Here is a 54,818-nt window from a genome sequence, read left to right as displayed (position 1 = left end):
GAGACCTCCGCTACCGGATAGCCACGCTCGGTGATCTGACGCACCGCGTCGCGCTTGAACTCTTCCGTGAAATTGCCTTTGCCCATGTAGGCCTCCTGCCTCAGATTTAGGGGAGAAGGCGTCTACAAATCTAGGGGCTATTCACCTCGGCCCGAAACACGCTGGCAAATCCAAGGCCCGATGTTACCAGCATCGGGCCTTACCAATTCCGAGCCACTGGCCCCTCATCTGGTCTCGGTGTGGTGTTATGAGGGTGACGCGGGAAAGGACCGTACCGTAATCGGCTAGCTGCAAAAGATTGCGCGTCGTTCACGATGGCGACGAAAAATAACCATCGTCTGAATTCGAGGCCATGCCTCATCGGAATGAAGATTGTATGCGCCGGAACTCCTCAAGGCTCGCGAAAGCAAGCAAAGACTATGAGCCGGGGGCAATCTTCGCTGAATGTGCGAGACGCGGTGAATGCCAAGGCCGTCCTCCCCGCAAGGGTGTAGAGTTACCGAGAGTTTTGGCGCTCGGCGCACACAGAATGCGATCTAGGTGCTATGGGTTGGCGGGTGTCTCACCGAAGCCAGCGTGTTAAATGCCCGGCCTTCTGAGGGTGAGACTACCATTAGGGGATCGCATACATGACATGGCCGTCACCTCTTCCTTTGCTTATCGATAGCGCAAGGGTACATGGCGGCTTTCCATTTGGAGAGGCAGGCGATTAAACGCCCACCTCGATTTCGTGTCGGGCAGCTTGAGCCAAGAAAGATGAGCGCGTTAATCCGCGATCCTTTGCTACGGCGTCAATGGCTTTGAGGACGCCGCGTTCAAAAGTGACGTTCACGCGCACCACGGCGCTGTCGTCCTCAATGAACGGAACGGAAACCAGATAGGCCCCGGCGTTGAGTTCGGCCCGCACGTCATCGCGAGAAACGATATCGGCGTGACTGGACGGATCGGGCAGGGCTTCGTCTTCTGCAAAAAGCTGAAGGGCTTCAATCGCGTTCTTGACGATATCGTCAGCATCATCGGAAGCCGAAAAGACGCCCGGTATATCAGGAAACTGAATACCGTAAGCGCTGTCTGCATCCTTATGCACTAATGCGAAATAGTGTTTCATCCTGTGTTCCTTTGTGTGGGGCAGAGGGTGAGCCTCAGACGGTCGAGATTGCTTTGCGGATTGGCAGGCTGGTTATTCCCAGCCCGCCTGTTTCGCTATCGCCTTTGCCGTTCCTTGTGGAAGGTCTTTCTTAGGGTGGGGAACTATCACGGTTCGATCCCCTTTTCTGAACTTGTGGTGAGAACCTTTCACCGAGATTAGTTCGAACCCTTCGCTTTCAAGGCGTTTCACAATCTTTTTGCTGTCTCGTAGCATCGGCCCTCCGTGTTGTTTCGATGTGTATATAAATACACAAACAGCCAAATGTAGTCAAGTGAAATGTGTAAGATAATACACACAAAATGGGAGCGGGGAATTCTGACCTAGACCACCGGGCGCTAGGGCCAAGGCTTCATTCGCGGCTTAGAACCATCGCTCCCGCTCCGGGGTGGCTCCCCGCATAATAGGCGATAAGTGAAGCAAGCCCGGTAATGATCCAGCACAGAATGAGGATTGCGGCATGACTGTTTTGAAGGTGGTCGGTTTCGATACTCGGGAGTACCGGAAGCAGGAAGTCGTTGAGATGGCGCGGGAGCTTCTTGCCGCTGCCGAGGCAGGCGAGATAGTTGACCTGGCTTATGCTTCTTGCAAGGCGGACGGAACATTTGAGAGTGGATACACGCCGACCGACAACGCGCCATTGCGTCTCGGCGCAGTGTCCCGGCTCCAGTACCGTCTCAACACGACGATGAGCGAGATTGACGAATGAGCAAGATGCAAATTTGCGCGTTGATCCTGCTGGTTGGGCTGTCCGCTTGTGCGTCTCGTTATCAGAGCCATTGCGGTTTCGTGGACTATCTCAGCGATAGCCGGTGCAAGTAATGTTCAGATGCATTCTGCGTTTCCTCGGGTGGGTTAATCGAAAGCCGGGGCAGATTTGGCCATTCCCCTTTGCTGGATTTGAACCACTGAAAAAGGACAAACCAATTCTCATTGATCGTGAGGGCGTGGCTTATCTCCCGTCGCGTCGTGTGGTTCTCAAGGCCAGAAAGAGTTGAACATGAACAGCGTTCGCAATGTGCGTAGACACGAAACCGAGCAGGGCGTCTATCTAATCCGCGATGTTCAAGACGAGGCTGGCCGCTTCGCCGGTTGCGAATATGCAGTGAAGTCTGATGACGGCACTGTATGGAAGCCATGCGCTGAAGGAGTCCTTTTCGCGGATATCGAGCCATACGAGGCGCGAGCATGACAGAGGAAGCACCAAAGCCCGGTAGGCCTTCAGACTATACGCAGGAGATAGCGGACCTGATTTGTGAGCGCATTGCAGACGGTGAAAGCCTTCGGACCATTTGCGACGATCAGGGAATGCCTTCTCGCACGACCGTTTTCAAATGGTTGTCCCGGTTCAATGAATTTGCTGACCAGTACGCACGCGCACGCGAGGCTCAGGCAGACACGCTTTTTGATGAAATCCTGTCGATTGCCGACGATGGCCGCAATGACTGGATGGAAAAGACGAACAAGGACGGCGAAGTCATCGGCGAGGTCTTCAACAAGGAGGCCGTTCAACGCTCATCTTTGCGTGTCGAGGCGCGCAAATGGATGGCTGGCAAGCTCCGCCCGAAAAAGTACAGCGAAAAGCTTGACCTGAATGTTTCTGGCTCTCTCCAGACCACGCCAGAGGAACAGTTGAATGCTCGAATTGCTGAATTACTCGGAAAAGCAGGAGTTGCAATCGCTGCTGGCGGAACTGGAGCGCCGGAAGAGGACAAATAAGCTCAAGAGCTACGCGCCATATGCGAAACAGAAAGAGTTTCACGCAGCGGGCGCAACGAAATCTGAGCGCCTGTTCATGGCAGGCAACCAGCTCGGAAAGACGATAGCAGGCGGCGCGGAATGGGCCATTCATTTGACCGGTCGTTATCCTGACTGGTGGGAAGGCGCAACTTTCGACAAGGCCCCGGTGCTGTGGGCTGGTTCTGTTACCGGTGAAAGCACTCGGGACAATCCGCAACGCATTCTGGTAGGCCCGCCAGCGATTGAGGAGCAATGGGGAACGGGGTTTATCCCGGCTGACTGTATCGTGTCACGCACAAGAGCGATGGGCGTTCCCAATCTGCTCGATAGCATTGTGGTGCGATGGGGCGGTGGTGGTGACGTACAGGCAGATGAAGCGCTTTTGTCGTTCAAGGCTTACGAAAAGGGCCGTGAGAAGTGGCAGGGGCCGACTGTTGACGGCGTATGGTTCGATGAAGAGCCACCGGAAGACATTTACAGCGAGGGCCTGACCCGAACGAACAACGGCCAGCGCGGACAGTTCGCACAGACCACATTCACGCCGTTGCTTGGGATGTCCACGGTTGTTTCGAGGTTTGTCATGCCAGCAGCCGACGACATGGCTACCGAGTCCCGCAAGGTCATTTCGATGACGATTGACGACGCGGAGCACTACTCGCCAGAGGAGCGCGCAAAGATCATTGCGAGCTATCCGGCGCACGAAAGAGAAGCGAGAGCGAAAGGCATTCCGACACTCGGAAGTGGTCTTATCTTCCCTGTTCTGGAAGAGGATATCACGGTTGAGCCGTTCGAAATCCCGGCTCATTGGCCGCAAATCGGTGGAATGGATTTTGGTTGGGATCACCCGACTGCTGCCGTAAGCCTCGCGTGGGATCGTGACGCGGACGTGGTGTATGTCACGAAGGATTATCGGCAGAGCCAGGCAACACCGGTAATTCATGCAGCAGCCTTGAAGCCTTGGGGTGACTGGTTGCCGTGGGCGTGGCCGCACGATGGCAACAATGATGTGGCGGCAGGCAAGAACCTTGCAACGCAGTATCGGGAACAAAGCCTCAATCTCTTGCCGGAAAGGGCAACGTTTGAGGATGGATCGAACAGCGTTGAAGCTGGCTTGATGGATATGCTGAGCCGGATGCAGACCGGTCGCTGGAAGGTGTTTCGGACATGTCCGCACTGGCATGAGGAGCGCCGTCTGTATCACCGGAAGAACGGACAGGTAGTGAAAGAGCGGGACGATACGATTTCCGCCTCTCGCTACGCATTGATGATGCTGCGATTTGCGACGGTTTACACACCGGCAACCAGCTGGAAATTCACGCCTCGTAAGGTGGTTTGATCTATGCCAAAAATGACGAATGAAGAACTTGCCGGTATCGTCGGCGGGTTGCTGGATGACTGCGACAATTATTATGACGGTCATATCAAGCCCGACTTGCAGCGAGCGCAGGAATACTATGATGGCGATATGAAGGATACGCCTTCTGATGAAGGGCGTTCCAAGGCCATTTCGAAAGACGTTCGTGCAACCATCAAAAAGATGCTGCCGTCTGTCTATCGTGTGTTCTTCAGTTCGGACAAGACAGTAGAATATGCCCCTGTTGCCTCAGGTGATGAGGAAGGCGCGGAACAGGCGACCGACTATGTGAACTATATCGTTCTCCCTGAAAGCGGCGGTCAGCAAGCAATCTATGACGCCATGCATGATGCACTTCTGAAGCGAAACGGAGTGCTGAAATGGTTTGTAGAAAAACAGCGCGAAACGCAAACCACGACGCATGAGGGGCTGGACGAAGAAGCAGCGTACATTCTCGTTGCTGACGACAGCCTCGAAATTGTCGGCGCGGATCAGTCTCCAGACGGGTATTACACGCTTCAGGTAAAGCGGAAGATTGAGAACAAGCGGGTGGTTCTGGAATGCGTGCCGCGCAGTGAGTTTCGCATTCATCCCGACGCCAAGTGCATTGATGACAGTCCTATCGTGGCTCATGTCACAACAAAGCGCCGTGGGGAACTGATTGAGGCAGGCTACAGCAAGACAGTCATTGAAGCGCTTTCCGCCGCTGATGGGGCTGATCTGCTCGATCTGGAAGAGGATAGCGAGAACAAGCGGGTTGTCGGCACGACTTCGCAAGGTCATCACCCGTCGATTGATGAAATCGAAGTGGTCGAAAGTTTTGTGCGCGTCGATTATGACGGTGATGGCATAGCGGAACTGCGTCGGGTCATTATGGCCGGTGGTCGTGGCGAAGAACACATAATCGAAAATGAGCCATGGGATGACATGGTGCCGTTTGGTGATCTGGTTGCGGAGCGAGAGCCGCATCAGTGGGAAGGCCGGTCGATCCCAGATGACATTGAGGAAGTTCAGCGGATCAAAACGGTGCTGCTTCGCAATACGCTGGACAACATTTACTGGCAGAACAACCTCCAGCCGATTGTTCAGAATGACAGTGTTGAAAACCCGGAAAGCGTGACCAACCCACGTTTTGGTGAGCCGATCCGGGTCAAAAGTGGCAAGAGCGTTGCGGACGCAGTAGGCTACAGCACAGTTCCATTTGTGGCGGCTCAGTCTTTCCAGATGCTGGGGTACATGGATGAGGTTGTAACCGACCGAACCGGCATTTCTGACGCGGCGAGTGGCCTTGCTCCTGATGCGTTGCAGAACACCACGGCCAAGGCCTCCGCAATGATTGAACAGTCAGGCATAGCCCAGACTGAAATGGTGGTGAACAACTTCGCCAAAGGCCTACAGCGGGTATTCAAGGGAGTGTTGCGCCTGATTGTCCAGCATCAGGACAAGCCGCGCACAGTGCGCCTTCGCGATGAATGGGTGACATTCGATCCCAGATATTGGGATGCGAGCATGGACGCATCCGTAAACACTGGTCTGGGTGCTGGCACGCGGGAACGGGACATGATGGCCCTTCAGATGGTTATGGGACTTCAAGAGAAGCTGCTCGCCAGTTTCGGAGCGGTCGATAATCCGTTTGTTAAGCCGATGAACCTCTGGAATGCTGTTTCTCGCATGGTTGAAGCGGCTGGTTTGAAGACAGTCAGCCTGTATTTCAACAAACCAAGCGAAGACGAAATCGCAAAACTTGAGGAAGCGGCCCGCAATCGTCCCGATCCGGAAGCAGTCAAGCACAAGAACGCTATCGAGCTCGAAGAAGCCCGGGCGAAAACTGCCGTTACTCGCGAGCAGGCACGTGTTGAGGCAAACCGCCAGATAAAGCAGGCGGAAATGATGCGAACGTCAGAGGACAATGCGCAAAAGCGGGCGGCAGACGCACAGCGCGACGAGCGGCGGGCATATCTGGAGCAGCAGAAACTTGACGGGATGCTTGCAATCGAGCGTGAAAAGATCGCCTCGCAGGAGCGTGTTGCCATGTACCGCGCTGATCTCGAAATCAAGAAATCACAAGCCTCGGCCTTCGCCTTGGCACTTGGTCAGGGGAGGGCGATCTGATGAGCACCGATAGTAACGATGCAGGCTTTCTCATTGAACACCCGCTGATTGTCCGGCTGTTCGATGAACTGGAGCGGGACGCAACCAACAACGCGGTTTATGCCGCTCACAACGATCACGAAGCACGACAGGCATTTTGTGCCGAAGTGCGTGCAATCAGAGCTTTGCGCACGAAGCTAAAGGCCTTGGCCAATCAAGGCACAGCTAAACCGGTGCGCAGAGGTGCAGTGGCATAAGCCGCGCACTCACCCGACAAAGGAAATACCAAAATGGACGGCGAAAACACCAACCTGCCAGCTGGCGGGAGTGATAACGCACAACCCTCTGACGCTCTCGACACGGCGCTTGAAGCCATGTTTGACGATGAAGGAGAGGCCGACGCGCCCAACTCCGGCAAATCAGGCAAGGAACCTGCCACCGACGACGACGAGACGGGTGACGCCTTGGAAAACGGCGAAGAGACCGGGAATGAAGACGATGGAGAACACGACGAGGACGGTGACGGAGACGAACCCGATCCAGACGCGGAAACCATGGTCACGCTTGCCGATGGTACTGAAATTTCCCTCAAGGAATTGAAGGGCGGATATCTTCGGCAGGGCGACTATCAAAAGAAGACGCAGGAACTTGCAAATCAGCGGAAGGAAGCTGAAACAAAGCTTCACAATCTGGTTGAACAGGAAACGGCGTTTTCCCGTCAGCATCAGCAATTGCAGACCACGCTCGACGGACTGGTTGACTATCTGGCAAGTCGATTGCCGGAAGAACCGTCAGCCACGCTGGCAATGACCAACCCAGCCGAATACACACGCCAGAAGGCCATGTATGAAAGCGCGGTTGGAGAGTTGCAGACCATCCTTTCGGCTCGGAAACAGGCCGAAGTGCAAGGGGATCACTTCACCTATCAGCAGCATCAGAAGCGGCTTGCAGCCGAAAATGAAGCTCTGGAGGCGGCATTCCCTCACATCAAGAACGCTGAAAAGCGAGAAGCCTTCAACAAGGATGTTGCGGAAACCGCTGCGCAGCTCGGCTTTACAACCGAAGAACTGAACACGGTTGTGGATCATCGCATGTTGAAGCTCGCCTATTACGCAAGGATCGGTCTCAAGGCGATTGAACAGCAGAAGGCAGGCAAGAAGAAGCTGGAAAGCGCTCCGGCACTGAAGCCAGGAAAGAACCGTCCTTCTCTGAACCCGTCCAGCAAGGCGCTGCAAAGTTTCAAACAATCTCGCTCCGTCGATAGCGCCAAGAAAGCGCTCGATGCATTCGACTGGAGCTAGAGCCGTTTTCCACAGGAGACAAAACAATGGCTCAAGCAGCAGGCACTACCGATACCTATGATATCAAGGGCAAGGCAGAAGACTTCCGCGACGTGATCTATACCGTCGCCAAGGAAGAATGCCCTTTCCAGAAGCTCATCGGCACGACCTATGACGTTTCGGCAACGAAACATCAGTGGCAGACCGATACGCTTCGTGCTCCGGCTTCGAATGCCAAGCCTGAAGGCAACGAAGCGACCTTCCAGCCAGTCGAGCCGACCAAGGAAGTGGGCAACTACTGCCAGATTTCGGATGAAACGTTCATGATTTCCGATACCGCTGAAGCGGTGAAGAAGTATGGGCGTAAGTCTGAAATCAAGCGACAGACCGTCAAGAAGGCCAAGGAACTTGCCCGAGACATGGAATTTGCCATGGTCGGAACCAAGCAGGCTTCCTCGGCTGGCAGCAACGCAAATCCGGTTCGTCAGTCGGGTTCTCTCTGGACTTGGCTTTCCACGAATACGGATCGCGGCGCAACCGGCGCGGACGGCGGTTATGACGAAGCTACCGGCCTGACTGTCGCTCCGACTGACGGCACGCTTCGCGCCTTCGCTGAGGATCAGGTGAAGAACGTTCAGCAGTCTGCATTCGACAACGGCGCAAAGCCGACCGTCATCATGATGCATTCTTCGCTGAAAAAGACCTTCTCCAAGTTCACCGGTATTGCTGCCATCCGTGCTGACGCACCGGCAAAGCGTACGGGCGATGCGCAGGCCGTCATCGTTGGCGCAGCTGACGTGTATCAGGGTGATTTCGGATATCTCTCCGCAATCGCCAATCCTTGGCAGAGCCCGCGTGACGTGGCGCTTCTCGATCCCGAAATGTGGGAAGTGGGCTTCCTTCGCGGCATCAACCAGAAGCCTCTCGCAAAGACCGGTGACAATGAAAAGCGTCTGGTCAACTGCGAATGGACGCTGGTCGCCAAGAACGAAGCATCCAGCGGCGCTATTGCGGACGTTGAAGCGGCCTAATCGGGCCTCTGAATGAAGAACTTGAACGGGGGCTTAGGCCTCCGTTTTTCGTTTCAACAAGGAAGAGCACCAATGAGTGATAATCAGAAACCAGTGGCGACAGAACCAGCAAAAGGCGAGCCAACCTTGTCCGTCCTCTTGCTTCGCGGATATTTCCCGGAAAGCGGCGTGAAACTCAAGCCGGGTGAAGTCCACGAACTGCCTATTTCTGTCGCGAGAAAGCTTGTCAATTCGCGCAAGGCAGAGCTGCCAGACGATGAAGCTTGATCGCCCTTATCGCCACGGCGAAGTGATCGAGGATGACCCGGTGCGCGGATTTCGGCGCATCTGGTACGACATTGACGAGAACTATGGTGCGGTGAAGACAGAATACTACGCGACCGATGCGCTTCTGGATCAGAACACGGCGGAACGTAGCGAGGGACGGAAATGGGGCGACTTCGCAAAGGTTGCCTCAATTCCCTTGAATGTCTTTTACCGCGATCTGTTGCCTGCCGTTCGTGTCGGTGATGACGATTATATTCGCCGCTATCTCCAGAACTCCGACAACGCCAAGTGGCGGACAAGAGACAAGATATGATCGCAGACTACGCTGATCTGTTGGTGACGGCTGGTGAATATGTTGGCCGCAACGACTTTGCTCATATTTTCCCGCGTCTCGTTGGGCTTGCTGAAATGAAGCTCAATCGTCAACTGCGCGTTGCCGATATGGAGCGGACAGAACCCGTCATTGTTGTGGACGGCTCCGGGTCGTTGCCTGAAGGCTTTCTGGAAGCCCGTTCGGTGCAGACGGCATCTGGCAGAGTTTTGCGCTCTTATTCTATTCAGGCGCTCGAAAGTGTCGCTCAAGGATGCCCGGACGTGCCTTTTGCATTCGCAGTTCAGGGGCGAAATGTGATTATCCGGCCCGTCTGGAGTGGCGTTCTGACGTTCAGTTTCTACGGGAAAATTTCGGGCCTGACGCGCGCGAACAAGACAAACTGGCTGCTGGAAACCGCACCTGACGTTTACCTCTACGCGGTCGTTGAAGAAATCTCGATATGGGCGAAAGACGCCCAAGGCGCGGCTGCTGCGGCAGGTATCAAGACGCAGATGCTCAGCGATTTGCGCAGCGATGATGAGCGTGCACGGTTCGGCCAAAACCGCGTGCGGATTGGTGGGGTGACGCCATGACGATACTTTCCGCAATCAATGCAGTTTGCGATGTTGTCTCGCTCGACCGTTTCGACACGGTAGTGGGCAACACCGACCCGAACGCGCAGACGATGCTTGAATTCGCGCAGGAAGCCGGAGAGGAAATTGCTCGCCGGGGCGACTGGTCGAGAATGGGAAAAACAGTACCGGTTACGAATAATCCGTTTCCCTTGCCAGAAGATTTTCAGCGTTTGGCTGCTGGCGGCGCTGTTCAACTCCAGTCTGGAGATTTCGCACGCCAGATCACAAACGAAAGCATGTGGCGTGTTGTTCAGAGCTCGTCGTCAGAAGTTCCGTTCTTCTATCTGAATGGTGGACGGGCGAGCTTTTCTCCCATTGGATCGTCGGTATCGGCCCAATTCTTTTACGTTTCCAAGAATTGGTTGAAAGACGGCAATAACGAGCGGTCAATCATCACAAAAGACGACAATGCCACCCAGTTTCCTGACCGCGTGCTCACCAAGGGTATTATTTGGCGCTGGAGGAGGCAAAAGGGCCTGAGTTTCGATGATCAGATGGCCGAATTCGAAGCCGATTTCGCCTTGGAACTGGCAGCAGATCGGGGAGACCCGCAATGACACTTCGCCCAAACCGCAAACCTTCGCCGTTAAAATCGTCTAATCCCGGCGCAAGCGCGCAGACCGGCACGCCGATCACGTTCCCCGCACCAAATGGCGGATTGGTAACAAACACCGATTTGCTTCAACCAACCGCGGGCTCTGCTTCTGTCCTGCTCAATCTATGGCCAACTTTAAAGGGCGCGCGGGTGCGCGGCGGTTCGGTGAAACGTGCATTGCTTGATGGCTTGGGAAATGTCCAGTCAGCTTTCAATTACCGTTATGGCGGAGTTGATAAGCTGTTCATGGCGACCGATACGGGCATTTTTGACGTGAGCAGCCCGCCTGCGCCACCGGCTCTGACGCCCGCTAGTCTTGCAGGGCAAACATCTGGCCTTTGGACAGCGGTACAGCATACCTCCCAAGGGGCGTCGATGATGGTCTGCGTAAACGGCTCGGACCCTCGGCAGCTTTATAACGGGAACGATTGGGTTACGACCCCGGCGATTACCTTTGCTACTGGCGATACCACAACCACAAGCCAACTGAATTATGTCTGGCTATTCAAGAACCGGGAATTCTTCCTGAAGAACGCCAGCATGGATGCCTATTACCTTCCGCTGAATTCCTTCGGTGGAGAGGCGAAACCGTGGCCTCTTGGAGGTGTTATGAAAAAGGGCGGGTCGCTTCTGACGGGCTTTAGCTGGTCCATTGAAAGCGGCGACGGCCTCAACGATATGTGCGTGTTCATTTCAACAGAGGGCGAAGTTGCCGTCTATTCAGGCAGTAATCCGGAAAGTGTGGACGATTTCGCATTGAAGGGTGTTTATCAGATCGGAAAGCCACTCGGGAAAAACGCTTGGATACGCGCCGGAGCTGATGTGCTGATTGCCACGACTGACGGCCTTATTCCCATGAGCCAGGTTTTCCAGCGCGACAGGCAGGCGTTAAGCCTTGTTTCGGTTAGTCGTGAGATTGAGGACGATTGGCGCGATGCAGCCAACGCAACCGGTACAGGTTGGACAATTACTCAATGGCCGGAACGAAATCTTGTTTTCATCACCTTTCCAGAAAATTCCGTGGTGCAAAACAGATGCTTTGTGTTGAACGTCCTGACCGGAAAGTGGGGCATAACTACCAATTGGAACGCAAGCTGCTTCGGGACAATGCAAGGTAGCGTTTTCTTCGGCTCGACCGATGGTACGGTATGGCAAGGAGATATTACCGGGACCGATGACGGCCTGACTTTTACTGCCGTCTATCTTTCGCAGTTCCTGAACGGGGGGAACACCGGTCAGCGCAAGACCGCTTCACTTGCCCGGATACTGGTTCGCGGCAAGGCAAGGCCCAAGGTTATGCTCTTCGCCCGCGCTGATATGAATAAGTCCTTTCCGGTCAACAGTGCTGTTTCCGAAGGCAACGCCAACTCCTCGGAATGGGATGTTGGTCTATGGGATCAAGCGGTTTGGGATGGTGTGAGCGAACGGCAAGACTTCTGGTATCGCCAGAATGTCCGTGCGTCGGGGGATACCATCGCACTCGGGTGCGTGATCACTTCAGGCGGGCAATTCGCACTGGACGCTGAGTTAAGCATTGGAACTGTCCAGATTGAAGTAGGCGAGCAAAGCGCATGATTATCGTCTACGGAGGGGATGCATGCCCCGAAATCAACGAGGGCATAGCGAGCTTTGTTTCTGCCAATATCCCGGGATGTGAGCGCGGGTTTGCCAACTTTACTACAATGGGTGTTGTTGACGGAAGCCAACTCATTGCGGGGGTGGTTTATCATAACTGGTGTCCCGAAAGCGCCGTTATCGAAATGTCGGCTGCTTCAGTCAGCAAGCGTTGGCTGACACGTAAAACCCTCCATGCAATGTTCACTTATCCCTTTGAACAGATCGCCTGTCAGATGGTCGTTTTGCGGGTGTCGGAACGAAACGAACCCATGTGCAGAATTGCGAGTGCCTACGGCTTCACTTCAACCCGCATTCCCCGACTGCGAGGCCGGGACGAGGCGGAAATCATTTTCACACTGACGGACGACGCATGGCGTTCGAACCGCTTCCATAAAAGGCAGGTGTAGTATGGGAAAACCCAAAGCGCCCAAGGCTCCAGATCCGAAGGAAACCGCAGCGGCCCAGACCGGCACGAATATCAGCACCGCGACTGCAAACGCATGGTTTCAGCAACCAAATCAGGTGACACCAGATGGCACGCTGACGCGGACGCAAACAGGAACACAGACGGTTTTTGACCCAAGTTCGGGTAAATCGTACCAGATCCCGACATTTACAGACACGGTTTCGTATTCGCCGGAACAGCAGGCCATCGCAGACGCCAACAATGCAGCAAGTCTGAACCTTGCTCAGCTGGCACGCGATCAATCGGGGCGGCTTCAAGGTCTTCTCGGACAGCCTATAAATCTGGATGGCCTTCCTGCCGGGGGAGATGCGTCAAAAATCACCAATCCGAACTATCAGCAGTTCGAAAGCGGTCCAGATTTACAGACCGGTTACATTGACGATTTTTCAACCGATAAGCAGGCCGTTCAGGATGCGATGATGGGCCGCTTACAGCCCAAGATCGATCAGGAACGCGCAGCGCTGGAGCAGAGGCTTGCCAATCAGGGCATTCAGCTGGGAACTACGGCCTATCGCGAGGCAATGCGCAATTTTGATCAGGGTGTGAATGATCAGCGCACCTCTGTGCTTCTTGCAGCCGGTCAGGAACAGAGCCGCCTTGCTGGCCTCTCTCGCGATCAGGCGAGCTTTGGCAACTCTGCAAAACAGCAGATGTATCAGAACAAAAACACGGCGATTGGTGGAAACAATGCGCTTCTGGATCAGCTGCTGAATTCGCAATTGGCACAGTTCAACGCGGCCAACACGCAGCGCCAACAGGCTCTAAATGAGCGGTATGAGGAACGCGCTCGACCGATCAACGAAATCACCGCTCTTATGAATGGTGGGCAGGTCAGTAAGCCGCAGTTTGGCGGATCTCAGATTTCGGGCATTCCGACCGTCGATTATGCGGGGCTGGTTCAGCAGAAATATGCGAACGATCTGGGCGCGTACAATCAGCAGATGAGCCAGATGAACGGCCTGCTTGGCGGTCTCGGCAGTTTGGTTGCTAAGGGTCTGCCTGCTGGCTTCCTTTCCGATGAGCGCGCCAAGAAGGACGTTGAAAAGGTCGGCAAGATCAAAGGCCAGAACGTCTATCTCTACAATTATCGCGACGAGCCAGACGGCGCACCGAAGCACCTCGGCCTGTTGGCTCAACAGGTTCAGAAGAAAAAGCCAGCAGCTGTTTCAAAGCGCCCTGACGGATTGCTTCAGGTCGATTACGGCCTTGCTCTTGGAGGCAAATAAATGGCGGTTCCATCTTTCATTTTCGGTCAGGGCACGGCCTACAAAACGCCCGAACAGTTGCAGGAAGCGCGCCGCCGCGTCCAGCAGCTCATGAGTGGTGGTCCGCAGGACTATTCGCGTCCGGGCGGATGGCTATATGCCTTGGGTGACGGCCTTGGTGCGGCTCTTGAACAGCGCCGTATCAATCAGGGCGAGAAATATGCAGATGAGCAGCGTCAGAAGGGCAATGCGCTGTTTGGTCAGCTTATGAGCGGATTTGGCGGTGCTGGCGGAGCATACCCATCTTCCGTTGCCGCTGGTGGCTCCCCGACGAGTGCCACGGCGACCGGCACGGTTCCTCAAGGCAAGTTTAATTTCGGTGAGAATGCCGACGCTCTTCGAAACGGGATTATCGAGACAGCACAGGCTATTGGCGCTGATCCGGTAGATCTTGCCACGGCGATTTCATATGAGACTGCTGGCACTTTTGATCCGACAAAGGCGGGGCCTCGCACCCAGTACGGCCAGCATCGCGGACTTATTCAGTTCGGGGAACCGCAGGCTGAAAAATATGGTGTTGATTGGAATGATCCTATCGCATCGCAGCTTGGCCCGAATGGTGCGGTTGCCAACTATTTCCGTTCGTCGGGATTTAAGCCAGGTATGAGCGGGCTTGACCTATACTCGACCATCAACGCCGGTTCTCCGGGCCGCTATACCGCGTCAGACGCCAATAACGGCGGCGCTCCGGGCGATGTGCGGGACAAGTGGGAAAACCAGATGACAGGCCATCGTCAGAAGGCGCTTGCATTGCTTGGATCGGGGAATAAGCCGCAGCCGCAGGGTGTTCAAGTTGCCAGTCTGGACCCGTCTATCGGTCTTGGTTCTGCGTCGAACGAAGCTGTAGCGCTTTTCGGGCCGAATGCTGATGTTACTCAGGCTGATATCGAGTTTGCGAGACAGGCGACCGGGCCGGTCGGCGGCGCAATGATCCGCGCAGGGGATTACAACCCTGACGCATCGCGAGGGAACGCAACGGCCAACGGCGCTCGCGCTACATTCGGTGGGCCACAGCTGACTTATGATGACGGTGGATTGCGATTTGTCGATGAAGGCGCGCAGCGTGTCGCGGCTCCGCCTGCCGTTGCTCCGTACGATTTTACCGGCAATCCGCAACTGTCAGCGGCGAGCGGCATGCAGTTTCAAGGTGGACAACCGCAGCAGATGGCTGCACTTCCACAACAGCCGACTCCGCAAGCGCCAACTGGCCCATCTGCTGAACTGCTACGCCAGAACGATGTGGCGTTCGGCGGCGCTCTGGCTCCGCAAGGACAGGCTCCGCAGCAGGTAGCTAACGCATCTGGCTATTTCCCGCCCGCGCCTTATATGGATCGTGCATTGGTACAGCCACAAGCCGCGCCGCAGAACAATAATCGCCTGCAACTGCTCGGGGAAGTTCTGAGCAATCCGTTTGTCCCTGAGGAACAGAAACGTATTGCGCAAATGATGTTCCAGCAGGAAATGGAACAGCGCCAGCAAATGGCCGATCCCATGCGGCAACTTCAGATGCGCAGGCTTGAGCAGGAAATAGCGCTCGGTGGGCGAACCTCTGACTGGTCGAAGCTGGATGACAACCGGCTTTACAATCAGCGCACCGGCGAAATTCGCGAATTGCCGGTCAACCCGAATGCGCCATCCGGCGATCTGGGCCTTAACCCGCAGTACGGCGTTGACAAGGACGGGAACCCCGTCCTGTTGCAGCTTGGGAAGAACGGTAAGGTTGTCCAATCGCAGTTGCCCGAAGGTGTTTCGCTCTCGAAAGAGCCGATTAAGCTTGATGCGGGGACGCATTTCGTATTGCTCGATCCGATCACCCGCCAGCCGGTCGGACAAATCCCGAAAGACGTGGCAGGAGCAGCTTCGCAGGCCGCTATCGGCAAATCTCAGGGCGAGGCGGCTGCGTCTCTTCCCGGCGATTTGCAGCAGGCGGAACAGACCATTTCCCAGATTGACAGCCTTCTTGCCTCTGACGGGTTGAGTTCCATCGTCGGCCCTGTTGATCAATACCGCCCTTCGTGGTCGCTTGGCTCCAGTGGTCGGGATGCACTTTCCCGCCTCCGCCAGCTCCAGGGCGGCGCGTTCCTTCAAGCGTTCGGTATGCTCAAGGGTGGCGGCCAGATCACCGAAATTGAGGGAGCGAAGGCTGAAGCGGCTATGGCGCGCATGGATCGCGCGCTGAACGAGGAAGACTTCCGCAATGCCCTGAAGGACTTCCGCGACGCCGTTTCGCAGGGAATGGTGAAGATGAGGCGTCAGGCCGGCGTAGGCGCGGGCTCGCAGGCTCAGCGGCCTGAGCAGGTACCGAACGGCGACGGCGTTCAAATCAACGGCTACACGATTAGGAAGGTTCAGTGATGGCCAAATTCGAAATTACCGGGCCTGACGGTTCCGTCTACGAGATCGAGGGCGACAACGAGCAGGGTGCTTTCGATGCCCTGCAACGTCACCTTGGCGCATCGCAGCCTACCGCCACGACTGCCGATCAGATCACGCCGCAAATGCGTCAGGGGCTTGACGAAATGTCAGTCATGACACGGAACCCCGTGGTGCGCAATCCCGATGACAGCGCTCGAAACTCGTTCATGGGCAAAGTGGATACGGCCATGCGCGGAGCAGCCGATATGCTTTCCCTCGGCTTTGCTGATGAGATTGCAGCAGGCCTTGGGACTGGCTTTGGATATTTGGGCGACTACGATCAGGAGCTGGCTCGGCAACGCGGTATCGATCAGGCCGACAGCGAAAACCGTTTCGGTTATCACTTTGGCGGTCAGTTGGCCGGTGGCGTTGCTGGCGGCGCAGGGCTGGCCCGGAGTGGCCTTTCGCTGGCGACCAATGCCGCGAATGCCGGGAAAAGTCTCGGGCGTGTCGCGTTCGGTTCGGGTGTTGACGGTGCTATTCTTGGCGCCGGTCAAGGTTTCGGCTCCGGTGAAGGTGGGATCGCTAACAGACTAGAGCAAGCTGGGTATAGTGGGTTAACGGGCGGTGCTCTTGGTGTTGCCGCGCCGGTGGCGGTCGCCGGAGTTTCTGCCGTTGCAAAACCAATGCTCGCTCCGATAGCATCCCGTCTCAATCCTGAGAAATATGCCGATCAGGCACTGGAAACCGCGCTGAGCCGTTCGGGTAGCTCAAAAGAGAAGGTTGCTCAGGCCATCAGGAACGCTATCGCAGATGGACAGGATCAGTTCACCGTAGCAGACGCCTTGGGCCACTCCGGACGCCGCATGCTTTCTACGGTAGTGCGCAATCCGAACGAGGCCCGACAGGAAGTCATGGAGCAGCTTGTTCGACGCCAGACTGGGCAGGGAGACCGGTTGGCGAACACTCTCGCGGAAGGTTTTGGCGCGACCGATACAGCGGCGCAGCGGTCAGCCTTCTTGACGGAAGCACGTGACACGCTTGCCAATCAGAATTACCGGGCTGCTCGGCAGAATGCGGGTGCGGTCGATCTGTCGCCAGTCATTCAGCATATCGATGACATTATCCGCCCGGGAGTTCAAAAGATTGTCTCTCCAGCGGATGAAATCGCAGGAGACAGTATTGAAAAGGCGCTCACCGGTTACAAGAACCGGATGACAGATGGGAAGTCGGTTCTCTCTGATTTCACCCGTGCCTTGAACCTGAAAACCGATGTGAGCGATGCAGTGCAGCGCGCACAAAGGGCCGGAGAGGGCAACCGCGCCCGGGTTCTCGGGATGTTGAACGCCCAGCTCGATCAGGCATTAGAAAAAGCGTCTCCTGCATATCGGGCGGCGAATGATACCTTCAAAAGCCAGAGCAAGGTGATAGACGCAATTGATACCGGAACCGGTGCGGCATCGAGCCGAATGCGAGCAGCCGACAACATAGACACGTTTACCGGCATGAGCCCCGGTGAACAGGCTGCTTTTCGGTCTGGCTATGCCGATCCATGGATTGCACGGATAGAAGCGGCTTCGGCATCGCCAACGACGAACAAGGCGCGCATGTTGCTGACAGAAAAGACCGGTCAGGAGTTTCCTGTCTTCGCTTTGCCCGACAAGGCAAATCAGATGGCACGCCGAATTGCTCGGGAACAGAAAATGTTCGAAACGGCAAATGAAGCGATGGGCGGTTCAAAAACAGCGGATAATCTCGCTGACGCCGCTGAAATGGCGCAATTCGATCCCGGCGTGTTCAATAGCCTGTTGCACGGCGACTGGAAGGGCGCCGCAATAGGCACAGCAATGCGCGGATTGAACCAAGCTAAAGGCTTGCCCTCTGGGGTACTGAGCCGCGTCGGCAAGGCGCTGACGGAAACCGATCCAGAAACGGCGCTGAATATTCTTGATCGGGCCGTGAGCCGCAAGCAAATTACAGCGCAGAAACGCGATATGCTTCGGTCAATGATTTTGGGATCGGGTTCCGGCGTTCAACCCCGAGTACTTGGACAGGAACGGCGCGCGCCACTGGAAATCACGGTCAGGCCTAACCGTTAATGCTTTGACCGCCAGCTATCGGGAATGCGGTTCCCCGTCTTCTCGATAGCCCAACACGTCAGCATACCGACAGTAAACCCGCCAAGCGCAAGAGACGGCCAATCGAAGTCTCGGAAATAGAGATACCAGACCCAACCCAGCGCAACCAACGTCCACCCCAGCCACCACGGAAACGGGTCGCGGTCGATCTTGGGTTCGTTCTGGTCGTGCTCTATTTGGTTCATCAGTAGCAACTCGTTTGCAATGTGCCAAATACCGGGCGCGTTGTGCAGGTTGTTGGCTTGTATTTTGCGTTGAAATCACTATTCCCGCGAACTAACTCTTGCGATAAAGCCAGTTTAGCATCCGAATTGCTGATCAGACCAGCTTTGTATTTCTCGTTCAGGTTATCACCGAAAGCCATGTAGCGCATTCCGACATCATTATTCATCATGCCTGCTGTGCCGGATTTCACGCGCCCGCGAATGCAATCCCACATTTGGCTGTAGTCAGAATACTGAGTTTGGCAGGAGCCTTGAGCGTCGGTTAAGGAAGAACAGCCAGCTATAAGCGACAGTGATGCAGCGAGAATAAGGTACTTCATGAAATCCCCCAGAGAATGAACGGGATGATTGAATGCATTTCGGCCAAGAAAAATCAATCACGATGAGGCTCAAGCCGTCCATTTTGGGCGGCTTTTTCTATGGAGAATGCCATGCCACGTACAGACGGCGTCTATACCCCGCCAGCCGGGACCAAGGGTGTGCCAGATACAACCATCCGCAGTGCGCCCTACAATGCACTGGTCGATGATCTTACAGCAGACGCGAATAATCCTCGACCGATCACGGCAGGCGGGACGGGCGCGACAAACGCGACAGACGCACGCGAAAATCTAGGCGCTATTGCCAGCGCTGATATTCTCGCTTCACCATTGAAAGACGCCCCTGTTGATGCTGACGGCGTAGTTGTGACCGATAGCGAAGATGAGGGTAATCTAAAGCGGGTGCTTTGGTCAAAGGTCAAAGCCTTGATTAATTTGACCAGTGTTGGGGCGGCAGTCGCCGCCGCAAACGGTAAAGCCACGCCCGCAGATGGTGATTTTGTTGCGGGTGTCGAGGCTGGCGGTTCGACCATGTATAAAATTACATGGGGGAACATAAAAACGTGGATCAAAAGCTGGATCGTCAAGGCAGACGTTGGACTTGGTAATGTTGACAACACGTCTGACGCCAATAAGCCTATCAGCACTGCCACGCAGAATGCATTGGACGGAAAGCTTAATCTCAGTGGCGGCGTATTAACTGGCGCATTAAGAACTATCTCTACTTTCGAAGTCCGCGCAGTAATACCGAAAATTTACATGATTTCTCCGGGGGCTGTTATCGGCTATCGGATGGAAGCAAACATTTCTGACACGGTTGATGGCGGGTGGCGCGTTGCTAATGGCTATTCTGGCAGTGCAATACTGGAGGCATTCAGCTCTGGAAAAGTTAATATCCCCGGCTGGCTTGAGGTCAGCGGCATGGGCAATGTCAAGACTTACGTAGACAGCCAATCTTACGCCAGAACAAAAGACTACATGCTTGCGGAAACACTGCCTGTTGGCGGGTACGCATTCGCAAAGAAAATTCTACAAGGGACCATTCAGCCGTACAGCACTGTCGCGGGGTCCGATCTGGATTTGGCGGGAACTACTGCCAATAGTGGCGGTATTGGCTTCGGGACGTGGCAGGTGGTCGGGGCGACCCTTAGCCCAGGAAACGCTACTTTGGTGAAAAGGATCGCGTGATGATTATCGAAAACGTCATTGAACTGAAGTGGCTGGATGCGGAACACACCATTCTTGGCGGGGTAGTCGTAACTTCAGATTTGGGAACGATACCGGTTTGCATCCGTGACAACTACGATACCCCAGAAGGGCGGAAACTGTGGGATGATGCGTTAAGCGGCAATTATGGCCCCATTCTAGAGTATTCAAAACCTGACCCGGGGCCAGAGCCTATTCCCGACGAAATCAGCCGTCGCCAGTTCTTCCAATATCTGGCCGTTATCGGGATCATCAGCAAAGATGAAGCTCTCGCCGCGATGCAGGGCGGTGTTATCCCAGCACCGCTACAGGCCATCATCGATCAGCTTCCAACGGAAGCCGACAAGTTCAACGCTCAGATGTTCGTCGTTGGCGCGCAGAACTTCAATCGCCTGCACTGGCTGACGGACGTGGTTCGGCAGGCGATGCAATGGACTATTGAACAGCGGGACGAATTCTGGCGCGAGGCCGCGAAGCTCTGACATTCCACAAAATCTGACGACAACCGCCGCCCAAAGAGGCGGTTTTTTTGTGCCTGAAAGGTAAAACCAATGAATATGACCGCTGGCGATACCCGCCTCTTGATTGAGTTGGGGCGAGAGCGTGGACTATTGCGAAACCAACTCGCCTACGTCCTTGCGACGGTTCGACATGAGACGGGCGGGAAAATGAAGCCCGTTCGCGAGAACATGAACTATCGGGCCGAACGCATTCTTGAGGTATTTGGAGCCAAGCATTCCGCAAAAGTCACGAAGGCCGAAGCCCAAAAACTGGCCGGAAATCCCCAAGCCTTGGCGGAACGGGTCTACGGCCTCGGCAACCCGAAGAAAGCCGCTGAGCTTGGCAATACGCAGAAAGGCGACGGCTATAAATATCGTGGCGGCGGATATGAGCAGCGTACAGGGCGCAGGAACTTCCGCCGCGTGGGTCTGGAAAGCAATCCGGACAAGATTGTAGATCCCGCTGAAGCCGCCCACGCTGTTATCAAAGACATGGTTGAGGGCAACTATACCGGTGCGAAACTATCGGACTTCATTACTCTCCAGAAATCCGATTTCACCAATGCGCGCCGGGTCATCAATGGCTTGGATAGCGCGGCGTTGATCGCCGGGTATGCACGGGATTATGACGATGCCTTGCGAGCCGAAGGGTATGGTGTCGGTAATGCATCGCCCTCAGATGGTCCAAGTAAGCCCCCGGAAGCCCCAAGTTCTCCCCCGACCGCTGATCCAGCGCCGCAACCCTTCGGCCTAGTTGCGCTGGTCGTGAAGCTTTTCGGTGCAATTGCAGCCATCTTCAAAGGAACAACTCGTGAGCAAGTATAACAAGTTTCTGGCCGCTGCCGTTATGGCGGTGGTTGCTTTCATCCGCTCGTACTTCGGCATCGATCTGGGCGTGGACGACGCGACGGCAAACGCCATTGTTGCTGCATTCACGGCGCTGCTGGTCTGGCTGATCCCAAACAAGGCTCCGATCAAAAAGGAACGGCGCAATGGTTGAGCTCATTTTCTCGCTGGTCGCGGGCGCTCCTGCTTGGCTGATTTATGTCATCGCAGGTGCGTTCGGCGTCCTTGGGGTCTATTTCAAAGGTCGAAGCGACGGCAAGGGCGTTGAGAAATCCCGCCAGACCGAAGCAAACACCGCTGCCAAAAGCCTTGCTGATGAGATTGAGGCCGCTATCGCGGGCCGGGACGCGGAGACGAACCGGGAAAGGCTGTCGAAATGGTCAAGGTGATTGCACTAGCCGCGCTCTGCGCGCTCTCGGCCTGCGCCAGCCCGCAAGGCTCATTTTGCTTGGTCGCAAGTCCTTTGCGGCCATCCACCGCCGCTTTGGCGGCTATGACTGATCGGGAGGTATCAGCGATGCTGGCTCACAATGAACTTGGCGCGAGAATGTGCGGGTGGAAGGCATGACGCCAATGGACACAGAAGCACCGACCGTAAACCGCATGAACGAACTTCCAGACCGGACAAAGGAATTTTTGTCCAAGTTGGATGACGATGACATTGATACGCTCGAAGATGCGATGAAGTTCTATGCGACCGTCCGCACAATGGGCCATGTCGTGAAATGGATGGCGATTACTGTTCTAGCAATCATCGTCGGTTTCGCCTCGCTGTATGAAAACAGTCTCAAAATCTGGGGGTGGCTTTTCCACAGATGACACCGACTATTTCACTCATTCGCGGCCTTCAACCTATTCGTGAGGGCCGCAATATTTTCGTTGAGGTGGAAGGGCAACGGTTCGAGCTTTCTCCCATGCAAGCAAGCCTCATCGCGCAAGGATGGCTCGCGGCGGTCGGAGGAGCGTTTGTTGCTTCATCGGTCGAGGCCGAACGCCTTTGCAATGATCCCCGCAATCACGACAGATGGGAACAGAATGAAGGTGATCCGTAAAATTAGATCGGCGCGCTTATTCATCGTGAGAACGTAAACGGATTGGGAGGCGAAAAGATAGGTTTGCGCAATATGGGAACACTTTTCAGTGCGGTTCCATAATGGTTCCGCGAAAATGGCATTCCGCAGATGCGCTTGCCACAATGTCATTAAACGCTTGAATTTTAAGGAGTTTTTGGTGCCGCTTGCGTGACTCGAACACGCGACCCCATCATTACGAATGATGTGCTCTACCAACTGAGCTAAAGCGGCCCGGAACATAGCGTTCCAACTCCCGAAGGAAGCCATCCGTTTCCGGCTGGACGGTGCGCTGATAACTAAAAGCATGGAGGAAAGCAAGGCCCAAATCAAACAATCTCGATGTTTATTCAAAAGCATTCGCAAGATGCATATTGCGAGCGCTCGACAAGACAGAAGCGGACTGGTGATGCAGAGAACAGGCGAGGGTAATTGTTGAGTTTGAAAACTGCGCCGGCCGTCAAGCAGGCGCAGTCCCGAAACAGTCGCAGAATCAAGAGCCCGCGCAAAGACGCTGGCGAGCGCTTTTGTATTCACGCTCCAATCGGTCAACCAGCTTTCCGGCGGGCGCTACTTCGTGAATCGCGCCGATACCCTGACCGCAACCCCAGATATCCTTCCAGGCCTTGGCCCCATCCTGCTGCGCCGTCTCGAAGTCCATCTTGGAAGGATCGGCTTCCGGCAGGTTATCCGGATCAAGACCAGAACTGGCGATGGATGGCTTCAGATAGTTACCTGCGATGCCGGTAAAGTAGTTGGAATAGACGATGTCGGATGAGTTTGAATCAACGATCATCTGCTTATAGGCATCTGTCGCCCGCGCTTCGGTTGTGGCGATGAAAGGCGATCCGATATAGGCGAGATCGGCGCCCATGGCCTGTGCAGCAAGGATGGAACCGCCATTGGCGATGGCGCCCGAAAGGAGCAGCGGGCCGTCGAACCAGGAGCGGATTTCCTGCACGAGCGCGAATGGGGACAGTGCGCCTGCATGACCGCCTGCACCGGCCGCTACTGCTATGAGGCCGTCCGCACCCTTGCGGATCGCTGAATTGGCGTGACGATTGTTGATGACGTCATGAAGGACGATGCCTCCGTAAGAGTGAATGGCAGCATTCACTTCCGGTACGGCACCAAGCGAGGAAATGACGATCGGCACCTTGTATTTCACGCAGAGGCCGAGATCGTGCTCAAGGCGCTTGTTGGAACGGTGCACGATCTGGTTGACCGCAAAAGGTGCGGAGGGACGATCCGGGTTGGCCCTGTCGTAGGCGGCAAGTCCTTCCGTTATTTCTGCCAGCCATTCATCAAGCTGTGCTTCAGGGCGAGCATTGAGCGCTGGAAAGGAACCGACGACGCCTGCCTTGCACTGCGCCATCACCAGAGCCGGATGCGAAATGATGAACAGGGGAGCACCAACCACCGGGATGCGCAGTCTGCTTTTCAGAATATCAGGCAAGGCCATGTTCAATCGTCCTCCGTGATTGACGTTTCCGTAAACGTAATAGTTCTAGCATCTCCTTGCCTAACGGCAATATCAAAAGCGCGCGAGCGGGTCTGTTGTCATCGGCTGTCTCTCCACGATCGCGACAAAGAGCGTTGAAACCCGAAAATGATAGTATTTCGATACACGAGTATACGGCTATGATCGAAATGCCGCGCTGAAAAGGAATCGCCGTTGTATCGTAGGCCGTTTAGTCACACGCAATGGAGGCTGTTCGGCGCTGTAAAGTTTATACAGATGGGGGAAAACCGCAGTCAGAGTTAATATTTGGTGTCTCTGACATGCTTATCAGCTAGTCAAAGCGGGTGATGAACAGGTAAATGCCTTGATTCAGACGTTAATTTCGCTGAGGCTTATGAAATCGTCTGTATCGGAGGCCGCTTGCTCCTGTTGAGGACGTGACGAAATGGCGGGAAGAACGAACAAGAGAAGAGTAGTCTTTGGAAAGTATTGAGCGCGCTATCAGGAATGCATTTGCCAAGGCGGATGCGCACAATCCGGCGACCCGCCAGCGAATCTACGAATCCGCCTGGGGTGCGCATGAGCGCGCCCTTGCGGCAAATACGGCGCTCAGCGATGGCCAGAAGGAACAGCGTCGGCAAAAGCTCAAGGACGCCATTTCCCGGATCGAAGAAGAGTTCAAGACGGGCGGTGAGGCGAATGATCGTCGCGAGCCGTCGCTCGATGCTCCGCGCAGGGAGGATCCGATCCTTGGTCGCAGTACGGAAGAAGCGTCACCCACACTTGATACCGGCGATATTCGCGCGACCTCGCGGCAGAAAAAGCGCAGCAGCGCCGATCTTGGCTACGAGGGCGGCGTGTCCCGGAAGAACCGCACGAAAAAGAAACGCCATTCACCTTTCTACAGCTATGGTATTCCGGCGCTAGTGCTGGCTGTCGCAGCTTTCATCGGTTATTCGCTCTATAACAGCTTTATCGATCTGGGTCGCGGCCCGACGAACAATCCACTGCGAAGCGATGGCAATATTGCGCCTTTGAAGGAAGGTGAGGAGCCGGGTGGACTGAAGTGGATCACCATCTTTCAGCCGAGCGAGGCGACACGCATGTCTGTCAAAGGACGTGCGACGGCTGAAATCCGGCAGGAAGGCACACGCCGTTTTGCGCGCATCCAGTCTTCGGGGGCTGAGGATGCTATTACATTCGATGTCGGCGAAGGCATTCTGAACCAATTGCAAGGCAAGAAGGCAACCTTCGACATCGTGGCACGCGCCGACGATGGCAATATGACCCAGATGTCAGTCAATTGCGATTTCGGTGGCCTTGGCGATTGTGGGCGCAGGCGCTACGACGTACGCGATTCTGTGAGCGATTTCCTGTTCGAGATGGATATTCCATCTGGCCAGAAACCAGGTCGCGCGGGCACTATCACGGTCAATTCGGATCTCAGCGGTTCCGGCAAGCCCGTAAACATCTACGAAATTCGCGTTTCGACGGCTGCTGAGTAATCAGCCCAGCAGCTTTTCCAGCGTTTCCAGCCGGTCCGCTTCGCGTGGTGGCTTGTCCCAGCGAAGCCGCGAAAAACGCGGAAAGCGCATAGCGATGCCGGATTTATGGCGTGTGGAACGGTTGAGACCCTCAAAAGCCACTTCCACCACAAGACCGTGATCGGGCTCTGCTCGTACGGACCGAACCGGCCCGAAGCGCTCAACGGTATTTTCGCGCACAAACTTGTCCAGCAATTTCAGTTCTTCGTCGGTAAAGCCGAAATAAGCTTTACCGACCGGCACCAGAACCGGCTCATCTTCTGGCCCGGTCCAGACGGCAAAGGTGAAATCTGAATAATAGCTGGAGCGCTTGCCATGCCCCCGCTGTGCATAGACAATCACGGCATCCACGGTGAAGGGATCGCGTTTCCACTTGAACCACGGCCCCTTGGGGCGTCCGGGCAGGTAGTTACTGTCGTGGCGCTTTAGCATCACGCCTTCGATGGCAGGGTGAGGTGGATTGGAGCGAAACTCCGCCAGTTCCTGAAAATCCGCAAAGGGCAGGATGGGCGAGAGATCGAAGCGGCGCGGATCGAGCTTGCCGACGAAGTTTTGCAAGCGAGCGCGTCGCTCGGAAAAAGGCAAAGAGCGTAAATCGCTGCCAGTTTGCTGGTTCCCTTCCTGCAAAAGATCGTAGGCACGCACGAATGCGGGATAGTCGCGCAATTGCTTGGTGCTCACGGTTTTGCGGTTCAGTCGTTGCTGGAGATCGGAGAAAGTAGCCGTCGTTATCCCGGTTTCGCCGTGATGACCGACGAGCAGTTCGCCGTCAATTGCACCTTCAAAATCCATAGCCTCTAGAATGTCCGGGAATGTGCCGGAAATATCGTCACCAGTGCGCGAATAGAGGCGGCGCACGCCACCTTCCGAAACCGCCTGCACGCGAATGCCGTCCCATTTCCACTCTGCACTATAGGCGGATGCGTCAAGCGAGGGGGTTTCAGCTTCGTCGAGCGCTGTTGCCAGCATGACGGGACGAAATGGTGCGGCTGCGGCGGAGGCAGGCTTTTCACTACGGCCTTCGAGCCAGGCGAAAAGCGCTTCATAAGGAGGCGATTGGCCGTGCCATAATTCCTCGATTTCCACGATATTGACACCACCGAAATCAGCAAGAGCCTGTTTGGCCAGACGGGTTGAAACGCCCATGCGTAACCCACCGGTGACGAGCTTCAATAGCGCGTAACGTTCAGAAGTACCGAGCAGATCAAGCCATCCGGCCACGAGCATCGGGCCTTCTCTGCGCGAAGCATTCTGTAATTCGTGTACCACGATCCTCAGTGGTAGATTTGCACCGGGTGCAGTCTCGCTGGGGCCGGGCCAGATAAGCGAAATTGTTTCGGCGAGGTCTCCCACATAATCATAGGAATAAGCAAAGAGTGTCGGATCGGTCCGTTCGCCAATAAGCGCTCGCAGCATGGCAGGCTTCACACTTTGCAGTTCCAGATCGCGCGTGATTGCTGCGAGCGCCAGCCCACGATCCGGGTCGGGGGTGGCACGGAAATAGTCGATGAGCAGACGAAGCTTGCCGTTGCGCTGCGGCGTCAGAACCAGTCGGTCAAGAAGTTCGGCGAAAGCACGCATCAATCGCCCTCGTCTTCATAGCCCACGAGATGCAGCGGCCTTGCCGGAATATTCTGCAATTCGCACCAACGAACAATCGCTTCCTCGCGCCCATGGGTGACCCACACTTCGGCGGGTGCGATTTCCGTTATTGTCGTCGTCAGCTCATCCCAGTCGCAGTGGTCGGAAATGACGAGCGGTAGCTCTACCCCCTGTTGTCTGGCGCGCTGGCGGATGCGCATCCAGCCGGAAGCGAAAGCCGAAATGGGATCGGGAAAACGCCGTGCCCAGCGGTCAGAGAAAGCCGATGGAGGACCGACGATGATCTTACCTGCAAAATCCGGCTGCGCTTCGTCACGTTCCAGAGTGGCTGGTTCCAGAGGACCGAGATCGATGCCTTGCGACTGGTAATAATCGCAGATCTTCTCCAGTGCGCCGTGAATATAGATCGGTTCCGAGTAGCCAGCATTGCGTATGAGTTTGATAACCCTCTGGGCTTTGCCCAGTGAGTAGGCGCCGACAAGATGCGCACGCTCGGGAAATTGCCGTGTTGATTTGATGAGTGTTGAGACCTCTTGTGAAGCCTCAGGGTGACGAAACACCGGCAGCGCAAAAGTCGCTTCGGTGATGAAGACGTCACAGGCAACAGGTTCAAAGGGTGCGCATGTCGGATCGGTTGCACGCTTGTAATCGCCGGAAGCGACTATGCGCGTTCCATCTTTTTCCACCGCAATCTGGGCGGAGCCGAGCACATGTCCAGCACCATGAAAACTGACCCGTACACCGTTGATCGTCACGTTTTCACCGAGCCTTATCGATTGGGTCGTTTCTGCGAAGTCTGCTCCATAGCGCAGCGCCATGATTTCGAGCGTTTCAGGCGTAGCCAGTACGTGTGTGTGACCAGAGCGGGCATGATCGGAGTGTGCATGGGTGATGAGCGCGCGTTCCACCGGGCGTACAGGGTCGATGTAGAAATCGCCGGGTGGGCAATAAAGGCCTTTGGGAGAGGAACAGAGAAGCTGGTTGAAACGCATGGTTTCAAGATAGGTCACGACGTTCGTCCCGAAAAGAGAGGGAGCCTGCGACTGCTGACAAAATGAGAACAAAAGTGAACAAATATCTTGGCGGCTTGCATCACTGCGATTAGATTGACGGCGTGGAACTGAACCTGAAACCCGCCGCTGTATCTGCCGCTTTTCCCTTGCCCGACCGTTTTCTCAAATGGTTTGCGGCCAAGGGCTGGTCGCCGCGCGCCCATCAGCTTGAGCTTCTGGCCCGTTCCGAACAGGGGCAGTCCACGCTTCTGATCGCGCCCACCGGAGCGGGCAAGACTTTGGCCGGGTTCCTGCCTGCGCTGGTGGATCTGGAAAAGCGGCAAGAAAAAGCAAAACCAGGAAAAGCCGGAGCCGGTTTTCCGTCGGAAATAGCGTCAAAATCCAGACGTGGCGTGCACACGCTTTATATTTCGCCGCTGAAGGCCCTGGCTGTCGATATTCATCGCAATCTGACGGTGCCGGTCGAGGAAATGGACCTTGATATATCCATCGAGACCCGGACGGGTGATACGCCTGCGCACAAACGCCAGCGACAGAAACTGGCCCCCCCGGATATTCTGCTGACAACGCCAGAGCAGCTTGCGCTGTTGATCGCATCCAAAGGTACGGAACAGTTCTTTGAGGGATTGCGCTATGTGGTGCTGGACGAATTGCACTCGCTGGTGATTTCCAAGCGCGGGCATCTTCTGGCGCTAGGATTGGCGCGGCTGCGGCGCTTGCAACCGCAATTGCAAACCATCGGGCTTTCTGCCACGGTGGCCGAGCCCTATGAACTCCGTCGCTGGCTGGTTGAACAAGATGGCACTGGGCCAATGGCTGGGCTTGTGACAGTGGATGGCGGCGCCAAACCCGAGATCACCATTCTCGATTCCGACGAGCGGGTGCCGTGGGCGGGACATTCCTCGCGCTATGCCATTCCTGACATCTACGAGGCGATCCGCCAACACAAGACGACGCTCTTGTTCGTCAATACGCGCAGTCAAGCGGAGATGCTCTTTCAGGAGCTATGGCGGGTCAATGAAGACACACTGCCCATTGCGCTGCATCATGGTTCGCTCGATGCTGGCCAGCGTCGCAAGGTCGAGCAGGCCATGGCTGCCAATACGTTGCGGGCTGTGGTCGCGACTTCGACGCTCGATCTCGGGATTGACTGGGGCGATGTTGATCTCGTCATTCATGTCGGCGCACCGAAGGGGGCCAGCCGCCTTGCGCAGCGCATCGGTCGCGCCAATCACCGTATGGATGAACCAAGCCGGGCCATTCTCGTGCCTGCCAACCGCTTCGAAGTGATGGAGTGCCGCGCCGCGCTCGACGCCAATTATCTGGGCGCGCAGGACACGCCGCCGCTGATTGATGGAGCGCTGGATGTGCTGGCGCAGCACGTACTCGGTATGGCCTGTGCCGAACCGTTCAATGCCGATCAGCTTTATCATGAGGTGCGGAGTTCGGCACCGTATTCGAACCTTGCGAGAGACACGTTCGACCGTATTCTGGATTTCGTCGCGACCGGCGGCTATGCGCTTAAGACCTATGAACGGTTTGCAAAAATCCGCAAGACTGTGGACGGCACGTGGCGGGTATCCAATCCGCGCATAGCGCAACAATATCGTCTCAATATAGGCACGATTGTTGAAGCGCCGGAACTGAATGTGCGGCTTACTCGTGGCGGCAAGGGTGGGAACGCACGCGGTGGACGTGTTCTTGGTCGCATTGAGGAATACTTCCTTGAGACGCTCACGGCTGGTGACACGTTCCTTTTTGCAGGCAAGGTGCTACGGTTTGAAGGCATCCGCGAGAACGAATGTATCGCCTCCAATGCTGCTGGACAGGATGCCAAGATTCCTGTCTATGCTGGCGGCAAGTTTCCGCTTTCCACCTACCTCGCCGCACAGGTGCGCGCCATGCTTGCCGATCGAACGCGCTGGCAGTTTTTGCCGCAACAGGTGCGGGAATGGCTGGAAGTGCAGCAATGGAAATCCGTGCTGCCTGCAACAGACGAACTGTTGATCGAAACCTTCCCGCGCGGCAATCGCTTCTACATGGTCGCCTATCCGTTTGAAGGCAGGCTGGCGCATCAGACGCTTGGCATGTTGCTGACACGTCGCCTGGAGCGCATGGGCGCGCATCCGCTTGGTTTTGTCGCGACCGATTATTCGCTGGGCCTCTGGGGCCTCAAGGATATGGGCGCACTGATCGGCACGGGAAATCTGAGCCTCACCCGACTGTTTGACGAGGATATGCTGGGGGATGATCTCGAAGCCTGGCTTGATGAAAGCTACCTCCTGAAACGTACCTTCCGCAATTGCGCCGTGATTTCCGGGCTTATCGAGCGCCGTCATCCGGGGCTGGAGAAAACGGGCCGTCAGGTTACGGTTTCCACCGACCTGATCTATGACGTTCTGCGGACCCATGAACCTGGCCACATATTGCTACAGGCGACACGCGCGGATGCCGCGACCGGACTGCTGGATATCAGGCGTCTTGGCGACATGCTGGCGCGCGTGAAAGGTCATTTACTGCACAAGGCTCTCGACAGGATTTCGCCACTTGCGCTGCCTGTAATGCTTGAAATCGGACGTGAACGTGTTGCGGGCAAAGGGGATGAAATGCTGCTGGAAGAAGCCGCAGATGATCTCATCAGAGAGGCGATGCAATGAAGACTGCGGCATGGAGAAATGGAGAGGCTTACAGTCTAGCCCATGCAGAAGTGCGTGGCGTTGCGGCTGTGTGCGATCCATCCGGCGCATTGTTCCTGCCCGACCTCCATATGCTCATCGTTTCTGACCTGCATCTGGAAAAAGGTTCATCTTTTGCCCGCCGCGGCCAGCTCATTCCGCCCTATGACACTGCGGCAACGCTCGATATGCTGGCGCAGGCCATTGCGCGCTATCAGCCGCGTACTGTCATCAGTCTCGGTGACAGTTTTCACGATGCGACGGCCAGCGAGCGCCTGCCGTCGCTTTATGCCATCCGGCTGAAATCGCTGATGGAACATCGCGGCTGGTTCTGGATCACCGGCAACCATGATCCAGACCGCCCGGTTGATCTGCCAGGCGATTGCGTCGAGGAACTGGCCGTCGGACCGCTTGTTTTCCGACATGAGCCATCGCGAAAGGCCGGGCAGGGAGAGATCGCCGGCCACCTTCATCCGGCGGCCCGCATCGTGCGACGGGGACGGTCGGTGCGCCGCCCCTGTTTTGTAAGCGACGGCGAAAGGCTCATCATGCCCGCTTTTGGAGCCTATACGGGTGCGCTGAATATTCTGGATCGAGCCTTTCGAGGGCTGTTCGTCGACGAGACGCTGCGTGCCTATATGCTGGGGCAGGGCAAGGTCTACCCGATAGCGCGCGGTGCGCTTTACAGTGGTTAATCTCTGCGGAACAGAATGCGCCCAAACCAGCCGGTGAAAACGGCAAGGAAAACGGCGAACAGGCCGTAGAGAAAGCTGTTCTGGTGGGCGGCGTTGTAGATGCTCTGTTCAAAACCTGCTTTGACGATTTCCAGACTGGCATTGGCTTCCCGCAGAAAAACACCGTTGCGGAACAGAAGCGCACGAGCTCTGTGGCGTCCAACCGGAACGTTGGCGGGCAGGTTCAATGTGGCGCGAAACAAGGTGCGGGAAATGAACTCTACACCACCAATGCGCTGCGTGTAGAGGCCTTGGCGGATGTTCATTTCGCGTAGTTCGTTGCCGAATGTCGGGATATTACCTGACAGACTGCTCGGATCCTCTGGAACGAGATAGAAGTTGCGTACACCCACCGAAAGCTGCCGATAGGTTTTCTCGTCCGTAATGTCTTGAAGATTGCGGGTAGAGGCCAGCGAATAAGAGAGCGGGACGCCCATGAAGGTTTGCGAATCCGCATTTACCCAGACGCCGAGATAACGATCCTTCTTGCGCACCACGAGATCGCGCGAAGGGCCTTGCAGCACGACGATTATGTCGTAACGACCTTGCCGCTGGATCATCGGATCAGCATTGTCGAGCGCACCGAATATGGTGAGGTCGGTCCCGCCGAAATTGGAAGTGATAGCGATTGTTTCTGTCGAGAGCCCAATTTCGATGGTTTCATCGGCGGGGTTCTGCAATTGAGGAACCGTGTTGCCGGTGCCGCTGGAATCGATCTGTGCGAGCGCGCTTCCCGTGAGCAGAAAGAACATCAATGCGGAGGAAAGCGTAAGGCTCCGCATGTCAGACATCCGCAATTGAAATGGAGAACAGATTGTCGGGCCGCACGAACAGCCCAAAGGCGAGGCGCAAGCCAACGGCAAGCACTAGAAGCGCCAGCAAAAGGCGCAGCTGTTCGCCGCGTAGCTTTTGTCCTGCACGCGCGCCATATTGCGCGCCGATAACACCGCCAACCATCAAAAGGAAGGCGAGGACGATGTCGATAGACTGGTTGGTCGTCGCCTGCAGGACCGTTGTGACGGCGGTGACAAAGGTGATCTGAAACAGCGAGGTTCCGACAACCACATTGGTCGGAACGTGCAACAGATAGATGAGTGCCGGAACCATGATGAATCCGCCGCCGACACCCATCACTGATGACAAAAGGCCGATGAAGAAGCCGATGCCGAGCACCGGAATGATGCTGACATAGATCGTCGAGGCGCGAAACCGCATCTTGAAAGGCAGTCGGTGTATCCACGTGTGCTGGCCTGACCGCCGCAAAGCACCCGCCTGTCCCTTTTTGACGCGACGGAGGGCACGCAGGCTTTCCACCAGCATCAAGCCGCCAACGGTGCCCAAAAAGAAGACGTAGAGGATGGAAACGATAAGGTCCAACTGGCCGAGATCACGCAGCCACGAGAACACGAATATCCCGACGAGAGAACCCAATATACCTCCCGCCACGAGAAACAGGCCGAGCTTGATATCGAGCGTGCGACGTTTGAAATGCGCCAATGCGCCGGAAACTGAGGAGGCGATGACCTGATTGGCGCCGGTGGCGACCGCGATCGCAGGCGGAATGTTATAAAAGATCAGAAGCGGTGTGATCAGAAAACCGCCGCCGACGCCGAACAATCCGGACAGAAATCCCACAGCAGCGCCCATGCCGAGAAGAACCAGCATGTTGACCGATAATTCCGCAATGGGAAGGTAAATACCCAATTCCGAACCCGGCTTTCACGAACGCATGACACATAATGGCTTGCGGCTGCGTTTCTCCGCAAGATATTTCACCCTACTAAAACATCTCCGGCAAAATTATGAAACTGCTCTGCGTACGGAAATGCATGAAAACAAGTAGTTAGGCTTACCCCCGCAAGCGAGTTTCAGCCCGGCCACCCTTCATAAGGTCTTGCTCCGTCGTTGCCTCGAAGTCAAACGCCGATTGCTGATAAACTTGTCTTGCGGAGTTCTACTTGAGAAAAAATGCGGGGTGTTGTTTAAGAACAACAAAAATAGCCTTGAAGAGCTCGGGGAACGGCTATTATTGGCATAATCCTATAAAATATATGGGAAATGCATTGGCAATTTCTGGCTGCGATGCACTGCGGATTATTCGGACGCATTCTGGCGGTTACTGATGACGATATTGATATCTTCTTTCGGTGTGATGATGGAGTGGCCCGACGACGGATAGAATTGTGCGCGGATTGAAATGTTGTCGGACATTCTACTATCGGTCAGACTGCCGTTTTTAATAACATATAGAAATGGATTGGTCAGGTTCACGCTGAAGTTTCCGGCAAAACGGCTGCTGGACTTGAAACCGAAGCAGTTCATGCTTTCGGCATAGTAACTGCCATTTATTACATTCCATTCTTCCATTGGACTGGAACGTGTCAGGCAGGTCTTTTTACCGTCTGGAGTGGTGAAGTTCGCATTGAACGACACCGCTACGTAAATGTTTTTAAGCTCGAAACTGCCGGATAGGACTTTGAAAATGGATTTGTAGGGATGAATATCCTCGGCAGGAATGAGTTGCTTGTCGCCGGAGGAAATCTCGAAGTCTATCGCATCTCCCTGGAAGCTTTTGATATCCTTGTCGAGCGCGAGAGGAATCTTCGCGATGATCCCGTTCTCCATGTCGTTGTTTACGTGCAAGAGCATCGTCTGTCCCCTCGTTGATAGGGCTCAGATAATAAGGCTCAATGAGTCGATTCAACCTGTCACTTTTCTCAGATTCGTGTGATTGAAAAGAAAAGGGCCAGCAGATGCAGCCCTCCAGTTTTTTTGTTCAATGCGTTACTTGTTCTTTTCAAGAAGAAGCTGGACCAGTTTTTGGTCGACGTCGCCGGTAGGGGATTGTCCGTTTGCCTTCTGGAAGGCGGAAATCGCGGCGCGGGTCTTGCTGCCCATTACGCCATCAGCAGTGCCGACATCATAGCCGTTCTTCTGGAGAATGAGCTGAATGTTGCGAACGGCCTTCTTCATATCCACCGAACCGGTAGTGAGCGGCTTGTTTTCCGTCCATGCATCGGGGACATCAATGGAGTTGCTCGCCTGATCGAGCGGCTTGGCCTTCCAGAGCTCGACCATATCCTTGGCGCGTTTGAGCTGTTCCGGCTTCAGTGCCTTTGCAATCTGGTCGCGCTTGTCTGCTGCATCCTTGTCTCCAGCATTGGCGGCAAGTGAGAACCATTTGTAGCTTTCTTCCAGGTTGACCGGCATGCCCAATCCCTTGGCGGCGAGGATGCCGAGATTGAACTGGCTGTCTTTCACACCGAGTTCTGCGGCATCGGTGAACCAGCGCACTGCGGAAGAATTGTCCGGGTTGCCATTGGCACCAGTTGCGAAAAGAACGGCCAGATTGTGCATCGCGCTGGCGTTACCCTGCTGCGCGGAAAGCTGGTACCAGGTCTTGGCCTTTTCGAGATCGCGGGGCATGCCCAACCCCTTCTCGTTGAAGTTGCCGAGGCGATACTGCGCCGGGGCAAAGCCCTGACCGGCAGAGATCTCGTACCATTTCGCCGCCTTGGCAAAGTCGGCGGCAACGCCGCGACCCTCCATATAGCGATTGCCAACTTCAAAGAGGGCGCGGGCGTCGCCTTTGGCCGCAGCCTCGCGAAGCGCTGCCGGACCGGCTTCTTCCGGTATAGGCGGAATGGCCGCCTCAGGCTGTGCTGCAGGTTCGGGTGATGCGGCCGTTTCCACTGGTTTCACCGGATCGACGGCCGCTTTGGCAAGCTGTTCAACCCGCGTGGGAATTTCCATCGCCGCCTCTTGCTCACCTGCTGGTGGCGGGGTTTCTTCCTGCGCAACTTTCTCCGCGCGTGGTTCTGTGATCGCGAGGGTGCTTTCAGCGGATTGTTCGAGCGCTGGCGTTGTGTCCGATGCAATCTTCGCGGCAATCTCGTCGGCTGGGGCGACTGTGTTATCGGTGGTCGAGTCGATCTGTGGCTCGTCACGGTTAAGGAAGGCAGAGCCTATCTGTAGACCGGCCATAGCAATCATTACCGCACCGATTGCCATCAGGATCGGCTTGCGCTGACGCTGGATCATGTCGCCGACCGACGTTTTCTTTTTGCCGGTGTGCTTGGTCGCGCCCTTCCGTAGCTGTTCGGATTCAGCGGCGGCAAGCTGTGCGGCGCGCCGGGCTGCCGTGATGAAGTCTACCTTGCCGTTGGCGGCCAGTGCTGCATCGGCAGCATCTTCGCGCTGGCGGCGCTCCTCCCGTACTCGCCTCATAATTGAATTGAGATCCGGCATGCCTTCGCTCAGAGGGCGATGGGACGGAGTGACCTCCGGTTCCGGTTCTTCGTTGATGATCGGCTCGACGGCGGCAAGATCGCTTTCGAAGGCCGGTGCATCAAGCATCGTGTCAAAAGTGCTGGCTTTGAGCGCGTCGTCGTTCTTTCCGTCGGATTTATCGGCGCGGCGACCGCGTATTGCCTTGGCGAACCCACCGAAAAGCGATGATTTGCTGGCCGATCGAGCTGTCTGCATGTCAGCAGGGCCAGCCTCGCCCTGAACTGTTGCGAAGGCCGCTTCGGCGGCCGCCGCCGCTGGCGAACGCGGTGCCGAGGGACGTGACGATCCAGAGCTTGGGCTTGTGAAAACCTCTTGCTTTTCACTGTCTGACTTGCCCGACACGTCCTGCTCAAGTCTTGCCAGACGGTCAACGATCTTGACCAATGTGTCGTGGACGGTCTCGAATGTCTTGCCATTGCGCTCGTCGGAGTTACGCGCCAGAGCCTCGAGCGACTTCATGTCTTCGGCAAGCTGCCGGGCGATCACGCTGTCGCCATGCGATCCGTGTTGCAGAACACGCGCGACAGCACTCTCGGCGGCTTCGCGTGCGGCATCCAGCACGGTTTCACGATTGGAGGCGATAGAGCGTTCGATAGAATCGAGACGCGGTTTCAGTTCCGCAATCTCGGCTACAGGCTGTGCGAGATGATGAGCGATATTTGCGATCTGATCTTCAAGGCTCCGGAGCGCCTTCATATCCAGTCCTGGAGCTTCATAGGTTGGCGCCTGAAGAAGCCCCACTGATATCTGCTGTGAAAGATCGTCCAGACGGTCTTCCAGCGTGTGGATCGCACTGTTGTCGACATGTTGCGTGGCATACTGCGTGTCGAGACGCTCGGTCAGTTCTGCAAAGCGACGGTCGATCGTGTCCAGAACAGAAGGATGCGGCTCCTCGGCCCGGCGCTCGGCAGCTTCGAGCTTCTCGCCAATGGCTTCGAGGCGCGCCTCAACGGCATGGTAGTCAGACTGGGTCAGGTTCTCCATAACCTTGCCGACCTGATTTGCAAGCAGGTTAATCTGGTGTGCGAGCTGATCCATAACGGGGTCCGGCAGTGCCGAGCCGCTTGAAAGGCCGTCAATACGCGAGGAAAGCTCGCCGAGTTTGCGATAAAGCGTCTCGGAATTCTGCTGCGCTGCCGAAGTGGCGAGTTGTTCTGCGAGCTCTGCAAGACGGCTTTCGATGCGCTCCAGACGGCGTGCACCGTCCTGATCCGGGCGCTGGGCACGGCTTGCGGCGATGATGGCGCGACTAATTTCGTCCAACCGTTCATCGATCTGCTGCAGGCGGCCCTGCTCAAGCGATGACGCATGTTGCGGATTGAGCGATTCCTCGATGGAATTGGCGAGCTGGCCGATGCGATCTTCGATTGCGCTCAAGCGGCTGGACTGGGGCAGGGTCCCGATTGCGTCACGCACCTGCTCAAGCCGCGAGCCGATTGCATCCAGCGCGGGGTCAAAGGCATTGTGGCGCTGTTCAAAGGCTTCGAAACGGGCGTCGAAGCGGTTCCAGCGATTGTCCAAACGGTGCAGGGTTTCCTCGCGGGCAAGGCCTTGGACCGTGCGGTTGAGTTCATCAAGCTGGCGGCGAAGTGCTAGTGCGTTAGCCTCGCTACTGCGGTCCGCAAGAAGGCGCACACTGTCGCTAATACGGTCGAAGTCGTTGCTCATCCGCTGTGAAAAGCCTTCTTCGCTTGCGGCGCGGTGAAGCCGGGCCATCTCGCGGCTGGCCCGGCTGACTTCGGAGCTCGATGCATAATTTTGCTGCGGTTCTTCATGGTCGCCGCGCATGCGGCGCAGGTTTTCGGCAATCTCGGCAAGGCCGGTGACGGTTTCCTCCGCATGGCGCTCAGGTTGCCGTTGCGAGCGCAGAATATCGCGCATGTCAGGGGTGTCGTCCTGTTCCAGGTCCTTCAGGCGTTTTTCGAGGCTCGCCAAAGTTCGATTGAGTTCTTCCATGGCTGGCGAAGGCGCTCGGCGCTCGCGACGGGCGTTCAATTCGTCAATGATGGACCGTGAACCTGACGCCAGATCTGGGTTTGCCATGAGAAATTCACTTTTTCCAATGATAGAGACCGCCGGAAGCAAATTCAGCAACGCAACCGACAAGAATTTGCTCTGCTTACATTTGTCCAAACGTGGTAAACAACTCGTTAATATACGCGGCTAAGTGAGTGCTTTAGTGGGTGCAGAACGGCATCCCACGGTTGAGCGGGCTGAATTCGGCGGGCCGAAGGCAGTCAGACATCAGAAAGCAGACTTATCGGGTACGAAAGTGCGGCGGTTCATCGAAATCGGAGCTGCGGCACTGGTATCAGTGCAAATGTGAGCTATCATCAACAGTGGTTCCATCGCGCGAATGTGCGGTGACCGGGCGTTTCCGGGGGCGGAAACAGGGTATAACATGAGTAAACTAACAAATGCGCCGGGGCAGGTAGCGGATATGGCAATAGCTGATCTGCTGACCGGTGCAAGCGGCAATGCACGAAAGGAAAATCAGTCGGGCGGTCAGCTATACCGGATCGGTGATCTTGCCGAGGAGTTCGACCTGACGTTGCGAGCTTTGCGCTTTTACGAAGACAAGGGACTGCTCAATCCTCGTCGTGCTGGCGTAACGCGCCTCTACGATTACAAGGATCATACAAGGCTGCGTCTCATCCTTTTTGGACGTCGCATCGGTTTCACGCTGAGCGAGATGGGGCAACTGATCAGCGTATGGGAAAACGGCGCCGCCGATCCGGCTGAGACCGAGAGTTTGCGCAAGCGTTTCAAGCAAAAGCTCTTAAGCCTTGAGATGAAAAAGGACGAGATTGATCGGTCTGTCGAAGAGCTTCGGAGCATTCTGGCGCGAATGGGGCGATCCATGCGCTGATTGCGGACATGCGGCATTATTGAATATAGCTGCCTTTGTCTGGATGAGGGGACAGATAAAGGCAGTCTATTTATTCAGAATAAAAAGTATCATTCCACAACGCTTCGAACGCTCGTGTGCAAAAGCAAGCGGTACTAAGCAATATCGGAACAATTCCGCTACCGCGTGGTTTGTCTCATGCAACGAATCTATGACTTAAACCAGCATAGAGGAGAGCGAGATGGGTGAATTGTTGTTCTGGATTGTGCTGGTGGGGCTGCCCTTGCTCCTCGTGAACGGCTTCGCATATGCGCACTATCTGAAAGGGAAGTCTATTCATCGAATGACCGAAACCTCAAGAGTTCAAGCACAACCCAAAATCAATCGGGCAGAGACGGCGCATACGATCAAATTCGCGCTGGGAAGATCTTGGTTCTTCAGAATTGATCTGCGTCAAAGAATATCTTCTTCAGATGATGTCTTTAGTGGTGTGCCGAGCAAGCTGTGGATTTCCTCCTGCGAGCTTGTTTTTGGGTCCTAAGGCAAGTTTCCTCAATGGACCAGCTACTTGTTGGCAAACCTCAACTGTTTGGCACTGAACATGGTAACAACCAAACTGAAAGCCAAAAACGGAGAGAAGAAATGGCTGACGATACGAAGCGCCTGCCTGTCACGAAGCCTTCAGTCCCTGCCACATCGGAAGCATGGTCGCCATTGGAAAGAATGCGGGATGAAATTGATCGGTTGTTTGACAGTTTCTCTCTTTTTGACCTGCGATTCCCGCAACGCCGGCCTGGACTATCGTCTGCTCACAAAGCAGCCGTGACGTGGGAATTAGCCCCAGCCATGGATGTTGTCGAGAAAGCAGACAGTTACGAAATAACTGCTGAACTTCCAGGGCTTTCTGAGAATGACATCGAAGTGAAGCTATCCAATCATAGTCTCGTTATAAAGGGTGAGAAAACCGAGGAAGAAGAAGATCAGGGAGCAGATTATTATTTGTCTGAACGGCGATTTGGCTCGTTCCGGCGCAATTTCCAGCTACCAGAAGATATCGACGCCCCCAAAGTTGAGGCTACCTTCTCCAAAGGCATTCTGACCGTCAAACTACCAAAGACAGCTAAGGCAAAAACAGCAGAGAAGACGATCGCGATCAAGGCTGCATAGCTAACTCAGATCGGCGCCACACGCGGTTGCCGAGCATTTTCTGTCGCTTCGGAGGAGGCAGATATGGCTGGTACCTCAATTTCCACGTTGACACATTCGGCGCAGCAGGCTCAGGAATGGGTAAATGAACTAGCCGTGGACTTGTCCTGGAGCCATCCGCGTGCCTACCGGTTGCTACGCTGTGTTCTACACCAAATTCGTGATTGGCTTCCACAGGAGGAAATGGCAGATCTGTCTGCACAGTTGCCGACGCTTATACGAGGCATTTATTTCGAGGGCTGGGATCCTCTAGTGACCCCGGTCTGGGAGAGGACGAAAGAGGCATTTCTCAGGCGAGTCGAGGAAACTTTTACCGACGAGGAGATGCAGGATAGCGAAACAGCTGTCGCCGCAGTTTTCAAACTATTGGATCGCCATATATCTCACGGCGAGATTGTTCAAGTGCGAGGGTCGATGAAGAAATCGCTACGGGACCTTTGGCCCTCGGATTAATCGATGTTATTCCAAGGGGAAAGCTCAACAGAGAACTCGAAAACGCTAACCTGTCTTTCACGTTCTGCTGCGGAAATCGTCGCTTGTTTGTATGCCGAGTGATTGTTGGGGTAGGTATCGACGGCAAAGGGAAAGCTGCTTTCCATATAACAGTTGTGCCCCGCGTTGTTAGCGAATGAGTTGAAGAATTACTGCTTTTAGCAGTGTCGCGTCGGCCAGGACGCCTGCCGCTTTAGTTCAGCACATTAATCAGCGTTTTCGTCACACTTGAAGCGCAAACTAACTCGGTTAACAGGATAACTATACGATGAAAAAGAAACACTGGGTACTTATCGCGGATGGTGCACGAGCTCGTATTCTTAGATTGGACGTGAAAAAGAATGATGAGCAGCCAAACGTTCGTTTTTTTGACATCACTCACAAGCGACTACAAGAGATTATGTCAGATAAACCCGGTCGCAGCTTCGCATCGCAGGGCACACGGCGTTCCGCATTGGAGTATTCATCAGATCCCGAAAGACAACAGGAGGAAAATTTTGCCGAGATCCTGATAGAAGAACTGGAACGGAGTTTTTCTGAGCATGAATTCGCAAGGCTGACGGTAATTGCCGAACCTCGCATGTTAGGTTCCCTACGTCACAGGATGACGCCGGATCTGAAGCAAGCGGTAGTAGCGGAGATAGCAAAGGATCTGACAAAGACACCAGCCGAGGATCTCGAAGCAGTTCTGGAGGAATTGAACATACGATGAATAAAACATCAATGAACAATGAAATTTGGATCTGAACGAACTAATGTTGTCCTTTTTATCGAATTCAAAGTTTTTACTTTGCTAGAAATATTTATAATAAATATTGAAAAATGGATTTCAGTAAGCGCGTTTAATGTTTGGCGCTGCTTTCTTTATTTTTGAGCCCTTTTTACACGATTTTCCGCATGAATTATTTTCAGGGTGATCGGAGTGAATCGATAGATTATCCAACCACAATCCTGATCGCTATTGTTCCGATTTAATCTATTAATGACATCGGAAATATTTGGCCTACGAAGTTTGCCAGCCAACTGATTGTTTTCTACCTATTGCTACTATGGAACTGGTCACATAAGTGCCGGCTATGAGCGCGACGCAGTTATCAAAGGCCAAAGGGAAACATTTCATCTTCACCCCCAACTGAGGTTGTCGAAAGGGGTGTGATTGCATGTGTTTCATCGAACCAGACAAAAGCATCGTACTGATTTGCCAATGAGGCATAACTGTAATGGCTCCAGCGTTCCGTTTCTGGCCGATATATCACGCCAATGTAGCGCTCAAGTCGGGGTTCGGACAACGCTTGACGAACCTCATCATGTTGTCCGGCTCTAAGGTCGAGTAGAAAGCGTTCAGATCCCACGTCGTGCAACAACGATTCATAGCTGTCGGAGAGGGAAGGACGAACCCGTTTGCGCTCCATTGGTGCGTCCCAGTCTGACGCTGCTGCAACCGTCCCGGTATGTGTGCCAAAACCGATAAGCGCGGCACTTCTTCCATAGGCCTGTCTGCATAACTGCCCAAGGTTCAGCTCGTTTCTTTCCTTGCCCATATCAGTGAACCGAGCATCACCAATATGAGAATTATGCGCCCAGACAACAGCCTTTGAAGTCGGTCCAGACTGCGTCATGATATTTTGCAGTGTATTGAACATATGTTGGTCCCGGAGGTTCCAGGATTCATGTGCGCCGTAATACATGGCGCGATAGTAACGTTCAGCGCTGGCAACCAGACGGGCATTCTGTTTCGCTTCGAAGAAATCGGAGCCATCCATTTTGCAATATTCAAGCTCCTTTTCAAGAAGATCAACCAGTATCCGGATTACAGGCTTCTCGCACAATGCATATCCTTGGGAAAGAGATGCTCGACCATAAGCCGATGGCTCCTGCGACCACGAGGAGATGCATGCGTAACGGCTTCGAGCCCGGATGGCGGCGTCTTTGTCCACACGATCGAGGTAGGATACTACCTCGCCAATCGAGGCCGTCATATTGTAAAGATCCAGTCCGAAGAAGCCGACCTGCTCTGAAGCTGGCTTGCCGGCGTTGTTGTTACGCAGAAAGCTCACGAAAGCCTCAAAGTCCTTGTTACGCCACATCCATGTGGGAAACCTGGTGAAGGGAGCCCAAGCGGAAGAACGAGCGGGCCTGTTCTGCACGCGCCGGTTTATTGCTGCCGCATCGGGCCAGTCGGCCTCGACCGCGACGATAGTAAAATTGTACTTCTCGATCAGGCGACGTGTAATTGCGGCGCGGGACTGATAAAACTCACTTGTTCCGTGTGATGCTTCACCAAGTAAAACTAGACGGGCATCAGCAAATTTGTCAAAAGCGCAGGCAAATTCCTCGTCGTCCACAGAGGGCAGGTGCTCGACGGCAGCTCTTATTTTGGAGATTGTAGAAACCGTGTGACTCAATTGTAAGCTTGGCGCATCTGACGACGAGGTCGTCAGATAGTGCTGGAACCACTCGGCCGCCATCCGGATAACCATTTCGAGTGCACCCGGTTCCTCAAATAGATGGGTTGCCCCCGGTACAATTCTGATTTCTTTGTCACATCTGATTGAAGACAGTGCATCATTATTCAGTTTGAGTACCTGTTCATCTTTGGAACCTACTATCAAGAGCGTTGGCGATGCGACTGACGCAAGAGCCGAACCAGCCAAATCCGGGCGGCCTCCACGAGACACGATAGCTCTCACTCGCTCTGGAATTTTTGACGCTGCCAGTAACGCAGCCGCGGCCCCGGTACTCGCGCCGAAGAAGCCCATAGGCAGATCAGCAATATCTGGCTCCCCGATGATCCATACTGAAGCATCAAGCAGACGCCCGGCAAGCAAGGAGATGTCAAAGACATTATGTCGATCAGCGGCCTCGTCGGTCGTAAGCAAATCCAGAAGAAGAGTTGCGAACCCTTCATGATTAAGTTGCCTGGCTACCGAAATGTTACGTGGGCTTAGTCGGCTCGATCCGCTACCGTGCGCGAACACGACAATGCCCCTGGGATTTGCAGGGACGTAAAGGTCACCAAGCAGGTTACAGGGCGGAATTGCAACGCGACGCGCAGCTGTTCCGATCTGGCTTTTGTTGGCGAGGTTCCAGCCTTGCCGCAAGTACCCGGTGGTTTCTTCATCTGTAAGCTGATGAAAATCTTTATAGAATTCACCTACTGCCGAAAATTTGGCGACGGTATGCAAGCAGATGACTGAATCGGCAAACTGCCTTATCTCGGCAAGAGCCTCTTCTGGGCCAACAGGAATAGCAAGAATTACCCTGGATGCTCCCTGACTTCTCATGGCAATAATTGAGGCTTTGGCCGTGGCGCCAGTGGCCAGACCATCATCAACAATTATGGCAGTGTGCCCGGCAGGGCGAATCTGGGTGCGGCCGCCAAGATAAAGAGAGCGTCTTCGCTGAATCTCTGAAAGTTCATGCCGCTTTACGCGTTCGATATACGCATCGGTTGCCCCCGTTGCTAGCTGCACTTTTTCATTAATCACCACTTCGTCCGGATTGCCTTCCACAACGGCACCAAGTGCCACTTCTGGTGCACCCGGCGCGCCTATTTTGCGAACGAGGTGCTCTCAAGGCGAGAGCGATTTCCAGCGCTACCGGAACACCTCCTCGCGGTAATGCGTAAACAATGGCTTCTTTGGGTTTGACTTCGAGCAGTCTGGCAGCCAATTGTCGACCAGCGTCGGTTCTATCGCTAAACTGAAAATTGCTCATCATAAGGTAATCCTGCTCCAATATCTGCAAGCGCGCTTTGACGAGGATCAAATTTTACCGACGAGTTCGTCACCGCTCCGTTATAAGCGCAATTGGCTGTCTCTCACCAAGTTCCCTGAGAATTTGTCGCCGGCAATCAGCTCAAGGTTGGTTCTCAGCAGGCAATGAAATGACGAGAAGACGCCGCGGGTTCTCAGAATGGAAGGATGTCAGCTCAATAAGTGTTGGGCGTTGATCATTCCAGTCAAGTCATACCGACACTTTTCCGGGTAGCTATTTAAGTGTATCATAATCTAGGGGCGTTTTCGGGTTGCTGACAGTTTTAAAGCGGTGTCGGTGATCTTATTGGGTACGAAAACACTAATGGGGAATTTGATGCCGGAAACCAATCTATCAAGATTGCATGGCCGCTTTCCGCAGGCAATTGTTTCCCGCCAGTTTGAAGGCATGGCTGGTTATATTCTGGCTTTCGTTGTTGTTGGTGTGTCGCTGATTGTTCGCCTTATGTTGGCAGGCGCGTTGGGGAATACCGTTCCGTTCATACTATTTGTTCCGTCTATTCTGGTGTCAGCAATTCTGGGAGGTAGAGGTCCAGGAATTTTGGCACTGGGGTTATCCCTTGCGGCGTGCTTGATATGGCTGCAACCAGATGGCGCAGTTTGGCTGCAGCTTACGGCTTTCGTCGTCGTTGGAACCATAATTGTCTGGATGGGCGAGATGTTACACCGTGCGAGACGCATCTTAGATCGATCAAAGGATCAACTGAGCGAGCGCGAAGCTCATCTCCGCTCCATACTCGATACTGTTCCCGACGCCACTATTGTAATTGACGAACAGGCACAGATTACCTCGTTCAGCTCTGCGGCGGTTCGACAGTTCGGCTATGCCGAGGAAGAAGTGCTGGGTCGAAATGTCAAAATGCTGATGCCAGAACCTTATCAGCATGAGCACGACGACTATTTGAAGCGATATCTGACGACTGGAGAAAAGAGAATTATCGGTATCGATCGGGTGGTTGTCGGATTACGCAAGGATGGTTCAACTTTCCCGATGAAACTTGCCGTCGGAGAATTTATTTCTCCGGTTGGGCGACATTTTACTGGGTTCATACGCGATTTGACGGAACGCGAGCAAACGGAGGCTCGCCTGCACGATGCGCAGAACCAGCTCGCACGACTTGCAAGGCTGAATGAGCTGGGAGAAATGGCGGCGGTTCTGGCCCATGAACTCAATCAACCACTCGCAGCAATATCCAACTATGCACATGGTGCGGTGCAGTATCTCAATAGCCTGGACAGGGACACGTCTGATCACCTCAAAGATGCTCTTGAAGAAACATCACAGCAAGCTTTGCGCGCCGGCGAAATTATCCAGCGCCTGCGCGCATTTGTAACGAGAGGTGATACGGAAAGAACATCTGTCAATGTCCAAAAGCTGGTCGAGGAGGCCAGCGCGTTGGCATTGGTGGGGTCTCGGGAACTTGGAATACATACAACGTTTGAATTCATGACAAATTCCACAGAGGTTCTAGCTGACAAGATTCAGATCCAGCAGGTGCTCATGAATCTTATCCGAAATGCGGTCGAAGCCATGCGGGAGGCGCGTCGGCGTGAGCTGCTGATCCGCACTTGTCTGTCAGATGAAAAACATATCATGATCGAGGTGCTGGATACGGGAACAGGAATACCGGACGAAATCGCATCTCGCTTATTTCAACCTTTTGTCACGAGCAAACCCAATGGCATGGGGATTGGACTCTCGATTTCAAAACGTATTGTGGATGCACATGGCGGATGGATTGAAATAGATAAGAATGGAGAAATGGGGACTGTATTCCGGTTTGTTCTGCCGATCTTGAGACAGGGTAAATCCCATGCTGCTTAAAGATCTCGCCGTGTATGTTGTCGATGACGAAGAACCTGTTCGCAAGTCGCTGGCTTTCATGCTGACAGCGATGGGATTTATGGTGCGCATCTACCCCTCTGCGGCCGCGTTCCTGACCAAGGTTCCTTCTGATAATACAGCATGCCTTATCACTGATGTAAGGATGCCGGGAATGAGTGGCATTGAACTGATGCAACATTTGGTGCATTTGGGCGTCAGGATCCCGACTATTGTGATTACTGGTCATGGCGATATCCCCCTGGCCGTATCCGCGATGAAGGCTGGTGCGGTCGACTTTCTGGAAAAACCCTTTTCGGAGGAAACTCTAGTAGAAGCCCTCCGAAGAGCGTCTGGGGGCTTGAGCAACTATGGCGCTGACGGCAATGAAGCGACGGTGCGGAAACGGCTTACCAAGCTATCCAATCGGGAACGCGAAGTTCTTCTTTTGGTAGTAGCCGGGCTTCCCAATAAATCCATAGGACATGATCTTGCAATCAGTCCTCGTACCGTCGAGGTACATCGTGCAAATATTATGACCAAGATGCACGCTCGCAACCTGCCGGATTTGGTGCGAATGGCCATTTCGGCAGGACTCGCATCCTGCGTTAAAGAAAACTGACAATGTCAACGGATTTTGATCTGTGACAAAGCAATGATGCAAATTTAGCACGACCATTGCCTTGATTTGGTTCCTCGTCAAACGAGGTCACGAGGAGGCGCCAATATGGCAGGGCCTTTGGTCGTCATAGTCGCGACAGATTCCGTTTTGCGGGATTCGATCGTGTTTCTGCTTGCGAGCGAAAAAATTACCGGATTAGCATTTTCCGATCTGGAAACAGCGTTTTCATCAAATCATGCCAAGGCGGCAATCTGCGCAATTATAGATGAAAGCGTTTTCAAGGGAGGTTATGCCACATTCACACCGCGGCTTGCTCAATTCGGCAAGCCTATTGTGTTCCTAACAAGTGTTATTGGTCATGTGTTGCCATTGCCCCTCGTAGTGCCGTTGACCAAACCAAATATGGGGCGACCGCTTGTCGACTTGGTACGGGCAATGGTGCGGGATGCGCCGCGTTCCAATACGTAGTATTACTTACGGATAAAACCGAATTTCAATTCATCCCTTTCTCGGCAAGTATCTTTCAGAACAAGGAGGGATGAACAATGAGTATTAACCAACTCTCGACGTTATCCTTTACGCCTATCGAAAACGGAGGAAATCGTGCGCCACGTATGGTCGTCGCAGGAGTTTCTTCCACACAAAAATACTTGCCCGCAGGGTTCGGAGTATATGCGGAAGGTGAGAAATGCGATGCCCTTTATAAGGTGGCATCCGGTGGAGTGCGCATTTTCAGGCTGTTGGCTGACGGACGTCGGCAAATCTCTGCTTTCTGTCTGCCAGGTGAGATGTTCGGGTTTGAATCCGGAACAACACACCACTTCTTCGCAGAGACCCTTTGTAATACAGTTATTTCCTGCTGGCCGGCAGTCTCAACTTCTAGAACCTTGGACGCTGACTTACTGACCATGGCTATTCAAGCGCTTGTACGAGCCCAGGAGCATCTTCTCGTACTCGGGCGGCAGGACGCCACGCAACGTATTGCTGCATTTTTTCTAGAGATGGCGGAGCGGCAGGATGAATTGGAGCACGTAGAGCTTCCGATGTCACGAAATGACATAGCCGACTACCTTGGCCTGTCGCTGGAAACGGTATCACGCACCTTCTCAAGGCTTAAATGTAAGGGCGATATTCGTTTACTTAGTCTGCGACGTGTGGAGCTCGTGAATCGAAGGCATCTGGAAAAACTGGCGGCATGATTTGCCAATGAAGGACAGCAAAGTCCAATAAGTCGGTTGAAAGGAACAAACGCGCCCGTTGCGATGATTTTCATGCAACTGGACTGTTAAATACTGAGGCAATAAGAATATCCACACCAGGCGGAAACAACGTGTAATTTCAAAGCGACTGATGAGGGTGAAAAATTCTAAATCCGCTAATTTTATGGTTTCTGTTCACGCAATTCTTTTTGGGAATCGTGTGACTGTTATTAGATTTTCAATCTGTCCATCATCTTCATCTTGTTCAGCTTGCGCGACTGCGGAACGATCCGGTAGGCTCTCTATATTTCGGGATGCAAATGGAGAGGGATAGTATAATAAGCCTTCCCGACGCCGCAATGTAATTAAACATATAGAAAAGTTTAAGTAGATGGATAAATCATGAGATTTATGCATTTCTTGTAAGAAATGCATTGGCTATTATTTTCATGCTAATCTTAAATTGTTTGGGTCGTAATCATGAAGTTATAATGTTCGTCATGTTAAGAATTTGGAGCCGCAATTGACGTGCGTCAATGCTGGCACAGTGTAGAAAGCTCAGAATTAATATTATTGCCGAGACGAAACAAAATGAACGAGTGAGGTGAAGTGTTATGAGCGATCAGTCATTGAGACAAGATATTATTGACGAGCTTGATTTTGAACCAAGTATTGACTCAGCGGATATCGGAGTTGCTGTCGAGAACGGCATTGCCACGTTGACCGGCCATGTACCTACATTTGCTCAAAAGGTAACGGTCGAGAACGTGGTACTTCGCGTAAAGGGAGTGAGGGGAATTGCGGAGAAAGTTGAAGTAAGACCTTCGGGTGGAAATCAATCTGCCGATGACGAGATCGCCAAACGTGCTGTCAACACTATCAACTGGAGTACCTCCATTCCCGATCTTGCTGTTCAGGTCAAAGTTCAAAATGGTTGGGTCACGCTAACAGGTAAGGTGGACTGGCAGTATCAGAAAAATGCCGCGACTGATGCCATCGTTAATCTCGCTGGCGTAATTGGTGTTACCAACAAAATTGAAATCAAGGCCAGAGCTTCGGGACTGGATATTAAGAAGCGTATTGAAGATGCATTGAAACGCAATGCTGTAATCGAGGCTCAAAGAATCAGGATTAACGTACTCGACGGAGGCAGGATTCGATTGGAGGGGACTGTTCACGCGTGGTCAGAGCGCAGTGCGGTGGAACGGGCAGCGTGGTCTGCACCCGGCGTTGTTGCAGTTGAAGATCAACTCACCATCAGTTGATAGGCATAGGCAAATAAGGGGCGTTTCATGCCCCTTTTGTTGCCTTTGGCATCCAACATGAAAGCAATGTTACTAGTCAAACCGGGTAGCCTGCTCGTCTTGTCCGAGGTGGCAAATCCACTGCCTGGAGCCGGGGAAGTTAGGCTGAAGGTCGAGGCGTGTGCCATTTGTCGTACGGATCTACACATCATTGATGGTGAACTCGACAAGCCCAAGCTGCCACTCATACTTGGACACGAAATCGTTGGGCTTATAGACGCTGTGGGTAGCGGAGTTGATCCATCGCGGATTGGCCGACGGGTTGGTGTTGCGTGGCTTGGGCAAACATGCGGTACTTGCGAATATTGCCGCTCGGGCCGCGAAAATCTTTGTGATCATGCGATTTTCACAGGCTATACACGCGACGGAGGCTTCGCCAGTTACACGGTGGCTGATGAACGGTTCTCATTCGATCTTGATCGCAAAGCGGATCCGGTATCACTCGCTCCCTTGATGTGCGCCGGACTGATAGGCTGGCGATGTCTAAAGAAGGCGGGTAATGGAAGACGCATAGGTATTTACGGATTTGGAGCTGCCGCCCATATCATCTCACAAATTATACGATGGCAAGGGCGTGAGTTCTACGCATTTACAAGACCTGGTGACCAGATCGCTCAGCAATTCGCACGCCAGTACGGAGCTACTTGGACTGGGAGTTCGGAGACATTGCCTCCAGAACCACTGGACGCAGCTATAATTTTTGCTCCGGTTGGGAATCTGGTACGCATGGCATTACGTGCGGTTCGAAAAGGCGGACGGGTTGTATGTGGTGGCATTCACATGAGCGACATCCCGGTGATGCCATATTCAATACTTTGGGGGGAAAGGGAAATTGTTTCAGTCGCTAATTTGACGCGCAAGGATGCAGCCGAGTTTTTCCCTATCGCTCGCTCTGCCGGGGTTGTTACCCATACGTCCAGTTATTCCCTCGACTGTGCAAATGAAGCGGTGGCGGATATTCGCGCGGGACGTGTTAGTGGGGCAGCCGTTCTGATACCGTAGTTTTCTCTCGTCTTTTGTCCTTTGCAGGCGCGCCAGCAAAGAACCGGTACTTCACCAATTCTGACACAATTAGATATGTAACGGAAATAACGGCAAGCCCCCCCATAATTGTAAATGATAATGGAACAAAGCCAAATGTTGAGGCTCCCGGTGAATAGGGAATAGTAACTGTCAAGATGCAGATCGCTAGTGTGAGCCAGAGTAGAAGCCGGTTGGGGTAACTTTTCCATGCGGCCTCGCGAGTACGCACGACTAGGATAATCGTGAGCTGAGTGATCAAGGATTCAACAAACCACCCAGTCTGAAAGATTTGCGCCGTCGCTCCAATAATGAATAGTAGAAAACCAAACGTCAAAAAATCGAAGACAGAGCTTACAAGGCCGAATGTCAACATAAACCGTCGCACATAATGAATGTCCCAACGCAAAGGCTTCAGTACCTGTTTCGGGTCGACGTTGTCGCGGGCAATTGCCAGCGAAGGTATGTCGGAGAGAAAGTTGTTCAAAAGGATCTGCGGAGCCAAAAGGGGTAAGAAGGGTAAAGCCAATGACGCAAGCGCCATTGAAACCATGTTGCCGAAATTTGCACTCGTCGTAATGGCTATGTACTTCATTGTGTTGGCAAATGTGCGTCGACCGTTGTCGACCCCTTTGAGCAGAACATCCAGATCGCGTTTTAACAGGATCATATCGGCTGCCTCGCGTGCAACATCGACGGCGCTGCTGACCGAGATGCCTATATCAGCCTCGTGCAACGCCGGCGCATCGTTTATTCCATCTCCCAGGTATCCAACGACATGTCCTCGTCGTCTCAAGGCAGAGATAATGTGCTCCTTTTGATTGGGGTCGATCTCGGCGAAAATGTCGGTGCGAGCCACCCGTGCTCCCAATGCCTCTTTTGTGAGTGTTGTCAGTTCGGAACCTGTGAGAACGTTGCGGTGATCCAACCCCACACTTTCAGCCAGATGTAACGCAACGTAACGATTGTCGCCGGAAATCATTTTTATCCGGATTCCTCGGGTAGAAAGCTCAGTCAGGGTTCGGGCAATGTCGGGCTTTGGTGGGTCAAAGAATACAAGGAAACCCACGAAGGTGAGCTTTAGCTCATCCTCGCGCCAATAATGATCCCGTCGCTCGAAGCGCCTGATAGCAAGGCCAAGAACACGAAATCCTTGCTCAGACCAGTTTTTCACCCGTTCATCAATAAGTTGAATGTATCCTTGATCGAGAGGTATGGTTTCCGACTGTCGCAGTACCGATGAACAAGCTTCCAGAACGTTGCTGACTGCGCCTTTACAAATTAACAAATCTTCCCGATTACGTCTTCCACGAACAATTACTGATAACCTTCTGCGAGTGAAATCATAAGGAATTTCATCAATTTTCCTGAAGTCAGAAAGATCATCATTGTGGGTTTTACTGGCGATGATCCCCTCGTCCAGCGGATTGGTTATTCCCTGCTGCAGGATAGAATTGATTAAAGCCCATTCACGAAGGATATGATCTTCTGTCCCCTCAAGATTGAAACAACCTTTGAGGACGATTGTGCCTTCGGTTAGTGTTCCAGTTTTGTCGGTACATAGAATATCCATGCTTCCAAGGTTTTCTATTGCATCAAGCCTCCGAACGATGACGCCATCCGCGGCCATTGAACGAGCGCCCTGTGACAATGTCACGCTGATAATGGCAGGTAGTAATTCTGGTGTGAGACCGACGGCAAGAGCGAGCGAAAAAAGCAGGGAATCAATTATCGGGCGGTGGAGTAAAAGATTGGCAAAAAAGACGAGCAACACGATGACGAGCATGATCTCGGACATCAAATAACCAAAGTGGCGAATGCCCCGAACAAATTCGGTTTCCGGGCTCTGTCGCGCCAATGTTTTCGCAATAGCAGCAAATTCCGTATCTGCACCCGTGTTGACCACGACTGCGGTCGCCGTCCCACTGCGAACCGACGTTCCAGCAAAAACCATGTTGCAACGTTGCGCTAGAGTGGAACCTGGCGCCGAAAGTCCAGGCTTTTTTAAGACAGGAAAGGCTTCGCCGGTGAGCGCTGACTCTATAACGTTAAATTCTCTGCTCTCTAACAATACACAGTCAGCCGGTATCAGGTTCCCTGCTGAGAGCCTGATCACATCGCCGGGAACGATGTCTTCGGCCAACACATCACATTCTAGTCCATCACGCAGAGCACGTGCCTTGTGTGCAAACTTTCCTTTCAGCGTATCCATGGCCCGTGAAGCGTTGTATTCCTGCGTAAATGAAAGAACACAACTAGCCAGCACGATAATTCCGATAATCACAGCTTCGCTTCCTTCGCCCACAAAGCCGGATACGATGGCAGCAAAAATTAGTATAAGAACAAGTGGACTCCGGAACTGCCCCAGAAATATCCAAAGAGCGGTGGCGTGTTGCCCATAGGTGACGGTGTTTGAACCCACCCGCTTCTGTCGGGTTCTTGCCTCGCGTGTGGGTAAACCAGCTTGATTTGTACTGAGTGCCGAAAGCAATACTTCTGTAGGCAACGACCAGAAAGCTGCTTCACCCTCCATGTGTCGTGACGTTTGTGAAGACGAATGCATAGCGTCCTCCGTGATAACATTCGTTGCTCACCATGGTCACGAATATAACTTAACTGGAAATAAGCAGGTTAAGTTCTTGTTTCTTTAGAAGGGAGCGTGTGATCCCGCCGAACGCCCACTCACGCAAACGACTATGTCCGTAAGCTCCCGCTACAACCAGATCCGCCCGACTTTCATCGATGAATCGTAACAAAGAAGCCACTTCGTCGTCGGTTGTGATGAACTCGGTTCTGGCGATGACACCATGGCCCGCCAGAAAATCTTTGATATCATTAGTGCTTTCATGCAATTCTTGTTGGATATCTGAAGTCGCAGCTACGACAATAACCTCATTGGCTTCGCGTAAGAGGGGAATAGCATCTGCTATCGCTCGACGTGCTTCGCGTGTATCTTTCCACGCGATCAGGATTTTCTTGAAATGTATTTCCTCGAGCGTTCTGCCCAGAATAAGTAGGGGGCGACCAGATCGCAATACGACGCCAGCCGAATCTGCATGACGGTAATTGTCAGCAGGGAACGAGTTATCTGATGCAGCCATGATAACAAGATCGGCTGCCCGAGCAGCATCGACAATAGCGGATGTGGCCGCCGCCAGTCCTTGTCTCCACTCGGTTCTGGGAAAACCGGCACTCAATCGATCAAACTCTTCTCGTATCTGGACAAACCTTCGCATTGATAACTCGTCGCGAGTTTCTTGCCAGACTTCTATAGCAAGAGATGCATCTTCCGCTCCGACCAAAGGAAGGGCCACATCTGCGGCGCAAAGACCGATCAGTTTTGCCTCATGGCAGCCTGCAATGTGGATTGCAGTTCTAATGACATTGTATATTGGTGCGTCGACATCCAGATATACCAGAATGGACTTGTAGCTCATCGAGTAATTCCTTCGATTGAAGCTTCAGGCGGTCAATATAGCGCGCTGGAAAAGGGCTACATTGACGTGGGTCAATTGAATAGTGGCTTATCGAAGAGGAGTTACGGCCAAGCGCCGTTCGCGGGATGGACTAATGTTCCGGCACGACCACTGATGATATCCGAAGCGTCTTCAAGCATCCCGATTGCTGCGCTTTTGCCGGAGGTTTTTACAAAGTCGACTGCAGCTGCAACTTTCGGCCCCATTGAGCCTTCAGCGTAGTCCGTGTGTTCAATTGCGTCTGTTGCGACGCGTTCAATCAACCGTGCCTCGGCAGTACCCCAGTTGCGAAAGACGCCTTTTACGTCGGTCAGGAGCAGCAGGAAGTCCGCGTTCAGCGTAAGTGCGAGTAGCGCGGAAACCCGATCCTTGTCTACAACCGCTTCCACTCCCTCATATTGACCGCTTCCGAATTCAACCACCGGAATTCCTCCCCCACCTGCACAGATGACAATGACGCCGTTTTCGATCAGGAGCGATAGAACCTCTGTGTCGAGTATGGCTTTCGGTTCCGGAGAAGCAACCACCCGGCGCCAGCCGTCTTTATCGGGAGCAAAATTCCAACCGTTTCTCAAGGCGAGGTCTTTCGCGGCTTTCTCTTCATAGAATGGACCAATGGGCTTTGTAGGTCGACGGAAAGCGGGGTCATTTCTGTCGACCAAAATCCGGGTAAGAAGCGTCGCTAACAGGCTATCCTTCAGAAGGTTGGAAAGTTCTTGCAGCAGCATGTATCCAATCATGCCCGCACTTTCCGCATCAAGGATATCAATAGGAAAATGATCGTCCGGCGAATTTGCTCTTGCCTGAAGAGCCAGAAGACCGACCTGTGGTCCATTACCATGTGTAATTACAATCGAGTGTCCGGCATCAATGAGACTGGAAAGGGCTCGCGCTGCTTTCTTGACGTTCTTGTTCTGATTGGCAATTGTCAGGGGTTCTCCCCGCCGGAGCAGTGCATTTCCACCTAAGGCTACAACGATGCGCATGTTATCTACCCAGCGTGGCGACAAGGATCGCCTTGATCGCGTGCATGCGGTTTTCTGCCTGATCAAACACGATCGATGCCTGAGACTCAAATACGCGGTCTTCAACCTCCATACATTCAATGCCATAGCTTTTTGCGATGTCTGTCCGTCGTCGAATGATTTGAGACTATTTGTGCTTTTGAAGATTGGAGTTTCCGGCTCGGTTTAGGGGTTGATTTAAGCCGCTTTGGCCTGGTGGTTCAAGCGGCGTTTTTTGATCGTGTCTCGTTTGATCCTTTCGCGTTCGA

General features: G+C 53.9%; 54 protein-coding genes, 1 tRNA gene and 1 pseudogene. 38 read left to right on the top strand and 18 right to left on the bottom strand.

What is annotated here, in order from left to right; all coding sequences use genetic code 11:
• From FJQ48_RS12090 to FJQ48_RS12080, 3 genes are all read right to left on the bottom strand, one after another.
• Positions 1–86: transposase (locus FJQ48_RS12090; RefSeq protein ID WP_139974912.1), on the bottom strand; the 86-nt coding region annotated here is incomplete at its 3' end.
• Between the two features lie 623 nt (positions 87–709).
• Positions 710–1,108, bottom strand: coding sequence for a type II toxin-antitoxin system HicB family antitoxin (locus FJQ48_RS12085; protein ID WP_139975358.1), 399 nt, complete (start codon positions 1,106–1,108; stop codon positions 710–712).
• A gap of 72 nt (positions 1,109–1,180) precedes the next feature.
• Positions 1,181–1,363 carry a type II toxin-antitoxin system HicA family toxin gene (locus FJQ48_RS12080; protein ID WP_139975357.1) on the bottom strand — a complete coding sequence of 61 codons (183 nt, stop codon included), beginning with the start codon at positions 1,361–1,363 and terminating at the stop codon, positions 1,181–1,183.
• A 244-nt stretch (positions 1,364–1,607) separates the two neighbouring features.
• Between FJQ48_RS12080 and FJQ48_RS12075 the strand changes: the two genes are divergently transcribed.
• From FJQ48_RS12075 to FJQ48_RS11995, 17 genes are all read left to right on the top strand, one after another.
• Entirely contained in the window at positions 1,608–1,856 is a 249-nt protein-coding gene (locus tag FJQ48_RS12075) for a hypothetical protein (protein WP_139975356.1), read from the top strand.
• Between the two features lie 291 nt (positions 1,857–2,147).
• Positions 2,148–2,339 (top strand): hypothetical protein, encoded by a 192-nt coding sequence (locus FJQ48_RS12070; protein ID WP_139975355.1) that lies wholly within the window; start codon positions 2,148–2,150, stop codon positions 2,337–2,339.
• Entirely contained in the window at positions 2,336–2,866 is a 531-nt protein-coding gene (locus tag FJQ48_RS12065) for a terminase small subunit protein (RefSeq protein ID WP_210236257.1), read from the top strand. The genes FJQ48_RS12070 and FJQ48_RS12065 overlap by 4 nt, the downstream gene beginning before the upstream one ends.
• A complete protein-coding gene (locus FJQ48_RS12060) occupies positions 2,784–4,223 on the top strand; it encodes a terminase family protein (RefSeq protein WP_139975354.1) in 1,440 nt (479 codons plus the stop codon). The genes FJQ48_RS12065 and FJQ48_RS12060 overlap by 83 nt, the downstream gene beginning before the upstream one ends.
• Before the next feature lie 3 nt (positions 4,224–4,226).
• On the top strand, positions 4,227–6,353 hold the full coding sequence (locus tag FJQ48_RS12055; protein WP_139975353.1) for a phage portal protein: 2,127 nt from the start codon (positions 4,227–4,229) through the stop codon (positions 6,351–6,353).
• Positions 6,353–6,589: a hypothetical protein gene (locus FJQ48_RS12050; protein WP_139975352.1), complete on the top strand. Its 237-nt coding sequence runs from the start codon at positions 6,353–6,355 to the stop codon at positions 6,587–6,589. The genes FJQ48_RS12055 and FJQ48_RS12050 overlap by 1 nt, the downstream gene beginning before the upstream one ends.
• 33 nt (positions 6,590–6,622) lie before the next feature.
• On the top strand, positions 6,623–7,633 hold the full coding sequence (locus FJQ48_RS12045) for a hypothetical protein (protein ID WP_139975351.1): 1,011 nt from the start codon (positions 6,623–6,625) through the stop codon (positions 7,631–7,633).
• Between the two features lie 26 nt (positions 7,634–7,659).
• Positions 7,660–8,643 carry a DUF5309 domain-containing protein gene (locus tag FJQ48_RS12040; protein WP_139975350.1) on the top strand — a complete coding sequence of 328 codons (984 nt, stop codon included), beginning with the start codon at positions 7,660–7,662 and terminating at the stop codon, positions 8,641–8,643.
• Between the two features lie 72 nt (positions 8,644–8,715).
• Positions 8,716–8,910, top strand: coding sequence for a hypothetical protein (locus FJQ48_RS12035; protein ID WP_139975349.1), 195 nt, complete (start codon positions 8,716–8,718; stop codon positions 8,908–8,910).
• Entirely contained in the window at positions 8,900–9,223 is a 324-nt protein-coding gene (locus tag FJQ48_RS12030; RefSeq protein WP_139975348.1) for a hypothetical protein, read from the top strand. The genes FJQ48_RS12035 and FJQ48_RS12030 overlap by 11 nt, the downstream gene beginning before the upstream one ends.
• Positions 9,220–9,816 carry a hypothetical protein gene (locus FJQ48_RS12025; RefSeq protein ID WP_139975347.1) on the top strand — a complete coding sequence of 199 codons (597 nt, stop codon included), beginning with the start codon at positions 9,220–9,222 and terminating at the stop codon, positions 9,814–9,816. The genes FJQ48_RS12030 and FJQ48_RS12025 overlap by 4 nt, the downstream gene beginning before the upstream one ends.
• On the top strand, positions 9,813–10,415 hold the full coding sequence (locus tag FJQ48_RS12020) for a hypothetical protein (RefSeq protein WP_139975346.1): 603 nt from the start codon (positions 9,813–9,815) through the stop codon (positions 10,413–10,415). Before FJQ48_RS12025 ends, FJQ48_RS12020 begins: the two co-directional genes overlap by 4 nt.
• On the top strand, positions 10,412–12,028 hold the full coding sequence (locus tag FJQ48_RS12015; protein WP_247870365.1) for a hypothetical protein: 1,617 nt from the start codon (positions 10,412–10,414) through the stop codon (positions 12,026–12,028). Before FJQ48_RS12020 ends, FJQ48_RS12015 begins: the two co-directional genes overlap by 4 nt.
• Positions 12,025–12,477, top strand: coding sequence for a GNAT family protein (locus tag FJQ48_RS12010; RefSeq protein ID WP_139975345.1), 453 nt, complete (start codon positions 12,025–12,027; stop codon positions 12,475–12,477). The genes FJQ48_RS12015 and FJQ48_RS12010 overlap by 4 nt, the downstream gene beginning before the upstream one ends.
• Before the next feature lies 1 nt (position 12,478).
• A complete protein-coding gene (locus FJQ48_RS12005; protein WP_139975344.1) occupies positions 12,479–13,762 on the top strand; it encodes a tail fiber domain-containing protein in 1,284 nt (427 codons plus the stop codon).
• Positions 13,763–16,156: a hypothetical protein gene (locus FJQ48_RS12000; protein WP_139975343.1), complete on the top strand. Its 2,394-nt coding sequence runs from the start codon at positions 13,763–13,765 to the stop codon at positions 16,154–16,156.
• Complete coding sequence (locus FJQ48_RS11995) at positions 16,156–18,255, top strand: hypothetical protein (protein ID WP_180350195.1); 2,100 nt, start codon at positions 16,156–16,158, stop codon at positions 18,253–18,255. Before FJQ48_RS12000 ends, FJQ48_RS11995 begins: the two co-directional genes overlap by 1 nt.
• Here FJQ48_RS11995 and FJQ48_RS11990 read toward each other — a convergent pair.
• Entirely contained in the window at positions 18,252–18,479 is a 228-nt protein-coding gene (locus tag FJQ48_RS11990; RefSeq protein WP_139975342.1) for a hypothetical protein, read from the bottom strand. The genes FJQ48_RS11995 and FJQ48_RS11990 overlap by 4 nt on opposite strands.
• On the bottom strand, positions 18,479–18,838 hold the full coding sequence (locus tag FJQ48_RS11985; RefSeq protein ID WP_139975341.1) for a hypothetical protein: 360 nt from the start codon (positions 18,836–18,838) through the stop codon (positions 18,479–18,481). The genes FJQ48_RS11990 and FJQ48_RS11985 overlap by 1 nt, the downstream gene beginning before the upstream one ends.
• Before the next feature lie 159 nt (positions 18,839–18,997).
• Here FJQ48_RS11985 and FJQ48_RS22720 point away from each other — a divergent pair, with 159 nt between their 5' ends.
• The 7 genes from FJQ48_RS22720 to FJQ48_RS11945 all read left to right on the top strand — a co-directional run bounded on the left by FJQ48_RS22720 (position 18,998) and on the right by FJQ48_RS11945 (position 22,442).
• Entirely contained in the window at positions 18,998–20,026 is a 1,029-nt protein-coding gene (locus FJQ48_RS22720; RefSeq protein WP_247870364.1) for a hypothetical protein, read from the top strand.
• Positions 20,023–20,526 carry a hypothetical protein gene (locus FJQ48_RS11975; protein WP_139975340.1) on the top strand — a complete coding sequence of 168 codons (504 nt, stop codon included), beginning with the start codon at positions 20,023–20,025 and terminating at the stop codon, positions 20,524–20,526. The genes FJQ48_RS22720 and FJQ48_RS11975 overlap by 4 nt, the downstream gene beginning before the upstream one ends.
• Positions 20,527–20,595: 69 nt before the next feature.
• A complete protein-coding gene (locus tag FJQ48_RS11970) occupies positions 20,596–21,369 on the top strand; it encodes a hypothetical protein (RefSeq protein ID WP_139975339.1) in 774 nt (257 codons plus the stop codon).
• Positions 21,356–21,544, top strand: coding sequence for a hypothetical protein (locus FJQ48_RS11965; protein WP_139975338.1), 189 nt, complete (start codon positions 21,356–21,358; stop codon positions 21,542–21,544). Before FJQ48_RS11970 ends, FJQ48_RS11965 begins: the two co-directional genes overlap by 14 nt.
• Entirely contained in the window at positions 21,537–21,779 is a 243-nt protein-coding gene (locus tag FJQ48_RS11960) for a hypothetical protein (RefSeq protein WP_139975337.1), read from the top strand. Before FJQ48_RS11965 ends, FJQ48_RS11960 begins: the two co-directional genes overlap by 8 nt.
• Positions 21,780–21,963: 184 nt before the next feature.
• Positions 21,964–22,209: a hypothetical protein gene (locus FJQ48_RS11950; RefSeq protein ID WP_139975335.1), complete on the top strand. Its 246-nt coding sequence runs from the start codon at positions 21,964–21,966 to the stop codon at positions 22,207–22,209.
• A complete protein-coding gene (locus tag FJQ48_RS11945; RefSeq protein ID WP_139975334.1) occupies positions 22,206–22,442 on the top strand; it encodes a hypothetical protein in 237 nt (78 codons plus the stop codon). The genes FJQ48_RS11950 and FJQ48_RS11945 overlap by 4 nt, the downstream gene beginning before the upstream one ends.
• A 176-nt stretch (positions 22,443–22,618) precedes the next feature.
• On the opposite strand, the gene FJQ48_RS11940 is transcribed toward FJQ48_RS11945, so the two are convergent.
• Positions 22,619–22,694, bottom strand: a tRNA-Thr gene (locus FJQ48_RS11940).
• Positions 22,695–22,953: 259 nt separating this feature from the next.
• Positions 22,954–23,922, bottom strand: coding sequence for a nitronate monooxygenase family protein (locus FJQ48_RS11935; protein ID WP_139975333.1), 969 nt, complete (start codon positions 23,920–23,922; stop codon positions 22,954–22,956).
• Between the two features lie 479 nt (positions 23,923–24,401).
• On the opposite strand from FJQ48_RS11935, the gene FJQ48_RS11930 reads away from it, so the two are divergent.
• The gene (locus FJQ48_RS11930) at positions 24,402–25,427 is read left to right on the top strand and encodes a hypothetical protein (RefSeq protein ID WP_139975332.1); all 1,026 of its coding nucleotides are present in this window, start codon (positions 24,402–24,404) and stop codon (positions 25,425–25,427) included.
• Here the strand turns inward: FJQ48_RS11930 and FJQ48_RS11925 are convergent, their stop codons facing one another.
• The gene (locus FJQ48_RS11925; protein ID WP_139975331.1) at positions 25,428–27,047 is read right to left on the bottom strand and encodes a cisplatin damage response ATP-dependent DNA ligase; all 1,620 of its coding nucleotides are present in this window, start codon (positions 27,045–27,047) and stop codon (positions 25,428–25,430) included.
• Positions 27,047–28,060 (bottom strand): ligase-associated DNA damage response exonuclease, encoded by a 1,014-nt coding sequence (locus FJQ48_RS11920; protein WP_139975330.1) that lies wholly within the window; start codon positions 28,058–28,060, stop codon positions 27,047–27,049. Before FJQ48_RS11920 ends, FJQ48_RS11925 begins: the two co-directional genes overlap by 1 nt.
• 122 nt (positions 28,061–28,182) lie before the next feature.
• Here FJQ48_RS11920 and FJQ48_RS11915 point away from each other — a divergent pair, with 122 nt between their 5' ends.
• The gene (locus tag FJQ48_RS11915) at positions 28,183–30,738 is read left to right on the top strand and encodes a ligase-associated DNA damage response DEXH box helicase (RefSeq protein WP_139975329.1); all 2,556 of its coding nucleotides are present in this window, start codon (positions 28,183–28,185) and stop codon (positions 30,736–30,738) included.
• Positions 30,735–31,451: a ligase-associated DNA damage response endonuclease PdeM gene (gene pdeM, locus FJQ48_RS11910; protein ID WP_139975328.1), complete on the top strand. Its 717-nt coding sequence runs from the start codon at positions 30,735–30,737 to the stop codon at positions 31,449–31,451. The genes FJQ48_RS11915 and pdeM overlap by 4 nt, the downstream gene beginning before the upstream one ends.
• Here pdeM and FJQ48_RS11905 read toward each other — a convergent pair.
• The 4 genes from FJQ48_RS11905 to FJQ48_RS11890 all read right to left on the bottom strand — a co-directional run bounded on the left by FJQ48_RS11905 (position 31,448) and on the right by FJQ48_RS11890 (position 37,823).
• Positions 31,448–32,272 carry a TIGR02186 family protein gene (locus FJQ48_RS11905; protein ID WP_139975327.1) on the bottom strand — a complete coding sequence of 275 codons (825 nt, stop codon included), beginning with the start codon at positions 32,270–32,272 and terminating at the stop codon, positions 31,448–31,450. The genes pdeM and FJQ48_RS11905 overlap by 4 nt on opposite strands.
• Position 32,273: 1 nt before the next feature.
• On the bottom strand, positions 32,274–33,155 hold the full coding sequence (locus FJQ48_RS11900; RefSeq protein ID WP_247870366.1) for a sulfite exporter TauE/SafE family protein: 882 nt from the start codon (positions 33,153–33,155) through the stop codon (positions 32,274–32,276).
• A 429-nt stretch (positions 33,156–33,584) separates the two neighbouring features.
• Positions 33,585–34,139, bottom strand: coding sequence for a hypothetical protein (locus FJQ48_RS11895; protein WP_139975325.1), 555 nt, complete (start codon positions 34,137–34,139; stop codon positions 33,585–33,587).
• Between the two features lie 135 nt (positions 34,140–34,274).
• Complete coding sequence (locus FJQ48_RS11890; RefSeq protein WP_139975324.1) at positions 34,275–37,823, bottom strand: peptidoglycan-binding protein; 3,549 nt, start codon at positions 37,821–37,823, stop codon at positions 34,275–34,277.
• A gap of 358 nt (positions 37,824–38,181) precedes the next feature.
• Here FJQ48_RS11890 and FJQ48_RS11885 point away from each other — a divergent pair, with 358 nt between their 5' ends.
• From FJQ48_RS11885 to FJQ48_RS11865, 5 genes are all read left to right on the top strand, one after another.
• The gene (locus FJQ48_RS11885; protein ID WP_139975323.1) at positions 38,182–38,649 is read left to right on the top strand and encodes a MerR family transcriptional regulator; all 468 of its coding nucleotides are present in this window, start codon (positions 38,182–38,184) and stop codon (positions 38,647–38,649) included.
• A gap of 220 nt (positions 38,650–38,869) precedes the next feature.
• Entirely contained in the window at positions 38,870–39,169 is a 300-nt protein-coding gene (locus tag FJQ48_RS11880) for a hypothetical protein (protein WP_139975322.1), read from the top strand.
• 101 nt (positions 39,170–39,270) lie between these two features.
• Positions 39,271–39,795, top strand: a complete 525-nt coding sequence (locus FJQ48_RS11875; RefSeq protein WP_139975321.1) for an Hsp20/alpha crystallin family protein — start codon at positions 39,271–39,273, stop codon at positions 39,793–39,795.
• Positions 39,796–39,858: 63 nt separating this feature from the next.
• Positions 39,859–40,287 (top strand): DUF2267 domain-containing protein, encoded by a 429-nt coding sequence (locus FJQ48_RS11870; RefSeq protein ID WP_139975320.1) that lies wholly within the window; start codon positions 39,859–39,861, stop codon positions 40,285–40,287.
• A 307-nt stretch (positions 40,288–40,594) separates the two neighbouring features.
• Positions 40,595–41,038 (top strand): host attachment protein, encoded by a 444-nt coding sequence (locus tag FJQ48_RS11865; RefSeq protein ID WP_139975319.1) that lies wholly within the window; start codon positions 40,595–40,597, stop codon positions 41,036–41,038.
• Between the two features lie 382 nt (positions 41,039–41,420).
• Here the strand turns inward: FJQ48_RS11865 and FJQ48_RS11860 are convergent, their stop codons facing one another.
• Positions 41,421–43,856 (bottom strand): erythromycin esterase family protein, encoded by a 2,436-nt coding sequence (locus FJQ48_RS11860; protein ID WP_247870363.1) that lies wholly within the window; start codon positions 43,854–43,856, stop codon positions 41,421–41,423.
• 559 nt (positions 43,857–44,415) lie between these two features.
• Here FJQ48_RS11860 and FJQ48_RS11855 point away from each other — a divergent pair.
• From FJQ48_RS11855 to FJQ48_RS11830, 6 genes are all read left to right on the top strand, one after another.
• Positions 44,416–45,927: a PAS domain-containing sensor histidine kinase gene (locus tag FJQ48_RS11855; RefSeq protein WP_180350196.1), complete on the top strand. Its 1,512-nt coding sequence runs from the start codon at positions 44,416–44,418 to the stop codon at positions 45,925–45,927.
• Positions 45,917–46,546, top strand: a complete 630-nt coding sequence (gene fixJ / locus FJQ48_RS11850) for a response regulator FixJ (protein WP_139975317.1) — start codon at positions 45,917–45,919, stop codon at positions 46,544–46,546. Before FJQ48_RS11855 ends, fixJ begins: the two co-directional genes overlap by 11 nt.
• Positions 46,547–46,651: 105 nt before the next feature.
• Positions 46,652–47,014 (top strand): hypothetical protein, encoded by a 363-nt coding sequence (locus tag FJQ48_RS11845; RefSeq protein WP_139975316.1) that lies wholly within the window; start codon positions 46,652–46,654, stop codon positions 47,012–47,014.
• Positions 47,015–47,091: 77 nt separating this feature from the next.
• Positions 47,092–47,745, top strand: coding sequence for a helix-turn-helix domain-containing protein (locus tag FJQ48_RS11840; RefSeq protein WP_247870362.1), 654 nt, complete (start codon positions 47,092–47,094; stop codon positions 47,743–47,745).
• Between the two features lie 614 nt (positions 47,746–48,359).
• Complete coding sequence (locus FJQ48_RS11835; protein ID WP_139975315.1) at positions 48,360–49,010, top strand: BON domain-containing protein; 651 nt, start codon at positions 48,360–48,362, stop codon at positions 49,008–49,010.
• Between the two features lie 57 nt (positions 49,011–49,067).
• Positions 49,068–50,051, top strand: a complete 984-nt coding sequence (locus tag FJQ48_RS11830; protein ID WP_139975360.1) for a zinc-dependent alcohol dehydrogenase family protein — start codon at positions 49,068–49,070, stop codon at positions 50,049–50,051.
• On the opposite strand, the gene mgtA is transcribed toward FJQ48_RS11830, so the two are convergent.
• The 4 genes and pseudogenes from mgtA to FJQ48_RS11810 all read right to left on the bottom strand — a co-directional run.
• The gene (gene mgtA, locus FJQ48_RS11825) at positions 50,023–52,632 is read right to left on the bottom strand and encodes a magnesium-translocating P-type ATPase (RefSeq protein WP_139975314.1); all 2,610 of its coding nucleotides are present in this window, start codon (positions 52,630–52,632) and stop codon (positions 50,023–50,025) included. The two genes, FJQ48_RS11830 and mgtA, sit on opposite strands and share 29 nt — an antisense overlap.
• Before the next feature lie 49 nt (positions 52,633–52,681).
• Positions 52,682–53,506: a universal stress protein gene (locus FJQ48_RS11820; RefSeq protein WP_139975313.1), complete on the bottom strand. Its 825-nt coding sequence runs from the start codon at positions 53,504–53,506 to the stop codon at positions 52,682–52,684.
• A gap of 101 nt (positions 53,507–53,607) precedes the next feature.
• Positions 53,608–54,531: a carbamate kinase gene (gene arcC, locus FJQ48_RS11815; RefSeq protein WP_139975312.1), complete on the bottom strand. Its 924-nt coding sequence runs from the start codon at positions 54,529–54,531 to the stop codon at positions 53,608–53,610.
• A 1-nt stretch (position 54,532) separates the two neighbouring features.
• A pseudogene (locus tag FJQ48_RS11810) lies at positions 54,533–54,670 on the bottom strand (ornithine carbamoyltransferase); the annotation flags it as partial.
• Positions 54,671–54,818 lie beyond the last annotated feature (148 nt).

It is taken from the genome of Ochrobactrum sp. CGA5 (genome assembly GCF_006345815.1).
Classification (GTDB): Bacteria; Pseudomonadota; Alphaproteobacteria; order Rhizobiales; family Rhizobiaceae; genus Brucella.
The sequence above is the reverse complement of the archived record's forward strand: the minus strand, read 5'-3'. Positions and strand labels throughout refer to the sequence as shown.

What these genes read in the sequence shown, in the direction of transcription:
- FJQ48_RS12085 (WP_139975358.1), bottom strand. Translation starts at nt 1,108, where the DNA reads ATGAAACACTATTTCGCATTAGTGCATAAGGATGCAGACAGCGCTTAC.
- FJQ48_RS12080 (WP_139975357.1), bottom strand. Translation starts at nt 1,363, where the DNA reads ATGCTACGAGACAGCAAAAAGATTGTGAAACGCCTTGAAAGCGAAGGG.
- FJQ48_RS12075 (WP_139975356.1), top strand. Translation starts at nt 1,608, where the DNA reads ATGACTGTTTTGAAGGTGGTCGGTTTCGATACTCGGGAGTACCGGAAG.
- FJQ48_RS12070 (WP_139975355.1), top strand. Translation starts at nt 2,148, where the DNA reads ATGAACAGCGTTCGCAATGTGCGTAGACACGAAACCGAGCAGGGCGTC.
- FJQ48_RS12065 (WP_210236257.1), top strand. Translation starts at nt 2,336, where the DNA reads ATGACAGAGGAAGCACCAAAGCCCGGTAGGCCTTCAGACTATACGCAG.
- FJQ48_RS12060 (WP_139975354.1), top strand. Translation starts at nt 2,784, where the DNA reads ATGCTCGAATTGCTGAATTACTCGGAAAAGCAGGAGTTGCAATCGCTG.
- FJQ48_RS12055 (WP_139975353.1), top strand. Translation starts at nt 4,227, where the DNA reads ATGCCAAAAATGACGAATGAAGAACTTGCCGGTATCGTCGGCGGGTTG.
- FJQ48_RS12050 (WP_139975352.1), top strand. Translation starts at nt 6,353, where the DNA reads ATGAGCACCGATAGTAACGATGCAGGCTTTCTCATTGAACACCCGCTG.
- FJQ48_RS12045 (WP_139975351.1), top strand. Translation starts at nt 6,623, where the DNA reads ATGGACGGCGAAAACACCAACCTGCCAGCTGGCGGGAGTGATAACGCA.
- FJQ48_RS12040 (WP_139975350.1), top strand. Translation starts at nt 7,660, where the DNA reads ATGGCTCAAGCAGCAGGCACTACCGATACCTATGATATCAAGGGCAAG.
- FJQ48_RS12035 (WP_139975349.1), top strand. Translation starts at nt 8,716, where the DNA reads ATGAGTGATAATCAGAAACCAGTGGCGACAGAACCAGCAAAAGGCGAG.
- FJQ48_RS12030 (WP_139975348.1), top strand. Translation starts at nt 8,900, where the DNA reads ATGAAGCTTGATCGCCCTTATCGCCACGGCGAAGTGATCGAGGATGAC.
- FJQ48_RS12025 (WP_139975347.1), top strand. Translation starts at nt 9,220, where the DNA reads ATGATCGCAGACTACGCTGATCTGTTGGTGACGGCTGGTGAATATGTT.
- FJQ48_RS12020 (WP_139975346.1), top strand. Translation starts at nt 9,813, where the DNA reads ATGACGATACTTTCCGCAATCAATGCAGTTTGCGATGTTGTCTCGCTC.
- FJQ48_RS12015 (WP_247870365.1), top strand. Translation starts at nt 10,412, where the DNA reads ATGACACTTCGCCCAAACCGCAAACCTTCGCCGTTAAAATCGTCTAAT.
- FJQ48_RS12010 (WP_139975345.1), top strand. Translation starts at nt 12,025, where the DNA reads ATGATTATCGTCTACGGAGGGGATGCATGCCCCGAAATCAACGAGGGC.
- FJQ48_RS12005 (WP_139975344.1), top strand. Translation starts at nt 12,479, where the DNA reads ATGGGAAAACCCAAAGCGCCCAAGGCTCCAGATCCGAAGGAAACCGCA.
- FJQ48_RS12000 (WP_139975343.1), top strand. Translation starts at nt 13,763, where the DNA reads ATGGCGGTTCCATCTTTCATTTTCGGTCAGGGCACGGCCTACAAAACG.
- FJQ48_RS11995 (WP_180350195.1), top strand. Translation starts at nt 16,156, where the DNA reads ATGGCCAAATTCGAAATTACCGGGCCTGACGGTTCCGTCTACGAGATC.
- FJQ48_RS11990 (WP_139975342.1), bottom strand. Translation starts at nt 18,479, where the DNA reads ATGAACCAAATAGAGCACGACCAGAACGAACCCAAGATCGACCGCGAC.
- FJQ48_RS11985 (WP_139975341.1), bottom strand. Translation starts at nt 18,838, where the DNA reads ATGAAGTACCTTATTCTCGCTGCATCACTGTCGCTTATAGCTGGCTGT.
- FJQ48_RS11970 (WP_139975339.1), top strand. Translation starts at nt 20,596, where the DNA reads ATGAATATGACCGCTGGCGATACCCGCCTCTTGATTGAGTTGGGGCGA.
- FJQ48_RS11960 (WP_139975337.1), top strand. Translation starts at nt 21,537, where the DNA reads ATGGTTGAGCTCATTTTCTCGCTGGTCGCGGGCGCTCCTGCTTGGCTG.
- FJQ48_RS11950 (WP_139975335.1), top strand. Translation starts at nt 21,964, where the DNA reads ATGGACACAGAAGCACCGACCGTAAACCGCATGAACGAACTTCCAGAC.
- FJQ48_RS11945 (WP_139975334.1), top strand. Translation starts at nt 22,206, where the DNA reads ATGACACCGACTATTTCACTCATTCGCGGCCTTCAACCTATTCGTGAG.
- FJQ48_RS11935 (WP_139975333.1), bottom strand. Translation starts at nt 23,922, where the DNA reads ATGGCCTTGCCTGATATTCTGAAAAGCAGACTGCGCATCCCGGTGGTT.
- FJQ48_RS11925 (WP_139975331.1), bottom strand. Translation starts at nt 27,047, where the DNA reads ATGCGTGCTTTCGCCGAACTTCTTGACCGACTGGTTCTGACGCCGCAG.
- FJQ48_RS11920 (WP_139975330.1), bottom strand. Translation starts at nt 28,060, where the DNA reads ATGCGTTTCAACCAGCTTCTCTGTTCCTCTCCCAAAGGCCTTTATTGC.
- pdeM (WP_139975328.1), top strand. Translation starts at nt 30,735, where the DNA reads ATGAAGACTGCGGCATGGAGAAATGGAGAGGCTTACAGTCTAGCCCAT.
- FJQ48_RS11905 (WP_139975327.1), bottom strand. Translation starts at nt 32,272, where the DNA reads ATGCGGAGCCTTACGCTTTCCTCCGCATTGATGTTCTTTCTGCTCACG.
- FJQ48_RS11900 (WP_247870366.1), bottom strand. Translation starts at nt 33,155, where the DNA reads ATGCTGGTTCTTCTCGGCATGGGCGCTGCTGTGGGATTTCTGTCCGGA.
- FJQ48_RS11895 (WP_139975325.1), bottom strand. Translation starts at nt 34,139, where the DNA reads ATGCTCTTGCACGTAAACAACGACATGGAGAACGGGATCATCGCGAAG.
- FJQ48_RS11890 (WP_139975324.1), bottom strand. Translation starts at nt 37,823, where the DNA reads ATGGCAAACCCAGATCTGGCGTCAGGTTCACGGTCCATCATTGACGAA.
- FJQ48_RS11885 (WP_139975323.1), top strand. Translation starts at nt 38,182, where the DNA reads ATGAGTAAACTAACAAATGCGCCGGGGCAGGTAGCGGATATGGCAATA.
- FJQ48_RS11880 (WP_139975322.1), top strand. Translation starts at nt 38,870, where the DNA reads ATGGGTGAATTGTTGTTCTGGATTGTGCTGGTGGGGCTGCCCTTGCTC.
- FJQ48_RS11875 (WP_139975321.1), top strand. Translation starts at nt 39,271, where the DNA reads ATGGCTGACGATACGAAGCGCCTGCCTGTCACGAAGCCTTCAGTCCCT.
- FJQ48_RS11870 (WP_139975320.1), top strand. Translation starts at nt 39,859, where the DNA reads ATGGCTGGTACCTCAATTTCCACGTTGACACATTCGGCGCAGCAGGCT.
- FJQ48_RS11865 (WP_139975319.1), top strand. Translation starts at nt 40,595, where the DNA reads ATGAAAAAGAAACACTGGGTACTTATCGCGGATGGTGCACGAGCTCGT.
- fixJ (WP_139975317.1), top strand. Translation starts at nt 45,917, where the DNA reads ATGCTGCTTAAAGATCTCGCCGTGTATGTTGTCGATGACGAAGAACCT.
- FJQ48_RS11845 (WP_139975316.1), top strand. Translation starts at nt 46,652, where the DNA reads ATGGCAGGGCCTTTGGTCGTCATAGTCGCGACAGATTCCGTTTTGCGG.
- FJQ48_RS11840 (WP_247870362.1), top strand. Translation starts at nt 47,092, where the DNA reads ATGAGTATTAACCAACTCTCGACGTTATCCTTTACGCCTATCGAAAAC.
- FJQ48_RS11835 (WP_139975315.1), top strand. Translation starts at nt 48,360, where the DNA reads ATGAGCGATCAGTCATTGAGACAAGATATTATTGACGAGCTTGATTTT.
- FJQ48_RS11830 (WP_139975360.1), top strand. Translation starts at nt 49,068, where the DNA reads ATGAAAGCAATGTTACTAGTCAAACCGGGTAGCCTGCTCGTCTTGTCC.
- mgtA (WP_139975314.1), bottom strand. Translation starts at nt 52,632, where the DNA reads ATGCATTCGTCTTCACAAACGTCACGACACATGGAGGGTGAAGCAGCT.
- FJQ48_RS11820 (WP_139975313.1), bottom strand. Translation starts at nt 53,506, where the DNA reads ATGAGCTACAAGTCCATTCTGGTATATCTGGATGTCGACGCACCAATA.
- arcC (WP_139975312.1), bottom strand. Translation starts at nt 54,531, where the DNA reads ATGCGCATCGTTGTAGCCTTAGGTGGAAATGCACTGCTCCGGCGGGGA.